This window comes from Deinococcus aerophilus, from assembly GCF_014647075.1.
GTDB lineage: Bacteria > Deinococcota > Deinococci > Deinococcales > Deinococcaceae > Deinococcus > Deinococcus aerophilus.
Map to the genome: position 1 here is coordinate 110,990 of NZ_BMOM01000001.1, position 54,993 is coordinate 165,982.

Annotated in this window: 59 protein-coding genes (2 of these 59 only partly in view); 38 read left to right on the plus strand and 21 right to left on the minus strand. The window is 68.4% G+C overall.

Annotation, left to right across the window (positions count from 1 at the left end; genetic code table 11):
• The 3 genes from gcvP to gcvT all read right to left on the minus strand — a co-directional run.
• On the minus strand, positions 1 to 1,074 hold the 5' portion of the coding sequence (gene gcvP, locus IEY21_RS00545; RefSeq protein WP_188900242.1) for an aminomethyl-transferring glycine dehydrogenase. The gene continues 1,776 nt to the left of window position 1, outside the view; only the first 1,074 of its 2,850 coding nucleotides appear in the window; its start codon is at positions 1,072 to 1,074; its stop codon lies off the left edge, out of view.
• 235 nt (positions 1,075 to 1,309) lie between these two features.
• Complete coding sequence (gene gcvH, locus IEY21_RS00550) at positions 1,310 to 1,672, minus strand: glycine cleavage system protein GcvH (protein WP_188900244.1); 363 nt, start codon at positions 1,670 to 1,672, stop codon at positions 1,310 to 1,312.
• A gap of 78 nt (positions 1,673 to 1,750) precedes the next feature.
• Positions 1,751 to 2,848 (minus strand): glycine cleavage system aminomethyltransferase GcvT, encoded by a 1,098-nt coding sequence (gcvT, locus tag IEY21_RS00555; RefSeq protein ID WP_188900247.1) that lies wholly within the window; start codon positions 2,846 to 2,848, stop codon positions 1,751 to 1,753.
• 71 nt (positions 2,849 to 2,919) lie between these two features.
• Between gcvT and IEY21_RS00560 the strand changes: the two genes are divergently transcribed.
• Genes IEY21_RS00560 through IEY21_RS00570 form a run of 3 tightly spaced genes read left to right on the plus strand, consistent with a single transcriptional unit; the run spans position 2,920 to position 4,614 of the window.
• Positions 2,920 to 3,510, plus strand: coding sequence for a 2'-5' RNA ligase family protein (locus tag IEY21_RS00560; protein ID WP_188900249.1), 591 nt, complete (start codon positions 2,920 to 2,922; stop codon positions 3,508 to 3,510).
• Positions 3,511 to 3,513: 3 nt separating this feature from the next.
• Positions 3,514 to 3,921 carry a hypothetical protein gene (locus IEY21_RS00565; RefSeq protein ID WP_188900251.1) on the plus strand — a complete coding sequence of 136 codons (408 nt, stop codon included), beginning with the start codon at positions 3,514 to 3,516 and terminating at the stop codon, positions 3,919 to 3,921.
• Positions 3,922 to 3,978: 57 nt separating this feature from the next.
• Positions 3,979 to 4,614 carry an SDR family NAD(P)-dependent oxidoreductase gene (locus IEY21_RS00570; RefSeq protein ID WP_188900253.1) on the plus strand — a complete coding sequence of 212 codons (636 nt, stop codon included), beginning with the start codon at positions 3,979 to 3,981 and terminating at the stop codon, positions 4,612 to 4,614.
• Here the strand turns inward: IEY21_RS00570 and IEY21_RS00575 are convergent.
• The 3 genes from IEY21_RS00575 to hisF all read right to left on the minus strand — a co-directional run bounded on the left by IEY21_RS00575 (position 4,598) and on the right by hisF (position 6,775).
• Positions 4,598 to 5,161: a 5-formyltetrahydrofolate cyclo-ligase gene (locus IEY21_RS00575; protein WP_188900255.1), complete on the minus strand. Its 564-nt coding sequence runs from the start codon at positions 5,159 to 5,161 to the stop codon at positions 4,598 to 4,600. The two genes, IEY21_RS00570 and IEY21_RS00575, sit on opposite strands and share 17 nt — an antisense overlap.
• A gap of 163 nt (positions 5,162 to 5,324) precedes the next feature.
• Positions 5,325 to 5,987, minus strand: coding sequence for a bifunctional phosphoribosyl-AMP cyclohydrolase/phosphoribosyl-ATP diphosphatase HisIE (gene hisIE / locus IEY21_RS00580; RefSeq protein ID WP_188900257.1), 663 nt, complete (start codon positions 5,985 to 5,987; stop codon positions 5,325 to 5,327).
• Complete coding sequence (hisF, locus tag IEY21_RS00585; protein ID WP_188900259.1) at positions 5,984 to 6,775, minus strand: imidazole glycerol phosphate synthase subunit HisF; 792 nt, start codon at positions 6,773 to 6,775, stop codon at positions 5,984 to 5,986. Before hisF ends, hisIE begins: the two co-directional genes overlap by 4 nt.
• A gap of 411 nt (positions 6,776 to 7,186) precedes the next feature.
• Between hisF and IEY21_RS00590 the strand changes: the two genes are divergently transcribed.
• Both IEY21_RS00590 and IEY21_RS00595 read left to right on the plus strand, forming a co-directional pair.
• Complete coding sequence (locus IEY21_RS00590; protein WP_188900261.1) at positions 7,187 to 7,627, plus strand: response regulator; 441 nt, start codon at positions 7,187 to 7,189, stop codon at positions 7,625 to 7,627.
• A 79-nt stretch (positions 7,628 to 7,706) separates the two neighbouring features.
• A complete protein-coding gene (locus IEY21_RS00595; protein WP_188900263.1) occupies positions 7,707 to 8,534 on the plus strand; it encodes a DUF72 domain-containing protein in 828 nt (275 codons plus the stop codon).
• A gap of 17 nt (positions 8,535 to 8,551) precedes the next feature.
• Here the strand turns inward: IEY21_RS00595 and IEY21_RS00600 are convergent, their stop codons facing one another.
• From IEY21_RS00600 to pyrR, 5 genes are all read right to left on the minus strand, one after another.
• A complete protein-coding gene (locus IEY21_RS00600; protein WP_229752724.1) occupies positions 8,552 to 9,481 on the minus strand; it encodes a uroporphyrinogen-III synthase in 930 nt (309 codons plus the stop codon).
• Between the two features lie 401 nt (positions 9,482 to 9,882).
• The gene (locus IEY21_RS00605; protein ID WP_188900265.1) at positions 9,883 to 11,148 is read right to left on the minus strand and encodes a dihydroorotase; all 1,266 of its coding nucleotides are present in this window, start codon (positions 11,146 to 11,148) and stop codon (positions 9,883 to 9,885) included.
• Positions 11,149 to 11,197: 49 nt separating this feature from the next.
• Positions 11,198 to 11,605 (minus strand): hypothetical protein, encoded by a 408-nt coding sequence (locus tag IEY21_RS00610; protein WP_188900267.1) that lies wholly within the window; start codon positions 11,603 to 11,605, stop codon positions 11,198 to 11,200.
• Positions 11,606 to 12,547 carry an aspartate carbamoyltransferase catalytic subunit gene (locus IEY21_RS00615; protein WP_188900268.1) on the minus strand — a complete coding sequence of 314 codons (942 nt, stop codon included), beginning with the start codon at positions 12,545 to 12,547 and terminating at the stop codon, positions 11,606 to 11,608.
• Complete coding sequence (pyrR, locus tag IEY21_RS00620; RefSeq protein WP_188900270.1) at positions 12,544 to 13,095, minus strand: bifunctional pyr operon transcriptional regulator/uracil phosphoribosyltransferase PyrR; 552 nt, start codon at positions 13,093 to 13,095, stop codon at positions 12,544 to 12,546. Before pyrR ends, IEY21_RS00615 begins: the two co-directional genes overlap by 4 nt.
• A gap of 319 nt (positions 13,096 to 13,414) precedes the next feature.
• Between pyrR and IEY21_RS00625 the strand changes: the two genes are divergently transcribed.
• The gene (locus IEY21_RS00625) at positions 13,415 to 13,915 is read left to right on the plus strand and encodes an Hsp20/alpha crystallin family protein (protein ID WP_188900272.1); all 501 of its coding nucleotides are present in this window, start codon (positions 13,415 to 13,417) and stop codon (positions 13,913 to 13,915) included.
• Positions 13,916 to 14,016: 101 nt separating this feature from the next.
• Here IEY21_RS00625 and IEY21_RS00630 read toward each other — a convergent pair whose 3' ends face one another.
• From IEY21_RS00630 to IEY21_RS00645, 4 genes are all read right to left on the minus strand, one after another.
• Entirely contained in the window at positions 14,017 to 14,901 is an 885-nt protein-coding gene (locus tag IEY21_RS00630; protein WP_188900608.1) for a hypothetical protein, read from the minus strand.
• 203 nt (positions 14,902 to 15,104) lie between these two features.
• Complete coding sequence (locus IEY21_RS00635) at positions 15,105 to 15,791, minus strand: phosphatidylserine decarboxylase (RefSeq protein ID WP_188900274.1); 687 nt, start codon at positions 15,789 to 15,791, stop codon at positions 15,105 to 15,107.
• 59 nt (positions 15,792 to 15,850) lie between these two features.
• Complete coding sequence (locus IEY21_RS00640) at positions 15,851 to 16,597, minus strand: peptidylprolyl isomerase (protein ID WP_188900276.1); 747 nt, start codon at positions 16,595 to 16,597, stop codon at positions 15,851 to 15,853.
• 58 nt (positions 16,598 to 16,655) lie between these two features.
• A complete protein-coding gene (locus IEY21_RS00645; RefSeq protein ID WP_188900278.1) occupies positions 16,656 to 17,126 on the minus strand; it encodes an Lrp/AsnC family transcriptional regulator in 471 nt (156 codons plus the stop codon).
• A gap of 184 nt (positions 17,127 to 17,310) precedes the next feature.
• Between IEY21_RS00645 and ald the strand changes: the two genes are divergently transcribed.
• A complete protein-coding gene (gene ald, locus IEY21_RS00650) occupies positions 17,311 to 18,435 on the plus strand; it encodes an alanine dehydrogenase (protein WP_188900280.1) in 1,125 nt (374 codons plus the stop codon).
• A 98-nt stretch (positions 18,436 to 18,533) separates the two neighbouring features.
• A complete protein-coding gene (locus IEY21_RS00655; RefSeq protein ID WP_188900282.1) occupies positions 18,534 to 19,040 on the plus strand; it encodes a DinB family protein in 507 nt (168 codons plus the stop codon).
• Between the two features lie 124 nt (positions 19,041 to 19,164).
• Here IEY21_RS00655 and carB read toward each other — a convergent pair whose 3' ends face one another.
• Positions 19,165 to 22,239, minus strand: coding sequence for a carbamoyl-phosphate synthase large subunit (gene carB / locus IEY21_RS00660; protein WP_188900283.1), 3,075 nt, complete (start codon positions 22,237 to 22,239; stop codon positions 19,165 to 19,167).
• Between the two features lie 265 nt (positions 22,240 to 22,504).
• Between carB and IEY21_RS00665 the strand changes: the two genes are divergently transcribed.
• The 3 genes from IEY21_RS00665 to IEY21_RS00675 all read left to right on the plus strand — a co-directional run bounded on the left by IEY21_RS00665 (position 22,505) and on the right by IEY21_RS00675 (position 25,543).
• Positions 22,505 to 22,963, plus strand: a complete 459-nt coding sequence (locus IEY21_RS00665) for a GNAT family N-acetyltransferase (RefSeq protein ID WP_188900285.1) — start codon at positions 22,505 to 22,507, stop codon at positions 22,961 to 22,963.
• A gap of 15 nt (positions 22,964 to 22,978) precedes the next feature.
• The gene (locus IEY21_RS00670; RefSeq protein ID WP_188900287.1) at positions 22,979 to 24,100 is read left to right on the plus strand and encodes an alanine racemase; all 1,122 of its coding nucleotides are present in this window, start codon (positions 22,979 to 22,981) and stop codon (positions 24,098 to 24,100) included.
• Positions 24,101 to 24,295: 195 nt separating this feature from the next.
• Positions 24,296 to 25,543, plus strand: coding sequence for an MFS transporter (locus IEY21_RS00675; RefSeq protein WP_188900290.1), 1,248 nt, complete (start codon positions 24,296 to 24,298; stop codon positions 25,541 to 25,543).
• Here the strand turns inward: IEY21_RS00675 and IEY21_RS00680 are convergent.
• Positions 25,533 to 25,838, minus strand: coding sequence for an EthD family reductase (locus IEY21_RS00680; RefSeq protein ID WP_188900292.1), 306 nt, complete (start codon positions 25,836 to 25,838; stop codon positions 25,533 to 25,535). The genes IEY21_RS00675 and IEY21_RS00680 overlap by 11 nt on opposite strands.
• Positions 25,839 to 25,910: 72 nt before the next feature.
• On the minus strand, positions 25,911 to 26,972 hold the full coding sequence (locus IEY21_RS00685) for a GGDEF domain-containing protein (protein ID WP_188900294.1): 1,062 nt from the start codon (positions 26,970 to 26,972) through the stop codon (positions 25,911 to 25,913).
• Between the two features lie 153 nt (positions 26,973 to 27,125).
• Here IEY21_RS00685 and IEY21_RS00690 point away from each other — a divergent pair, with 153 nt between their 5' ends.
• The 15 genes from IEY21_RS00690 to IEY21_RS00760 all read left to right on the plus strand — a co-directional run bounded on the left by IEY21_RS00690 (position 27,126) and on the right by IEY21_RS00760 (position 41,125).
• The gene (locus IEY21_RS00690; protein WP_188900296.1) at positions 27,126 to 28,253 is read left to right on the plus strand and encodes a pyridoxal phosphate-dependent aminotransferase; all 1,128 of its coding nucleotides are present in this window, start codon (positions 27,126 to 27,128) and stop codon (positions 28,251 to 28,253) included.
• 97 nt (positions 28,254 to 28,350) lie between these two features.
• Complete coding sequence (locus IEY21_RS00695) at positions 28,351 to 28,827, plus strand: hypothetical protein (RefSeq protein ID WP_188900298.1); 477 nt, start codon at positions 28,351 to 28,353, stop codon at positions 28,825 to 28,827.
• A 195-nt stretch (positions 28,828 to 29,022) separates the two neighbouring features.
• Entirely contained in the window at positions 29,023 to 29,523 is a 501-nt protein-coding gene (locus IEY21_RS00700) for a hypothetical protein (RefSeq protein ID WP_188900300.1), read from the plus strand.
• A 267-nt stretch (positions 29,524 to 29,790) separates the two neighbouring features.
• Positions 29,791 to 31,038 carry an argininosuccinate synthase gene (locus tag IEY21_RS00705; protein WP_188900302.1) on the plus strand — a complete coding sequence of 416 codons (1,248 nt, stop codon included), beginning with the start codon at positions 29,791 to 29,793 and terminating at the stop codon, positions 31,036 to 31,038.
• A 2-nt stretch (positions 31,039 to 31,040) separates the two neighbouring features.
• Positions 31,041 to 31,517 (plus strand): GNAT family N-acetyltransferase, encoded by a 477-nt coding sequence (locus IEY21_RS00710; protein ID WP_188900304.1) that lies wholly within the window; start codon positions 31,041 to 31,043, stop codon positions 31,515 to 31,517.
• Entirely contained in the window at positions 31,514 to 32,002 is a 489-nt protein-coding gene (locus IEY21_RS00715) for a GNAT family N-acetyltransferase (RefSeq protein ID WP_229752728.1), read from the plus strand. The genes IEY21_RS00710 and IEY21_RS00715 overlap by 4 nt, the downstream gene beginning before the upstream one ends.
• Positions 31,999 to 33,408: an argininosuccinate lyase gene (gene argH, locus IEY21_RS00720; RefSeq protein ID WP_188900306.1), complete on the plus strand. Its 1,410-nt coding sequence runs from the start codon at positions 31,999 to 32,001 to the stop codon at positions 33,406 to 33,408. The genes IEY21_RS00715 and argH overlap by 4 nt, the downstream gene beginning before the upstream one ends.
• A 3-nt stretch (positions 33,409 to 33,411) precedes the next feature.
• On the plus strand, positions 33,412 to 33,942 hold the full coding sequence (locus IEY21_RS00725; protein WP_229752729.1) for an HIT family protein: 531 nt from the start codon (positions 33,412 to 33,414) through the stop codon (positions 33,940 to 33,942).
• On the plus strand, positions 33,939 to 34,445 hold the full coding sequence (locus tag IEY21_RS00730; protein ID WP_188900308.1) for a GNAT family N-acetyltransferase: 507 nt from the start codon (positions 33,939 to 33,941) through the stop codon (positions 34,443 to 34,445). The genes IEY21_RS00725 and IEY21_RS00730 overlap by 4 nt, the downstream gene beginning before the upstream one ends.
• A 105-nt stretch (positions 34,446 to 34,550) precedes the next feature.
• A complete protein-coding gene (locus IEY21_RS00735; RefSeq protein ID WP_188900310.1) occupies positions 34,551 to 35,021 on the plus strand; it encodes a GNAT family N-acetyltransferase in 471 nt (156 codons plus the stop codon).
• 91 nt (positions 35,022 to 35,112) lie between these two features.
• Positions 35,113 to 35,640: an N-acetyltransferase gene (locus tag IEY21_RS00740; protein WP_188900312.1), complete on the plus strand. Its 528-nt coding sequence runs from the start codon at positions 35,113 to 35,115 to the stop codon at positions 35,638 to 35,640.
• A 245-nt stretch (positions 35,641 to 35,885) separates the two neighbouring features.
• Positions 35,886 to 37,070 carry a glutamine-hydrolyzing carbamoyl-phosphate synthase small subunit gene (gene carA / locus IEY21_RS00745; RefSeq protein WP_188900314.1) on the plus strand — a complete coding sequence of 395 codons (1,185 nt, stop codon included), beginning with the start codon at positions 35,886 to 35,888 and terminating at the stop codon, positions 37,068 to 37,070.
• Between the two features lie 14 nt (positions 37,071 to 37,084).
• On the plus strand, positions 37,085 to 37,669 hold the full coding sequence (locus IEY21_RS00750) for a hypothetical protein (RefSeq protein WP_188900316.1): 585 nt from the start codon (positions 37,085 to 37,087) through the stop codon (positions 37,667 to 37,669).
• Positions 37,670 to 37,763: 94 nt separating this feature from the next.
• Positions 37,764 to 40,079, plus strand: a complete 2,316-nt coding sequence (ung, locus tag IEY21_RS00755) for a uracil-DNA glycosylase (protein ID WP_229752731.1) — start codon at positions 37,764 to 37,766, stop codon at positions 40,077 to 40,079.
• Positions 40,079 to 41,125 (plus strand): DNA topoisomerase IB, encoded by a 1,047-nt coding sequence (locus IEY21_RS00760; protein WP_188900616.1) that lies wholly within the window; start codon positions 40,079 to 40,081, stop codon positions 41,123 to 41,125. The genes ung and IEY21_RS00760 overlap by 1 nt, the downstream gene beginning before the upstream one ends.
• Before the next feature lie 169 nt (positions 41,126 to 41,294).
• Here the strand turns inward: IEY21_RS00760 and IEY21_RS16985 are convergent, their stop codons facing one another.
• The 3 genes from IEY21_RS16985 to IEY21_RS00770 form a co-directional block, all read right to left on the minus strand.
• Positions 41,295 to 41,417 (minus strand): hypothetical protein, encoded by a 123-nt coding sequence (locus IEY21_RS16985; protein WP_268237758.1) that lies wholly within the window; start codon positions 41,415 to 41,417, stop codon positions 41,295 to 41,297.
• Positions 41,418 to 41,667: 250 nt separating this feature from the next.
• Positions 41,668 to 44,046, minus strand: a complete 2,379-nt coding sequence (locus tag IEY21_RS00765; RefSeq protein WP_188900317.1) for an ATP-binding protein — start codon at positions 44,044 to 44,046, stop codon at positions 41,668 to 41,670.
• A gap of 94 nt (positions 44,047 to 44,140) precedes the next feature.
• Entirely contained in the window at positions 44,141 to 45,253 is a 1,113-nt protein-coding gene (locus IEY21_RS00770) for an alpha-hydroxy acid oxidase (RefSeq protein ID WP_188900319.1), read from the minus strand.
• 138 nt (positions 45,254 to 45,391) lie between these two features.
• Between IEY21_RS00770 and IEY21_RS00775 the strand changes: the two genes are divergently transcribed.
• From IEY21_RS00775 to IEY21_RS00830, 12 genes are all read left to right on the plus strand, one after another.
• Positions 45,392 to 45,895, plus strand: a complete 504-nt coding sequence (locus tag IEY21_RS00775; protein WP_188900321.1) for a DUF427 domain-containing protein — start codon at positions 45,392 to 45,394, stop codon at positions 45,893 to 45,895.
• A gap of 114 nt (positions 45,896 to 46,009) precedes the next feature.
• A complete protein-coding gene (locus IEY21_RS00780; protein WP_188900323.1) occupies positions 46,010 to 46,414 on the plus strand; it encodes a hypothetical protein in 405 nt (134 codons plus the stop codon).
• Positions 46,411 to 47,070: an aminoacyl-tRNA hydrolase gene (pth, locus tag IEY21_RS00785; protein ID WP_188900325.1), complete on the plus strand. Its 660-nt coding sequence runs from the start codon at positions 46,411 to 46,413 to the stop codon at positions 47,068 to 47,070. Before IEY21_RS00780 ends, pth begins: the two co-directional genes overlap by 4 nt.
• A gap of 5 nt (positions 47,071 to 47,075) precedes the next feature.
• Entirely contained in the window at positions 47,076 to 48,128 is a 1,053-nt protein-coding gene (locus IEY21_RS00790; RefSeq protein ID WP_229752733.1) for a M42 family metallopeptidase, read from the plus strand.
• 300 nt (positions 48,129 to 48,428) lie between these two features.
• On the plus strand, positions 48,429 to 48,800 hold the full coding sequence (locus tag IEY21_RS00795; protein ID WP_188900327.1) for a P-II family nitrogen regulator: 372 nt from the start codon (positions 48,429 to 48,431) through the stop codon (positions 48,798 to 48,800).
• Between the two features lie 38 nt (positions 48,801 to 48,838).
• A complete protein-coding gene (locus tag IEY21_RS00800; protein ID WP_188900329.1) occupies positions 48,839 to 50,152 on the plus strand; it encodes an ammonium transporter in 1,314 nt (437 codons plus the stop codon).
• 366 nt (positions 50,153 to 50,518) lie between these two features.
• Positions 50,519 to 50,836: a V-type ATPase subunit subunit G family protein gene (locus tag IEY21_RS00805; protein ID WP_188900331.1), complete on the plus strand. Its 318-nt coding sequence runs from the start codon at positions 50,519 to 50,521 to the stop codon at positions 50,834 to 50,836.
• Entirely contained in the window at positions 50,833 to 52,899 is a 2,067-nt protein-coding gene (locus IEY21_RS00810; RefSeq protein WP_188900333.1) for a V-type ATP synthase subunit I, read from the plus strand. The genes IEY21_RS00805 and IEY21_RS00810 overlap by 4 nt, the downstream gene beginning before the upstream one ends.
• A 17-nt stretch (positions 52,900 to 52,916) precedes the next feature.
• Positions 52,917 to 53,219, plus strand: coding sequence for an ATP synthase subunit C-like protein (locus IEY21_RS00815; protein WP_188900335.1), 303 nt, complete (start codon positions 52,917 to 52,919; stop codon positions 53,217 to 53,219).
• Position 53,220: 1 nt separating this feature from the next.
• Positions 53,221 to 53,790, plus strand: a complete 570-nt coding sequence (locus IEY21_RS00820; protein ID WP_188900337.1) for a V-type ATP synthase subunit E — start codon at positions 53,221 to 53,223, stop codon at positions 53,788 to 53,790.
• 9 nt (positions 53,791 to 53,799) lie between these two features.
• Positions 53,800 to 54,783 (plus strand): V0D/AC39 family V-type ATPase subunit, encoded by a 984-nt coding sequence (locus IEY21_RS00825; RefSeq protein ID WP_188900339.1) that lies wholly within the window; start codon positions 53,800 to 53,802, stop codon positions 54,781 to 54,783.
• Positions 54,780 to 54,993, plus strand: partial view of a V-type ATP synthase subunit F gene (locus IEY21_RS00830; RefSeq protein ID WP_308424805.1) — the 5' portion only. 152 nt of this gene lie beyond the right edge of the window; the window shows 214 of its 366 coding nt (coding positions 1–214); the start codon lies at positions 54,780 to 54,782; its stop codon lies beyond the right edge, outside the window. Before IEY21_RS00825 ends, IEY21_RS00830 begins: the two co-directional genes overlap by 4 nt.

The following is a 54,993-nucleotide window of genomic DNA, read 5'->3' on the forward strand; positions in this document are numbered from 1 at the left end:
GGCAATGGTGCGGATGCCTTCCTGACCGTGGTACACGGCATACGCCGCCGCCATGTTCGCGAGCAGTGCCTGCGCCGTGCAGATGTTGGAGGTGGCCTTCTCGCGCCGGATGTGCTGCTCGCGGGTCTGCATCGCCATGCGCAGCGCGGGGCGGCCCCGGCTGTCCTTGCTCACGCCGATCACGCGCCCGGGCATGGAGCGCTGGTACTCACTGCGGCACGCCAGGAACGCCGCGTGCGGTCCGCCGAAGCCCATCGGCACGCCGAAGCGCTGGGCGCTGCCCACCACGATGTCCGCGCCCTGCTCGCCGGGCGGCGTGACCAGCGCGCACGCGAGCAGGTCGGTCGCCACGATCAGCGCCGCGCCCGCCGCATGCACCGTCCCGGCGATGGGGGAGAGGTCGCGCAGGTCGCCGTAGGTGCCGGGGTACTGGGCCAGCACGCCGAAGATGCCCTCTGGCAGCTCGCCGGACGGATCGCCCGTGACCACCTTGAAGCCAAAGTACTCCGCACGGGTGGCAATCACGTCCAGCGTCTGCGGGTGAACGTCATCGGCCACAAAGAACACGTTGCCCTTGGCCTTGCTCTGCCGCTTGGCGAGCGTCATGGCCTCGGCCGCCGCCGTCGCCTCGTCCAGCAGGGAGGCGTTGCTCACGGGCATGCCGGTCAGGTCCATCACGGTCTGCTGGAAGTTCAGCAGCATTTCCAGCCGCCCCTGCGAGATCTCGGCCTGATACGGCGTGTAGGCGGTGTACCAGCCCGGATTCTCCAGCATGTTGCGCCCGATCACCCCCGGCGTGTGAGTTCCCGCGTAGCCCATGCCGATGTAGCTGCGGAACACCTTGTTCTTCCGGGCCACGGCCTTCAGGTCGGCCAGCGCCTGGGCCTCGGTGACGCCCGGCCCCGCCGTCAACTCGCCGTGGAACTGAATGGCCTCGGGCAGGGTGGTGGCAATCAGCTCGTCCAGGCTGGACACGCCCAGCGCAGACAGCATCTCGGCCTGCTCGGTGGCGGTGGGGCCAATGTGGCGGCGGGTGAAGTCATCGGTGTTCAGCAGTTCAGACAGGGGACGCATGGAAGGCTCCTTGAGAATCGGTGGGAAGATCGGGGGAGGGCACAGACGGGGGACGCGAGAAGGCTCTGGAACAGGACGTCAGGATTGTGGACCATCTTTGTTGGGCCATCGGCCTTTCCGCATGGGAACACCGGCTGCGGGCCCTCAGCTTTTTGGCCCCTCTTCCGGCAGTGCGGAAGAAAGGGACCGGGGAGGAGGGAAGGGCCGGAGGTTCTGCACGCCCGGCCAGCGGCGCTTAGCCCTCGGCAGACTCCGCGTAGGCTGCGGCGTCCATCAGGTCGCCTTCCTCGGTCACGTCCATCCGGAACAGCCAGCCGCCCTCGTAGGGACCGGAGTTCACGAGTTCGGGGTTGCCTCCCAGCTCGTCGTTGACGGCGGTGATGGTGCCGCTGGCCGGAGCATAGATGTCGCTGGCCGTCTTGACCGACTCCACCACCGCCACGGTCTCGCCGGCCTTGACCTCGCGGCCCACCTCGGGCAGCTCGACATACACCACGTCGCCCAGCTGGTCCTGCGCGAAATCGGAGATGCCGACGGTGCCGTCTGCGGCGAGCCACTCGTGTGAGGCGGCGTATTTCAGTTCGGTGGGGGTATTCATGCTTGATTCTCCTGTGAAAGGGGGACGGGGACTGTAGGCCGAGGAACGTGGGACGTGCAGCCGTGGTGTGCGCCGGTGTTATGCGCCCCGGTAGAAGGGGAGCTCCACCCGCACCGCCGCGTGCCGTTTGCCGCGCACCTCGACTTCAAAGGTATCGGCCCCGGCGTGGGCGGCGTCAACGAGCGCCATCGCAATTGGATGGCCCAGCGTGGGGCTGCTGCTGCCGCTGGTGACGTGACCGACCTGCACGTCGCCGGCGTACACCGGGTAGCCCTCGCGCATCGGCACGCGCTCCAGCTTCAGTCCGATCAGCTTCTGCGGCGGCGCGGCAGAGATGTGGGCGCGGCCCAGGTGTTCCTTGTCCTTGACCACCCAGCTGTAGGTGCTGCTCAGCGGGTGGATGGTGTCGCTGAACTCATGGCCGTACAGCGGAAAGCCGGCTTCCAGCCGCAGGGTGTCGCGGGCACCCAGGCCGGCGGGCGTGATGCCGATGGCGAGCAGCTTGTCCCACAGCGTCTCGGCCTCGCTGGCCTCGACAAAGACCTCGAAGCCGTCCTCGCCGGTATAGCCGGTGCGGGCCAGCATCACGTCGAAGCCAAAGAGCCGGGCGGCAAAGTAGGCGTTCTTCTTCTTCGCGGCGAGGTCCGTATCGCTGAACGGCTGCAGCAGTTCGGCCGCCCTCGGCCCCTGCACCGCCAGCAGCGCCCAGCGGTCGGATTCATTGGTCAGCGTCACGTCGTGACCGGCCGCGTGCTTCTGAAGGTGCGTCCAGTCCTTGTCGATGTTGCTGGCGTTGACCACCATCAGGTACTCGTCTGTGGCGACCATGTAGATGTAGATGTCATCCACCAGCCCGCCCGCCTCGCCCGGCAGCCAGTTGTAATGGGCGCGGCCGGGGCGCAGCTTGCCCACATCGTTGGTGGTCACGCTCTGCAGGAAGGACAGGGCCTCTGGACCGGTGATGCGGAACTCACCCATGTGCGAGACATCGAACACGCCTGCACGGGAGCGCACGGCGTCGTGTTCGGCCTTCACGCCTGCATACTGCACCGGCATGTCCCAGCCGCCGAAGGGCACCATGCGGGCCCCCGCGCGCAGGTGGGCGGCGTGCAGCGGCGTGCGCTTGAGCGGAGGCTCGGACGACGGTGCCGCCGCGGGAGAAGGAGTCTGGGTCACACGAAAACTGTAGCGGAGCAGGGGGGGGCGTGTCCGGGGGGACCGGACGCGCCGGCGGTTACACTCCGGGGGTGGGTCCCTCGTCTCTGCTGGCGCTGCTGCCCCCGCCGGACCTCACGGCGCGCATTCAGGAGTTCCGGGCCGCGCACGCCCTGAGGGACGCTGCCGCCGTACCACATATCACCGTCAAGCCGCGCAGCGGTCTGGACCCGGATCGGGACTGGCAGGCCCCCCTGCGGGCAGTGGTCGCGGTGCGTCCCCCCGTGCGCGTCTCGGTGGGCGGCGCGCGGCTGTTCGGCAACGGCAGCGCCGTGTATCTGGAGGTGCGCAGCGCGGAAGCGGTCCGGCTGCACCTGGCCCTGCTGAACGCACTGAGACCCGCCCGCGTCTTTGGGTACGAGGGGCCAGGGCTGCAACTGCACCTTTCGCTGGCCCTGGCGCAGCGTGGGGTGGAACTGCCGCCGTTGCTGGCGGCGGCGCGGCGGGAGTTTGCCGATCTGGCCGCGCAGCCCCGGTCCTTCGTGGTCACGGCGGTCACGGTGATGCGCAAATCTGGGCCGGGCGGCGTGTATCTGCCGGTCGAGGACTGGCCGCTGGGCGCCGGATCACTGGAGGCCGGGTCATTGGGGGGACAGCCGCCGGGGCACAGCACGCCAGAATGAGCCATGCCCGAAACCGCCGTGCGGGAAACACAGGTGCTCACCCTTCATGTCCGGCGCCGGCGGCTGCTGCCCTGGGTGGATGTGGGACCGTTTCTGCTGTTCTTCGGGGTGTCCGGCGAGGACCGTGGCCGGGCCGCCCGCCTGGAGCGGCGCTTTGAACAGGAACATTTCTCGCAGCGGGTGACCCTGCGGTTGCAACCGGCGCTGCCCGCGGGCCGCTACACGCTGCGGGGGCTGCCCGCCGAGGCCAACAAGCGCGGCTGGACCGTGGGGCCGGGCGGCCACAGCGCCCACGGCGACCTCAGTGCCGACGGCCTGCGCGAGTTACAGGGCTGGATGAATCAGAGGCAGCTGGAGGGTGCGGGCCGTGGGGTGCAGGCCGAATCCCTGCTCTCCCCATCACTCGCCTGAGCGCCTTCCGTACCCCTCCGTACCGACGCCGGCGGGCCGCTGTCGTCTACTGTCCGCATGAACACCCTGATTCTGGGAGCGACCGGTGGCATCGGCGCGGCTACAGCGCGCGCCCTGGCTGCCAGCGGAGACGGAACGCTGACCCTGAGTGGACGCGACGAGGGCAAACTGCAGGCCCTGGTCGGGGAACTCGGGGCGGCCTTCAAGGTGGCGGACCTGGGCTATGAAAGCCACGTCCGGGCCCTGTTTGACGGTCTGGGCAGCCTCGATACGCTGGTGTACGCCGCGGGCATGGCATTGCCCGAGCCCCTGAAGGATGCCGACCCGAGGCATGTCCGGGCCGTCTGGAATGCCAATTACTTCGGGGCGTTGTGGGTGCTCAAGTACGGACTGGGCCGCATGGCGCCGGGGGGCCGACTCTATGTGCTGGGGGCGCGGCCCGAACTCGTCACGGCGCGCGGGTTCTCGCAGTACGCCGCGAGCAAGGCCGCGCTGGCCCGCGCCGCCGAAGTCGCCCGGTTGGAGGCGCGGGGCGTAGGCATCACCCTGGTGTTGCCGCCCGCCGTGGACACGGCTCTGTGGACGCAGGTGGGCCGGGTCCCCCGGGGCGCCATTTCAGCCGAGGAAGTGGCGCGCGCCATCGCGCAGGACCGGGCCGGACCGGGCGAGCCGGAACTCAGGGTGCAGGGCTGAGCGTCCGCGAAACCCCTGTTTCGGTGGCCAGCCACTCCACCGGGCAGTCATGCGCCTCGGCGGGCAGCCGGGGCACGACCAGCGCCGCCTGGATCACGCCCACGCTCAGCCCGCCGTAACCGGGCAGCAGGCGGTCATAGAATCCACCGCCGTAGCCCAGCCGCCGGCCCTGGGGGTCGAAGGCCAGCCCCGGCAGCAGCACGGCGTCCACGCCGCTCAGCGGGACCTCCCGCGCGTCGGCGGGCGGTTGCAGGGCCCCAAACCGGCTGAGTTCTGTAGCGCTGGCCCAGGGGTGCAGCGTCAGGCGCGGGCTGGGCCGGAAGCGGGCGCGGGGAGCAAGCAGTTCGAAGTCCTGGGCCAGCGCCGAGACATCGATCTCGCCGGACAGGGCGCGGTAGGCAAGCACCCGCCGCACCCCCCGGCTCCGCAGAAAGACGCGCAGGTGGGCGCTCACCTGCTCTGAGAGGTCGGGCAGGGCGTCCCGTTGCCCGCGGGCCCAGTCCCGCCACTTGCTCTTGGGCATCTGGAGGGGGGGCCGGGCACACATGCTCCCATTGTGCCCGGTGGGTTGTGCAGGTGGGCCGGGGCCGCAAGGCCGGAGCGCATGTCTCCCCAGGTGGACATGCGCTCCTGAACAGCCGTATGCGGTGGAGGCGGGTTTGGATCACTGTACCCCAGGCCCCCGGACCTTCATGAAGGCGGTGACCTGCTCAGCCCGCTTCTTTAGGACCCTTCAGTCCGCTTTTGCCCTCGCGGGCCTGCAGGACGGCCGCCACCTCGCCGGGCGAGACCCCCACCTCGGCCATGGCGAACAGGGTGTGGAACAGCAGGTCGGCGACCTCGGTCGCGAGTTCGGCACGGTCGCCATTCTTGGCGGCGAGCAGGACCTCGCCGCTTTCCTCGCTGATCTTCTTCAGCACCCGGTCCAGGCCGCCCGCGTGCAGGCGGGCCACGTAGCTGTTCTCGGGCAGCGTGGCGAGGCGCTCGCTGATGGTGGCGTACACCCGCTCCAGCGTGCCGTCGAGCCCGGCAGGGCCAGTGTCTTGCGCGGTCAGCAGCGGGGTGTGAAAACAGGAATACTCGCCGGTATGGCACGCCGGACCGGACTGCTCCACCCGGTACAGCACGCTGTCGCCGTCGCAGTCCAGCTGCACCTCCACCACCCGCTGGGTGTTCCCGCTGGTCGCGCCCTTGACCCACTGCTCTCCGCGCGACCGGCTGTAGTAGGTGGCTTCCCGGGTGGCGAGCGTGCGCTTCAGCGCCGCGCGGTCGGCATACGCCTGCATCAGCACTGCGCCGGTGCGGGCGTCCTGTGTGACCACCGGGATCAGGCCGTCGGGGCCGAACTTCAGGGCATCGGGGTCGGGGGTCATGCGTCCTCCCACTCGGGGCGTACCGCGACGCCGCGCCCGTGCAGATAGGCCTTGACCTGCGGCACGGTCAGCTCGCCGAAGTGAAAGACGCTGGCGGCCAGCGCGGCGTCGGCCTGCCCACCGTGCGCGTCGCCGCGCAGCACGTCATGAAAATCCGAGAGCTGGCCCGCTCCGCCCGAGGCGATCACAGGCAGGTCCACGGCCTGGGCGACCGCGCGGGTGGCTTCCAGGTCAAAGCCGGCCCGCGTGCCGTCGGCGTCCATGATGTTCAGGCAGATCTCGCCGGCTCCCAGACCCTGGCCGCGCACCGCCCACTCCAGCAGGTCCAGCCCGGTGTCCACCCGCCCGCCGGCGCGGTACACGTTCCAGCCGCTGCCGTCCGCGCGGCGCTTGGCGTCGATGGACAGCATCACGCACTGTGCGCCGTGGTGGTCGCTCGCCTCGCGGATGAGTTCCGGGCGGGTCAGGGCGCCGCTGTTCACGCTGATCTTGTCGGCCCCGGCGAGCAGCAACTGCCGGAAGTCCGACAGCGCATTGACTCCGCCGCCCACCGTCAGCGGCATCATGACCTGCTCAGCCACCCGCGCGGCCACGTCCAGCATCAGGCCGCGGCCCTCGTGGGTGGCGGTGATGTCGTAGAAGACCAGTTCATCGGCCTGCTGCGCCTCGTAGGCCTGGGCGAGCACCAGCGGATCGCCCGCGTCGCGGTGGTCCTCGAAGAACCGGACGTTCTTGACCACCCGGCCGTTTTGCACGTCCAGGCACGGAATGATGCGTTTGGTCAGCATGCCGCGCGGTCCGTGCGTGGGTTGTCCAGCGGGCCGGCGGTTGGTTCGGGGGCGCGCCGCCCGGCGCCCAGCAACACAGCGTTCATGCTGCCGAGTCTACGCGAGCAGCCGCGCTTTTGCCCGCTGCCGACGCTTTTCTCACCGATGTGGGCTGGGCGTGCAGCCAGCATGAATCCTCTGTTTCTGGTTTCTGTGCCTGACATGCTGTCAGAACACCCACCATCCTGGTGCTGCCCTTCGGGTCTACACAGAGTTCACTTTTTCTTTAGGGCTTTTTCACGCGCCGTGGTAAGCTGTGCGTATCTCGGTGTCCCCGGCGCGTCCTGCCTCACGTGTCTCTGCGGCCCAGCAGATTTGCTGTGCCGATCGGTCTGAAGCTTTTTCGTGGTCCCCCATCTTCTGGAGAGAGCCGTGAGCATTCACCGCATCCTGCTCGTCGACGACAATCCGAATGACCTGGAGCTGGCCCTGAGCGCCATTGCCGGCGAGCGGGTCGGGTCCTCGCGTCCTGAAGTGATGATCGCGGGCGGCGGGCAGGCGGCCATCGGGCTGCTGCAGGCGGCGCTGCGGGGCGGGCAACCGCTGCCGGACGTGATTCTGCTCGACCTCAAGATGCCGCAGATGGACGGGCTGGCGGTGCTGGATGCCATCCGCGCCGAGGAGGCCCTGCGCAACATTCCGGTGGTGGTGCTGACCACCAGCGGCGAGGACCGCGACATCCGCGACGCCTACGCGCACGGCGCGAGCGCCTACGTGATCAAGCCGCTGGATTTCATGCAGTTCAGCGAGGCGATGCGGACCATTCAGGCGTTCTGGACCCACCTGAACCGCCATCCCGGCCTGAACAACTGACCTGCCCCCGGGTACAGACAGGCTTGACGGGCTCTTTATCCCGGCTTCGGCCGCGCCGCCCACGACGTACCCTGGCGGCATGCGTGTGTATCTGGGCTGCGGCGGCTATAGCAACGACGACTGGACGGCCCCGGGGCTGATCTACGAGGGCGTGAAGAAGGACGGCTACCTGGACACCTACGCCCGGCACTTTGACGCCGTGGAGTTGAACAGTTCCTTCTACGCCATTCCCGGCCTCAAGGCCTTCGAGGGAATGGCGCGCAAATCCGCCGGGCGCACCCGTTTTGCCGTCAAGCTCAACCGGGCCTTTACCCATGACCGCGCCCCCACCGACGCCGACTACGACCGCATGCTCCAGAGTCCGGAGCCGCTGCGCGACGCGGGCCTGATGGGTCCGTATCTGGCGCAGTTTCCGTTCTCGTTTCACCGCACTGCCGAGAACCGCCGCTACCTGCTGGGGCTGGCCGAACGTTTCGCCGGACACGAGCTGGCCGTGGAACTGCGCCACGCCAGCTGGGACCGGCCCGAGGTGCGCGAGGGCATGGGCGATTTCGGCCTGATCTGGGTCAGCCCGGATTATCCGCCGGTGGGCGGCATGCCCGAACCTCAGGTTCACGTGACCGGTGACGTGGGCTACCTGCGGCTGCACGGCCGCAACGAGGGCAGCTGGTGGGAGGGCAAGAGCGCCGCCGAGCGGCACGACTACCTGTATAACCGCGCCGAGATGGACGAATGGGCCGAGAAGATCGCGCTGGTCAACGATGACCTGAGCGAGCTGTACATATTTTTTCAGAACACGACCCGCGGCCACGCCCTGAAGAACATTCCCATGCTGCGCGAGGCCCTCAACGCACGCGGCGTGCCGGTGCAGACGCCCGATCCCGGCGACGACGGGCGCCTGCTGTAGGGCGCGCCCCTGATCGCCTACCCGGTTTTCAACAGCCGCCGCTGCCGGAGCAGCCCGGGGGCCTCCTCGGCGGCCAGCTGAACCAGGCGGTCCATCTTGTGAGGATCGGCCTCCAGGTCAATGCGCAGGCCCAGATCGCGGGCGGCCTCGCTGCACGCCGGCCCGATGCTGACGGTGACCAGCCGGTTCAGGGCGTCGCGGGCGTGCGCCAGCAGGCCCAGGCGTTCGGCGTACTTCAGGAAATGCAGCGCCTGGGTGCCGCTGGAGAGCAGCAGCACCTCGGGACCGCCGAGCACGCAGTGGCGCACCGCCGCGTCCAGGGGGCCGGCGTCGTGCGGGAAGGCGCAGCGGTACACCGGAACCCCGCTCAGCCGCAGGCCCGCAAAGCTCAGCTCGCGGACCAGCGGGGCGGGCATGGCCTCGCCGTATTCCAGCACGGCGGCGTGTTGCCCGCGCTGCAGGCTGCCGAGCAGGTGGGCCTGCACGTCGTGCCAGCCGAGCGGCTGGGCCAGGTGGGTTCCGCTCAGGCCCAGTTCCTGCGCGGCCTGCTGTGCCTGGGAACCGCAGGTCACGAGCGGCATCCCCCGCAGCGTGTCCAGATGCCGGGGGTCGCGGGCGGCCAGCGCACGCAGGAACACGCGGGTGCCCACGCCGGTCATGCACACGAGGGTGTGCAGGTCCCCGGTCGCCAGCGAGCGTTCGAAGTCGTCGAGGGAACGGGTCAGATCGAGTTTCTGTTCGCGCATGCTGGGGGCCAGGACGGGGACGCCGCCCCAGCGCCCGATCAGCGCCGCCATCTCCCCGGCGCGGCGGGATTCCAGACTCAGGACGTGCAGGCCGCCCAGAACACCTGTGGCAGGACGGGCAACGGCGGACAGGGTGAGTGGGCTGGGGCGACGGCCTGCCCGGGCGGTAAAGCCTGAGGCCTGGACTGCGGGTTCGGTCATGGAGGTCTCCAGAAAAAGGATGCGCCCTGCGGAAACAGCGGAGGCAGGCACAGGGCCGCAGGGCTGGCTCCATTTAGGCTCAAAATCTGCAGTATGTCAATAAAAAGTGTGACGTTGTGCAAATTAAGGCGAGATAATCTGATTTTAACTCACCCTTCTCTGCGCAATGTCAGGAAATCCTGTCCTCCAAGGTTTTGCAGGCGTGCGGCGTCCGTCCCCGGACTCCGGTGCCTCCGGGCCTGCCGGGCCGGGCGCGGACAGCGCAGAGCCGGGACCGCCCCCAGCGGTCGTGTGGCGCGGCACCTCCGGGGAAGAGCGGCGCACAGAACAACCCGCAGAACAAACAGCAAAGGCGGGGAAGGAAGTTCCTGTCCCCGCCTCTGGCCCCTGCCGGCCGACCTTCAGCCGCGCTGGTAGGCCACCTGCCCGCCGACCAGCGTGAGCACGGGCCAGCCGCGCAGCGTTTCGCCGGCCCAGGGCGTGAACCTGGCCTTGGATTTGAATTCGGCGGGGTTGGCCTCACGCTCGGTGTCCAGATCCAGAACCACCACGTCGGCGGGTGCTCCAGCGTCCAGCGACGGTGCAGGCCAGCCCATCACGCGGGCGGGGGCGGCCGTCATCAGGTCCAGCAGCTTCTCCAGCCCCAGCTCGGCTCCGAAGCGGGTGTACATCAGCGGAAACGCCAGCTCGATGTACGCGATGCCGCTGGGAGCGTCCAGCAGGTTCCGCTCCTTCTCGGCGCGGGTGTGGGGGGCGTGGTCGGTGGCGAGGCAGTCCACCGTGCCGTCCTTCAGGCCCTGCAGCAGCGCGTCGGCGTCGGCCTGGGTGCGCAGGGGAGGAGCCACCTTGTAGACGGCGTCGAAGCCGCGCAGCGCTTCATCGGTCAGCGTGAGGTGGTGGGGGCAGACCTCGCAGGTCACGTTCAGGCCTCGGGCCTTGGCTCCGCGCACGAGGTCCAGCGCGCGGGCGGTGGACAGGTGCTGGATGTGCAGCCGGGCCGCCGATCCCTGGGCCTGCAGCCCGGCCAGAATCTCCAGGTCGCGGGCCACGCGCGCCGCTTCCGCCGCCGCAGGGTTGCCGGGCAGCCCCAGGGCCTCGGACACGGGCCCCTCGTTCATCACGCCGTCGGCGCGCAGCGAGGCGTCCTCGGCGTGCACACTGACCACCATGCCCAGGCTTCCGGCATATTCCAGTCCCAGACGCAGCACCCGCGCGTTCTCGTTGGTGCGCCCGTCGTCGGTGAACATGGCGGCCCCGGCGTCTTTCAGGTAGCTCAGCTCGGCCAGCGCCTCGCCGTGCTGTCCCCGGGTCAGCGCCGCCGCCGGACGCAGGCGCGCGAAGCCCAGTCCGTCGGCCTTCTCTCTCAGGGCGCGCACGGTGGCCGGCTCGTCGATCACGGGCGCGGTGTTCGGCATGCACACCACCGTGCCGTAACCGCCCGCCGCCGCCGCCGCGAGGCCCGAGGCCAGGTCCTCCTTCTCGGTCTGTCCCGGCTCGCGCAGGTGGGCGTGCAGTTCGGTGAAGGCGGGGGCCAGGGTGCCGCCGTGGCCGTCCAGGACCTCGCCCTCCTGCGGCAGGTTCCACCCCTTGATAAGTCCATGCTCAAAGGTGACGGATTCGGTCCGGTCGGAACCGGGGCGTTTGATGTTGGTGATGGTCAGGGTCATGGATGTCCTCGTTGAAGGAAAGGGGGCGGCGGCGTGCACCGGTCCGCCCTCAGTTCAGCAGTTGCAGGGGTTCAGCGTCGGCGGGCCGGATGCCGTCCGGATCAGCAATCAGGGTCAGGCCGCCGCTGAAACGGGCCTCGATGCGGTACTCGGAACTGGACTGGATGGACAGCCGGCACGCCTCCACACGGGGCTGCTCGGGCGGCGCGTGGTTCTCAAACCGGGGACTGTCGCAGTCGGCGTCGGTGGTGGTCTCACGGTCCTTGAGGTGGGCGATCAGCAGCGACGCCCGCAGGTCGGCCAGGTAGGCGCGGGCGGCGCTCACCCCGCCGTGGTTCGGAGAAGCGGTGGTCAAGGGCCGGGCCTCGGGGTGTGCCACAGCAAGCGGCCTGCCCGACAGCGCCGGCTGACAGCCGCACAGCAGCAGGGCGCTGCCCAGAACCACGGCCAGCTTCACCTATGCCCGCCCCACCAGCAGGTGGTACAGCACGCTCATGCGGACGGCCTGTCCGTTCTCGACCTGCCGCAGAATCCGGCTGCGCGGGCCGTCGGCGGCCTCACTGCTGATTTCCAGATCGCGGTTCATGGGGCCGGGGTGCAGCACGATGGCGCCGCTCTCGGCGTGCTGCATCAGGGCCTCGTTGACCTGATACGTATCGGCGTATTCCGGGAGGCTGGCCAGGAACCCCCCGCCCATGCGTTCCTTCTGCAGGCGCAGGGCCATGACCGCGTGTGCGCCGCGCACCGCCGCCCGGGGATCGCTGGTCAGCGTCACGCCGGGCAGCGCGGCCAGGTCGGCGGGCAGCAGGGTCGCGGGGCCGCACAGCACCACCTCGGCCCCCAGTTTGGGCAGCAACTCCGCATTGCTGCGCGCCACCCGGGAGTGACGGATGTCTCCGATGATGGCGACCTTCTTGCCTTCCAGGCTGCCGTACTCCTGGCGCACGGTGTAGGCATCGAGCAGCGCCTGGGTGGGGTGGGCGCGGCGGCCGTCGCCGGCATTGATGACGGGTTTTCCGCTGTAGCGCGCGACCAGATGCGCGGCCCCGGCCGCGTGGTGGCGCACGATGTAGGCGTCGACCTTGTAGGCGGTCAGGACCTCCACGGTGTCGCGCAGGGACTCGCCCTTGCTCACGCTGCTGCTGCCGGCGGCGAAGGTCAGTACGTCGGCGCTCATGCGGCGGGCGGCCAGCTCAAAGGAGGTGCGGGTGCGGGTGGAATTCTCGAAGAATGCCGTGCAGACGGTCAGTCCCTGCAGCGCAGGTACCTTCTTCACCGGACGGTCAAGCACCTGCAGCATGGTGTCGGCGTTGTCCAGCAGGGCCGTCAGGCGCTCGGGCGACCAGTCCTGAAAGTCGAGCAGGTGCCGGGGACGGGTGGGGGCGGAGACAGTGCTCATTTCACGTCCTCCAGGTCCCACAGTTCCACGCTGTCCACGCCGTCGGTTTCGTGCAGGCGCACCTTGACGAGTTCGCCCCGTGCGGTGGGCAGGTTCTTGCCCACGTAGTCGGCGCGGATGGGCAGCTCGCGGTGACCCCGGTCCACGAGCACGGCCAGCTGAATACCGGCGGGGCGGCCCAGGTCAATCAGGGCGTCCAGCGCGGCCCGCACGGTGCGGCCGGTGTACAGCACGTCGTCCACCAGAATCACCCGGCGCTGCGAGATGTCAAACGGCACCTGCGTGTCGCGGATGATCGGCTGGTGCGCCACCTCGGTCAGGTCGTCGCGGTACAGCGTGATGTCCAGCCGTCCGGTGGGAACGTCCACGCCTTCGAGCTCGGCCAGCTTGGCCGCCAGCCGCAGCGCCAGCGGAATGCCGCGCGTATGAATGCCGATCAGGGCCAGTTGCTCGGCCCCCTTGTTGCGCTCGATGATCTCGTGGGCGATGCGGGTCAGGGCGCGCCGGGTCTCGTCGTTGGTGAGGATGGTGGCCTTGGGACCGCTCATACCGGGGCCCCTGCACAGAAAAAAACGCCGCTCAGCGCGTGCTGACGGCTTGGTTCGGTTTCGGTCATACAGGGCTCCTTCTCCTGCCTCACGGGGCGGGCGCAGCCTCACGGGACTGCCGAGAGAGGGTGAACAGTTGCGGGCAGCTTTCTGCCGCCCCGGAGTGTACCAGAGCCGGGCAGGAGTACACGGCCCTGCCACAGTCACAGTTTTAAGACGCACTAAACTTGACAGCAAAGCACTCAGATTTTATTCTTTCTGGCAGATGGGCGTCAGGCGAGTGCCGAAGGGTACGCCCTCACCCACAGGAGGTTTCCCCATGATGCGATTTGATCCTTTTCGTGACATTGAAGAGCTGACCCAGCGCATGGACCGGGCCTTCGGCCAGGGCAACGGCACGGCCCGCCTGTCGCCCCCGGTGGACGTCCACGAGGACGAGTCGGGGCTGGAGCTGACGCTGGACCTGCCCGGCGTACAGCCACAGGACATCCAGATCGAGGCCGAGAGCCAGACCCTGACGGTGCAGGCCGAGCGCAAATATGACCGCTCCGAGGGCCGCACCGCCCACCGCGTGGAGCGGGCCTACGGCACCCTGATCCGGACCTTCAGCGTGCCTCCCAAGTACGATCTGGGCAAGGTGGAGGCCAACTTTGACCACGGCACCCTGACCCTGCGCGTGCCGCGCAGCGAGGCGGCCCAGAAGCGCAGCATCTCGGTCCGCAGCGGCGGTCAGGACACCGGCTCCAGAACCCTGGACGCGGGCAAGTCGTCCGGGACCCAGGACAGCAAGGACAAGGACGGCAAGAAGGTCAACCAGTAAGCCCAGTCGGGTGAAACGAGGTCGCAGCATTGTCGCTGCGGCCTTCTCTTTTGGGGGGTGTCCGGGACCCCCATGTGCCCGGAAACAGCGCCCCTTCCCGGTTATTCCCCCTGCCGCACCGCCTCCAGCAACTCTGCAGTCAAGCTCAGGGCGGCGGGGCCCAGGGGAGCGCGGGTGACGCCCAGCAGGGTGCCCAGCTTCTCGCGGCGGGCGCTGGACAGGCTGGTCCAGCGCTGCAGGTCCGCGCGGTGGGTGCGGGCAGTCTCGTCGCGCAGGTAGCGCACCGCGCCGTCGTAGTAGCCGGCGCTGAAGGCGGCGCGGGCCCGGCGCTCCTGCTCCAGCATGCCCAGACCGCGTGTGGCGAGCAGCACCCGCCGGGCTTCCTCCTGTCCGCCGAAGCCGTACAGATGTTCCAGGCGGTAGATCGCCTTGGGAAACCGCAGGCCCGCCGAGGCCCGCCACGCGTGCGGCAGCCGGATCTCAAATTCGGGCCACAGGTGCAGCCAGGTCAGCAGGGCCGGGTACAGCAGGGTCAGGGCCAGGTCACGGGCATCTGCCAGGGCGAGCAGCTGTTCCTGCACGCCGTGGCCCGGCCCGGTGTGGGCGCGCCGGGCCTCCTCCAGACCCGCCGAGGCCTGATTCAGCAGGTCGGCACGGTGCGCGGCCCGCTGCGCGGCGCTGAGGTTCCACAGGGTGCGCTGGATACGGCCGTATCCCCCGGTGGGGTCGTACGTAACGCGGCTGGTGGCGAGCAGCGCCAGTGGGGCCTGGGCGCGCGCCACATCCCAGTCGCGCCACGCATCGAGGTGCTCGAAGGGAAAGCGCTCCACCGTCACGCCTGAGCGCGTCTCGGACTGCGGCGCGCTCAGGTCACGCTGAAAGGTGACGAAGGTGGGCTGGCTGCCCGCCCACGCAAATTCGGTGCCGTAGCTGCCGGCCTGGGCCACCGCACGCACCTTGCGGTCGGCGACCAGCCGCTCGGCCACCCGGTCGGGGGTGGAGCGCTCCGGCGGATGGCGCTCTGGGCTGCGGCGTTCTGTGGCGTGTTCTTGCGGCACGTTGCTGTTCTCCCTCCCGGCCCTCAGCATAGGGGCCGGGGGGGCAGCTTACCGTAACCGCAAGGGGCGTCCAGCCCGCCAAAAGTTGTGCGGCGTGGCCGGTTAAAAACTGCGAAAGAGGCGCGGTGGTCTCAGCTCCGCGCCACCACCGTCTGCGCGCCGAGCACGCGCTCGCCCACACTCACCTGGGGCGTCAGCGCGGCGGGCAGGTGCAGCAGAACCACGCCGCCCTCGGCCAGAAACGCGGATTTGTGTCCGGCGCGTCCCCCGTCTCCCTGCCGCAGGTAGGAGGTCGCCTGCAGCCCGGCCCCCGGCGCCACCAGCGTCACGCCGACCGACCCCAGGGCGCTGTCGGTCACCATGCTCAGACGTTCGTTTTCCAGCAGGCCGCGTGTGCCCAGCACGTCGGCGGGCCGGCCGGCGAGCAGCGTCAGCGCCTGGGCCGGGCCAAGCAGCGCCACATTGCTGCGGCTGCCGCGGTGCTGCACCTGCGCCACCTCGCCGTCCACCGGCTGATAGGTGTAATGCACGTCCAGCGGCCCGACAAAGATGCCCACCAGCCAGCCGTCGTCCTGGGCGGCGTCTGCACCCGGCCCGGTGCCCAGCAGGTCGCGGGCCGCCACCTGGGTGTTCAGCGCCTCGATCTCCACCTGCCCGTTCTCGATGCGGCGCACAAAGCTCACCACGCCGTCGGCCGGACTCAGCACGGCGGCTCCGGCCGGGGGCACGCGCACGGGGTCGCGGAAGCGGTACACGTTCCGCAGGTACAGGGCGGCGCTTGCGAGGGCAAGCAGGGGCAGAACACGGCGCAGACGCATGTCCGCAGTGTAGTGGGCGCTGTGGGGCAGGGGGCCACCCCACAGGCCTTTGTTTCTCTTTACTTCACCAGAATGTCCACGCTGCGCAGCAGGTCGGCATTCCTGCCGGCCACGGGGCCACGGCCCTCATCGTTGCGGGTCAGCCGGTCAAGCACGTCCTGCCCGGCGGCCACCTGCCCGAACACGGTGTACTGCCCGCTCAGGAAGTCGGCCGGGGCCACCGTGATGAAAAACTGGCTGCCCTGCGAATCCAGGCTGGCTGCCCGCGCCATGCCCAGCACGCCGGCCCGGTCGAAGCGCAGACCGTTTTTCGCCTCTGCCGTGAAGCTGTAGCCGGGGCCGCCGGTGCCCCACGCCGCCTTGCGGGCCGGATCGGCACTCAGGGGGTCGCCCCCCTGCGCCATGAACCCGTCAATAACCCGGTGAAAGCGCGTGCCGTCATAGAAGTGGTTGAGGGCCAGAAACACGAAGTTGTTGACCGCCGCCGGGGCCGCCCTGGCATTCAGGTCCACCGTCACGTCGCCCTTCTCGGTCCTGAGCACGGCGCGGTAGCTTCGGGCCGGGTCAATGATCTGCTCGGCTTTCTGGAAGCTGCGCACCGGCGTATCGCTCAGCGGCTTGAGGGGCGTGAAGCCGGACTCGGCGGGCTTCGGCGCTGAGGAAGGCGGGAGTGGAGTCGGGGTCACCGGGGCCGGGGTTGCCGGCGTTGGGGTGGCCGCCGTCTTGGGCTGTGCCCGGGCGGCGGGAGCGCACGCGGCCAGCCCCGAGGCGAGCAGCGCAGCAAAAAGGCCAATCTGTAACTTCATGCGCGTCAGTATTTCATCCGCCGCATGAGAGGGTCCTTTGGACCCCGGCTGCGCGCCCTCACTCCAACGGCAGACTGGTCGTGTATTTCTCCTGCTTGACCACGATGGTGCTCGCGGTGTTGCGCACGCCGGGAATGGCGGCCAGGGTATTCACCAGAAAATGCTGGTAGGCGTCGAGGTCCGGCACGCTGACCTTGAGCAGGTAATCGATGTCGCCCAGGCACAGAAAGCATTCCAGCACCTCGGGGCGGCCCTGCATCTTGGTGGCGAAGTCCTCGAAGCCCTGTTTGGTCTGCTTGTCCAGCGTGACCCGCACGAGCACCAGCAGTTCACGCCCCACCTTCTTGGGGTCGAGCAGGGCCACGTAGCGCTGAATGATGCCCTCTTCCTCCAGCCGCCGCACGCGGCGCAGGGTGGGAGCTGGGGTCAGGCCGATCTCGTCGGCAAGTTCGGTGTTGGGCAGACGGGCGTCGCGCTGCAGGATGCCCAGAATCTGGCGGTCAATGGCGTCAAGCGTACTCTGGGACATACTGGTGCCCATTCTGACACATCGGCGCAATTCTGTTGCCCGGATGTTCCGTGGGAGGACGTCTGCGGCAATCCAGAAAGGCCCCCGACTTGTTAGGATGCGCTGCTTCACCGTCACGCAACCCAGCCCCCACCCCGCCGCCAGCTTCGCTGTGTCACGCACCTGTGCGGCCCAGGAGAATCCCATGCATATCGGACTGCCCAAAGAGATCAAGGTCAAGGAAAACCGTGTGGCCCTCACCCCCGGCGGGGTTGCCACCCTCGTGCGGCGCGGCCACCGCGTCACCGTGCAGGAGGGCGCGGGCGTGGGCAGCGGCATCCGCGATCAGGAATACGTGGATGCGGGCGCGCAGCTCGGCAGCGCCGACGACGCCTGGGCCGCCGAGATGGTGGTCAAGGTCAAGGAGCCGGTGGCCAGCGAGTACGGCTACCTGCGCGACGATCTGCTGCTGTTCACGTACCTGCACCTCGCCGCCGACCGTCCCCTGACCGACGCGCTGCTGGAGGCGGGCACCACCGGGGTGGCCTACGAGACCGTGCAGGCCGAGGACCGCAGCCTGCCGCTGCTCACTCCCATGAGCGAGGTCGCCGGCCGCCTGAGCGTGCAGGCCGGGGCGTACCACCTGCAGAAGCCGGTGGGTGGACGCGGCGTGCTGCTCGGTGGGGTGCCCGGCGTGCAGGCGGGCCATGTGGTGATCCTGGGCGGCGGCGTGGTGGGAACCAACGCGGCCAAGATGGCGATGGGCCTGGGCGCGAAGGTGACCATTCTGGACGTCAGCCACCGCCGCCTGACCTACCTGGACGACATCTACTTTGGCCGCCTGACCACCATGATGAGCAGCGAGGCCAACCTGCGCGCGCTGCTGCCCGAAGCCGACCTGCTGATCGGCGGCGTGCTGATTCCGGGAGCCAAGGCCCCGCACCTCGTCACCCGCGACATGCTGGACCTGATGCAGGAGGGCAGCGTGATCGTGGACGTGGCCGTGGACCAGGGCGGCTGCGTGGAAACCATCCACGCCACCACCCACACCGACCCCACCTACGAGGTCGCGGGCGTGGTTCACTACGGCGTGGCGAACATGCCCGGCGCGGTGCCGCGCACGAGCACCTTCGCCCTGACGAACGCGACCTTTCCCTACGTGCTGATGCTCGCCGATCACGGTCTGGACGTGCTGCGCGGCCACGCGGCGCTGCAACTCGGTGTCAACACCCACCGCGGTCAGCTGACCTACCAGGGCGTGGCGGACGCCTTCGGCCTGCCGTATGTCCAGGTCACCGAGGCGCTGGGCGCGTGGGGCGCCCAGGCGTAATCCGGAACAGACGCGTCCCCCCGCTGTCGTGAGCGGAGGGGACAGTGGGGGCGACAGGCCAGCGCGGTCTGCCGCCCCCGGCCTTTACAGTGGGTTCCATGACCCGCCCGTTGCCCGGCGAATACCAGCCCTTCTATGCCCGCTACGTGGACCTTGCGCCCGAGGACGATGTGCTGGCGGCCATGGAGACGCAGGCCCCGCTGACCCGCGCGCAGATTCTGGGTTTCTCAGACCGGCCCGAGCACCGGTATGCGCCCGGCAAGTGGAGCGTGAAACAGACGGTGGGCCATATGGCCGACACCGAGCGGGTGTTCGGCTTCCGCGCCCTGTGGTTTGCCCGCGCCGACCCGGCCCCGCTGCCCGGCTTCGAGCAGAACGACTGGATGCGCCACAGCCCCTTCGAGGATCAGACGCTGGCGGACCTGCTCGATGGATTCGAGGCGGCGCGGCGCAGCAATATGGCCGTGCTGCGGTCCCTGTCGCCGCAGGCCTGGGCCCGCAGCGGCGTCGCCAGCGGCCATTCCATCAGCGTGCGGGCGCTGGCCCACGGCATGCTGGGCCACGAGCGGGCGCACCTGCAACTGCTGGCGGAACGCTACAGATAGTTCCCCGGATGAGTGGGGACATCCGGGGAACAGGGGGATAGGGCAGGACGGAGGCTTTCCGCCGCCGCAGAGCGCCGGGAAGGGACCGGTGCTGGATACGCCCGGTCCCGTCTGCGCCCCGCCTTTACGAAACCCACTCCTGCAGGCTGCGGACTCCCAGCTCGCCCGCCTCCACGGCCCCGGCAATCGCCCGCGCCGTCCATTCGGCGGCCTCGCGCGTGCTCACGATGGGCACGCCCCGTTCCAGCGCCGTTCTCAGCAGGCGGCTCCCTGTTACGTCGATCAGCAAGTCGGGCAGCCTGTCGCCGTCCTGCGTCCGAATCACGTTCAGGCCCGCGCCCTCCAGCGTGGCGGCCACGTCGTCCAAGCCGTCGCCGAGCAGCAGGACGGTACCGCTCAGGGGCAGGTAGTTCTTGGCCCCCAGCTGCGCCCGGTAGAACGCCAGGTACGGGTCCGCGTCGATGCCCATGCTCTCGCCGGTGCTTTTCATCTCCGGCCCCAGCACCGGCAGCACGCCCGCGAATTTCAGGAAGGGCAGGTGCACTTCCTTCACCGAGAACATGGCCGGCACCGGGGTCTCCAGCAGCCCGATCTGTTCCAGCGTGTGGCCCACGGCGATGCGGGCGGCACTCTTGGCGAGGGGATGGTTCACGGCCTTGCTCACGAAGGGAACGGTGCGGCTGGCACGCGGGTTGGCCTCCAGGATGTACGCCACGTCGTCCTTGACCGCCCACTGTACGTTCATCAGGCCGCGCACGCCCAGTTCCAGCGCCAGCCGCTCGGTGTCGGCCTTCACGCGGGCCAGCAGCTCGGCGCTCAGGTTCACCGGGGGCAGCACGCACGCGCTGTCACCGCTGTGAACCCCGGCGGCTTCCACATGCTCCATGATCCCGGCCACCACGGCGCGCTCGCCGTCGCACAGGGTGTCCACGTCCAGCTCCAGCGCTCCTTCCAGGAACTGGTCCAGCAGAATGCTCGGCTGGCCCTCCACGGCGGCGTACACCTCGTCCAGATAGGTGGTCAGCTCGGTCATGCTGCGCACCGTCCGCATCGCGCGGCCCCCCAGCACGTAGCTGGGCCGGGCCATCAGCGGAAAGCCCAGCTGTTCGGCCAGGGCCTGCGCCTCGTTCGGCGTCTTCGCCACCAGTCCGCGCGGCTGCGGCAGGCCCAGGCGTTCGCACAGCGCGTTGAAGGACGCGCGGTCCTCGGCCTCGTCGATGGCGTCGGGACTCGTCCCGATGATCGGGGCGCCCGCCGCCTCCAGCCGCCGCGCCAGTTTCAGCGGGGTCTGACCGCCCAGCTGCACGATCACGCCCACCGGCTTCTCGTGATCGACGATGTTCATCACGTCCTCGAAGGTCAGCGGCTCGAAGTACAGGCGGTCTGCCGTGTCGTAGTCGGTGCTGACCGTCTCGGGGTTGGAGTTGATCATGATCGTCTCGTAGCCCGCGTCCTGCAGCGCCCAGACCGCGTGAACGGTGGCGTAGTCGAACTCCACGCCCTGCCCGATGCGGTTGGGGCCGCTGCCCAGGATGACCACCTTGGGCTTGTCGGTGGGGGTGACCTCGTCTTCCCACTCGTAGGTGGAGTAGTGGTACGGCGTGTGCGCCTCGAACTCGGCGGCGCAGGTGTCCACCGTCTTGTAGACGGGAAGCGCCTTGGCCTCCTTGCGCAGGGCGCGGACCTCCAGCTCGCTCAGGCCCACGATCTCGCCGATGCGGGCGTCACTGAAGCCCAGGCGCTTGACCTCGCGCCAGTACTCGTATTTCCATTCCCGGATCGGCCCCAGTTCCAGAATCTCGCTCTCGGCCGCCACGATCTCGCGCAGCTGGCCCAGGAACCACGGGTCAATCTTGGTGGCGTCGAACAGCTGTTCCACGGTCTCGCCGCGCCGCAGCAGCTCAATGACCGCTTCCAGACGGCGCGGGTTGGGGTACAGCAGGGCGCGCAGTTCGTCCGGCGACATGGCGGCGAAGACCCCGCGCACGTCGCTTTCCACGCTGCGCAGCGCCTTTTGCAGCGACTCCTTGAAGGTGCGGCCAATCGCCATGACCTCGCCCACGCTGCGCATCTGGGTCCCCAGATGATCCGAGCTGCCCGGGAACTTCTCGAAGGCAAAGCGCGGAATCTTGGTCACCACGTAGTCGATGCTCGGTTCGAAGGCGGCGGGCGTCACGCGGGTGATGTCGTTGGGCAGCTCGTCGAGGGTGTACCCCACCGCGAGCAGCGCGGCGATCTTGGCAATCGGGAAACCGGTGGCCTTGCTCGCCAGCGCGGAGGAGCGCGACACGCGCGGGTTCATCTCGATCACGATCACGCGCCCGTCCACCGGGTTGACCGAGAACTGGATGTTGCTGCCGCCGGTCGCCACGCCAATTTCGCGGATGATCGCCAGTGACATGTCGCGCAGGCGCTGGTATTCCACGTCGCTGAGGGTCTGCGCCGGGGCCACCGTGATGGAGTCGCCGGTGTGCACGCCCATCGGGTCAAAGTTCTCGATGCTGGTGATGATGATCACTGTGTCGGCGGTGTCACGCATCACCTCCAGTTCGTATTCCTTCCAGCCCAGGATGCTCTCTTCCAGCAGCACCGAGGTCACCGGGCTGTCGCGCAGGCCGCCCTCGGTGATCTGCAGGAACTCCTCGTAGGTGTGCGCGATGCCGCCGCCGGTGCCGCCCAGCGTGAAGGAGGGCCGGATCACGACCGGCAGGCCGAGTTCCTTCTGGTACTCCGTGGCCTCTTCCATGCTGTGAACCATCTTGCCGCGCGCCGTTTCCACGCCGATCTTCTTCATGGCGGCCTGGAACAGTTCGCGGTCCTCGCCCTTGTTGATGGCTTCCACGCCCGCGCCGATCAGTTCCACGCCGTATTTGGCCAGCGTGCCGCGTTCGTGCAGCTGCATCGCGAGGTTCAGCGCGGTCTGGCCGCCCAGGGTGGGCAGCAGGGCGTCGGGCTTCTCCCTGATGATCACCCGCTCCACGAACTCGGGCGTCAGCGGTTCCAGGTAGGTCGCGTCGGCCAGATCGGGATCGGTCATGATCGTGGCCGGGTTGCTGTTGACCAGCACCACGCGGTACCCCTCATTTTTCAGGGCTTTGAGCGCCTGCGTCCCGGAATAGTCGAACTCGGCGGCCTGCCCGATCTGGATGGGGCCGCTGCCGAGAATTAGGATCGTGTTCAGGTCAGTACGCTTGGGCATTCCAGAGAGGGAGTATGTCACGCCCGGGGGTGAGGCGGGTGGGAGCGGTCTGTATGGATATGCACCGGGCGTCCCGGCGGCCGTATGAAAGGGGTACCCGCCGCGCCGGATTGGTGAAGCCTTAAGCCCGTGCCCGTCTCCCAAACGGCCGGCTGCCCCTGCGTTAAGCTGGCTCCCGTTGCGCCGGCTGCAGTGCCGGCACGGACTGCCAACACGGGGAACACAGCGAACCCATACTGTGGTCCCACACCATAAGGAGGGGAGCATGACGACCCAGACCCTGCACATCGAGAATTACACGCTGGGCGCCGAGGCGCCGGGCCAGCACATCCTGGACGCCGCGACCGAGCGCCGTGTGGCCGAGTTTCTGTTCATGCATCTGGACGAGTACGGCGACGCCCTGGGGGATATCCAGGCCTGTCTGGCCTACGCCCACGAACGCGGCGGCAGCGTGACCTACGCCGAGGAAAACGGAGAACTGCTGGGTGCGGTGGTCACCAACCGCACCGGCATGGGCGGCTTCATTCCGGAGAACATCCTGGTGTACATCGCCGTTCATGAAGCGGCGCGCGGGCGCGGACTGGGAAAGCAGCTGATGGAAACGGCGCTGACGAATGTGCAGGGCAGTGTGGCCCTGCACGTGGAGCCGCACAATCCGGCCCGCAAGCTGTACGAGCGGCTGGGATTTACCAGCAAGTACCTTGAAATGCGGCTGCAGCGGTAAGGAGGAGGTGAACCCATGGCTTATCTGACGCTGGACCGGCCCAAGTTGCAGGCCAACTTTGATCATCTGGAGGGTCTGCTGGGGGCGCGCGGCATCGACTGGGGCATTACGACCAAGCTGCTGTGCGGCAACAAGCTGTTTCTCAATGAGGTGATCCGTCTGGGCCGCCTGGAACTGCTGGATTCACGCATCAGCAACCTGCGGGCCATCAAGGAGCTGAACCCGGAGGCGCAGACGGTGTACATCAAGCCGCCGGCCTCGGCCCTGATCGAGGAACTCGTGACCTGGGCGGACGTGAGCTTCAACACCGAGCTGGAGACCATCCGGGCCATCAGCGCCGAGGCCGTGAAGCAGAACAAGACGCACCTGATCATCATCATGATCGAGATGGGCGACCTGCGCGAGGGGGTGCTGCGCGAGGACATCGTGGCGTTCTACGAGCAGGTCTTCCGGCTGCCGAACATCCGCATCATCGGCATCGGCACCAACCTCAACTGCCTGAACGGAGTCATGCCCAGCGAGGACAAGCTGATTCAGCTGGGGCTGTACAAGACCATCATCGAGCTGAAGAACGGGGTCGAGATCCAGTGGGTAAGTGCGGGCACCACCGTGACCCTGCCGCTGCTGATCGCGGGCGGCCTGCCGGCGGCCATCAACCACTTCCGCATCGGGGAGGCGCTGTTCTTCGGGCAGGATCTGGTTCATGAGAATACCTTCGAGGCCATGCACGACGACGTGCTGGAACTGCATGCCCAGGTGATCGAACTGGCCGAGAAACCCACCACGCCGTCCGGGGTGCTGGGCAAGAATCCCTTTGGCCAGACCGCCGAGGGAGACGCCGAGGGGCCGAGCACCAGCCACCGCGCCATTCTGGACGTGGGCTACCTGGACATCTCGCCGCAGTACCTCACGCCGGTGGACCCGCGTCTGGAGGTCATCGGTGGCAGCAGCGACATGCTTGTGCTCAACGTGGGCGACAACGAGGCTGGCCTGGAGGTCGGCAGCTACGTCACCTTCCGTCTGAAGTACATGGGCGCCCTGCACCTGATGAACTCGCCGTACATCGACAAGTTCGTGCTCGATGGTTCGGGAGAGAAGATCTCGGAACTGCCCGCGCCACAGCCGGTCGGCGGCTGAGAAGGGCATGGAACAGGGGGGGGCATCGGCCAGTCGGCTGGTGCCCCCCGCAGCTGTGGTGTTCTAAACTGCCCTCAGCCTCGACCTCGGGGTGAACCCACCATGTCAACAGCCCTCTGACCCCCCGTCTCAAGCCGGCGCGCCCGCCTCAGGCCGCGCCGCCCGTGGGCTGTTGAACCCCCGAGGAACGAACGCATGTTGAAATCGAAAAATCCCGCGCGGGTGTATCTCGCGCTGTCGGCGGGCCTGTCCCTGGCCTTCGCGCTGGCCTTTACCCTGCAGGGCCTGTATTTCGTGACCGTGGCGGAGCTGAACCCGCTGCAACTCCTGCTGATCGGCGCGGCGCTGGAGGGAGCCGCCTTTGTGCTGGAGATTCCCACCGGCGTGGTGGCCGACGTTCATTCCCGGCGCCGCTCGGTGATTCTGGGCTGCGTGGGGCTGGGGGCGGGAATGCTGCTCGTCGGGGCCTTTCCGGTGTTCTGGGCGCTGCTGCTCGCCCAGGTCGTGTCGGCGGCGGGCTACACCCTGCTCAGCGGCGCGCAGCAGGCGTGGCTCGCCGACGAGGTGGGCGAGGACCGGGCCGCCAGGCTGTACCTGCTGGGCAGCCAGTATGGCCGGGCGGCGGGAATCGTGGGCCTCGGGGCGACGGCGGCCCTGGCCACCCTGGGACTGCAGGTGCCGGTGCTGGCGGGCGGCGCGGTGGCTCTGGCCCTGGGCGCTTACCTGTGGCTGCGCATGCCCGAGGAGGGATTCTCGCCCGCTCCGCGCGGGGAACGGCAGACCTGGACGGCGCTGGCAGACACGCTCGGGCGCGGCGTGCGCGAGGTGCGCGCCAGCCGGGTGCTGACCCTGCTGATGCTCACCGCCCTGATGTACGGCGCGGGCAGCGAGGCGGTGGACCGCCTCAACGAGTTTCTGCTGGTCCGCGAAATCGGTCTTCCGGGCGGATTGAGCGCGGCCGGCTGGTTCGTGCTGCTCGCGGCGGCGGTGCAGGCGGTCGGGCTGGGCGTGACTGAGCCGCTGCGCCGCCGCCTCACGCCACAGGAACCGCACGCGGCCGCCCGGACCCTGCGCTGGGTCCTGGGCGGCCGCGTGGCGGCGCTGCTGGTTTTTGCCCTGGCACCGGGCTTCGGCTGGGCCGCGCTGGCGCTGGTGGTGCAGGGAGTGCTGCAGGGCCTGTATGCCCCGCTGTACGACGCTTGGCTCAACCGGGGGCTGGACCCGCGCTCACGGGCGACCGTCAATTCCCTCGCCGCGCAGGCGGACGCGCTGGGGCAGGTGGGCTTCGGGCCGGGCTTCGGCGTGCTGGGCAACGTGCTGGGCGTGCGGGCGGCCCTGGCGCTCGCGGCGCTGGTGCCCCTGCCCCTGCTGGGCCTGCTGCGCGGCCTCCCTGTCTCCCGGCCGGAATCCACCGCGCCTGGAGAGCCGGACGCTAGGCCGTGATCTCGCTGATGAGCACCGTGGCGCCGCCGGTGGCAAACTTGGGAATGTCCGAGGCGGTGGCCTGCCCGGCGGGGCTGCCCATGGCCGCCTGGAAGCTGGCCATGTCCTCGAAATACAGCTCCGCGATGCGGTAGTGGGCGGGAGCGCTGCCGTCGGGGGTACCGATCACCTGCGCGACTTCAACACGGCTCAGGCCCGGAATGCTCCGGGCCAGGTCCATGTGGGTGTGGTGGTAATACTCGTCGAAGGCAGCAGGATCGGTGGGATTGCCGTACAGCACGGTCAGTTTGATCATGGCCAGCTCCTTGGGCGGGTGAGCGACCGCCCGGAGGTCAGCATACGCGCTGGCGGAGGCCCGGAGCAGGCCTCAACTCGCGCGCGCGGTGTCCCGGCCCGCCGCCTTGGCCTGGTACAACGCGGTGTCGGCGCGGCGCAGCAGCGTCTCGGGGGTGTCTCCGGGCCGCGCCTGGGCGATGCCGCAGCTGACGGTGATCGTGCGGGCCTCCGGGTGCCACAGGGAGCGCAGGCTGTCACGCAGCCGGGCCGCGATCTCCTGCGCGGCGGCCTGGTCGCCGGCGACCAGAACCAGGAACTCCTCGCCGCCCCAGCGCCCGACCCGGTCTCCCTTGCGCACGATGCGGGACGCGGCCAGGGCGGTGTCGCGCAGAACCCGGTCTCCCGTCTCGTGGCCGTAGGTATCGTTGACTGACTTGAAGTGGTCGAGGTCGAACAGCACGAGACTCAGCGGTTCGTGGCGCTCAGCGCGGCCCAGGCTGGCGCTCAGCCAGGTCTGCAACTGTCGCCGGTTGGGCAGTCCCGTCAGCGCGTCTATCTGCGCGAGGGTGGCCTCCCGCTCGGCCTGCAGCAGGGTATGGAAATACTGACGGCGCAGCTGGTGTTGCAGGAACAGAAAGGCGATCACGGTGCCGTGCATCAGGTACAGCTGCAGCAGCAGGTTGCCCTGCGCGGACTTGATGTCCGGCGCGATGTGGGGGGCCCACCAGAAGGCGGCGCCCACGGCGAGCAGCGCCGCGTACTGCCCCAGCGAGACGAGCAGAAAGGCGCGGGGGCGCAGCACCAGCGAGGCCACCAGATAGCTCAGGACCATCCAGTACGAGTACCCGCCCAGGCCCGCGGAGGTCTGTTCGATCAGCAGCAGTTGTGCCAGGCGCAAGACCGCCGCGCTGATCTGCAGGGTCAGTTCGGTCAGGCCCACCCGCATCAGGTCCGCCGGACGCCGCCACAGCCACAGCGCCAGCCCCGCATTCTTCACGGCGATCAGCAGCAGCGAGGCCGTTTCCAGGCGGGTCATGATGCCGACCTCCAGCCCCAGGGTGATCAGCGAGGTGATCAGACCGCTGACCAGCAGCACCAGCAGGGCGCTGCGCCGGTAGGTGCGGTCAGGCGAGGTGGAGGGGGGGAGGGCCATTTTCTGCCCGGAGCATAGGCCATCCACTCTGACAGCCGGCTCACCTGAACCGACGTGAGGGAACAGGCGGCCCCCGGCACTGCTGGCACCGTTGCGGCCGGTCGTCTGGACGGCCCGGGCTGCTTTCTGCTCTCTGGGGTTCAGACTGCGCCCATGCCGCAGCTGTTGTTCCGCGCCCGCGCCTCGCAGGAGAGTGTCTTCGCCCGCATGAGCCGCCTCGCGGCGCAGTTCGGGGCCGTGAACCTGGGGCAGGGCTTTCCCTCGGACGCGCCCCCGGCTTTTCTGCTGGAGGCGGCGCGGCGGGCGGTGGGCACCCACGACCAGTACAGCCCGCCCGCCGGACTGCCGGTTTTGCGGGACGCCATCGGCGCGGACCTGGGGGTGGACGGCGGCGACGTGATCGTGACCGGCGGCGCGACTGAGGCGCTGAATGTGCTCGCGCTGGCCCTGTACGGTCCGGGCGATGAGGTCCTGATGCTGGAGCCGGTATTCGACGTGTACCTGCCGCAGGCGCGGTTGGCCGGGGCGACCCCCGTGACGGTGCCCATGCAGCTGTCCGCGGCGAAGGGCTGGACCCTGGACCTGGGTGCGCTGCGGGCCGCCGTGACGGAGCGAACGCGGGCCATTCTGCTCAACAGTCCGTACAACCCCACCGGCACGGTGCTGTCGCGGGAGGAGCTGGAACAGATCGTGGCGCTGGCCCGCGCCCACGACCTGTGGATCATCAGCGACGAGGTCTATGACGAGCTGTACTTCGGCGCTCCCCCCGTGCCGGTCCGCACGCTGGCCCCCGAGCGCACCTTCACGGTCGGCAGCGCGGGCAAACGGCTGGAGGCGACCGGCTGGCGCATCGGCTGGATCGCGTGTCCACCGGGAGCGGGCGTGGCGGGCAACATCGCGGGCGTGCGGCAGCAGGGGTCCTTCTGCTCGCCCACTCCCCTGCAGGCAGCCGTGGCGGCGGCCCTGCCCCTGGCCCGCACCGAGGGCTTCTACGACCATCTGAGAAGCGAATACGCCGCCCGGCAGCAGTTGCTTGCAGACGGCCTGCGTGACCTGGGCGCCACCGTCTTCACCCCGCGCGGCACGTATTTCCTGACCGTCCTGCATCCCTCCTGGCGGGCCGAGACGCTGGTGGAACACGCCGGGGTCGCCGTGATTCCCGGTGAGGCGTTCTACGCCCATCACCCCGCACCCGAGGGGCTGCTGCGGGTGGCCTTCTGCAAGTCGCGCAGCGAGATCGCGCGCGCCCTGGAGCGGCTGGCCCGGGTTCCCTCTCCCTGAGGAGCAGCGCTGAAGTAAGCGAAAAATAAAGGTCGCGGCGAATTTATGTAAAGGGGTGTGGCTTTCATGAGCCGGAGGCGACCGCTATGCTCGTTCCATGAAGAAAGCCACCCTGACCCTGCTGGCCCTGAGCGCCGTGTCCTCCGCTTCCGCTGCCAATTACATTGGCGGCTCCATCGGCTCGGGCGTGACCCTGCAGTACCAGAGCGACCTGACGTCCAACTCCGCCATCCGCTACGGGCTGAACCTGGATGCGACCAACTTCAACTTCCGGGCGCTGTCCGTCAACGGCTCGGTGGATTACCTCGCCGACTTCGCGGGCGTTGGCCCGCTGGGCGGATTCACCCCGTACTACGGCGTCGGCCTGGGGGTCGGTGCGGGCATCGGCGAGAACCTCGGCCTGAGCGTCTACCCGCACGGCACCCTGGGACTGCGCTACAACGTGACCGATCCCCTCAGCCTCTTTGTCGAGGGCAACGTTGGCCTGCAGGTGCAGGTGGGCAGCGGCACGAACACCACCAACGTCAAGCTGGGCAGCAACGCACGCATCGGCCTGAACTATCGCCTGCCCTAAGAGCTGCGGCGGTGAACAGAGGTGGCGGTCCCTTCCGGGGACGAGCCACCTTTCTGCTTCCTGGTCAAACGCTTCTGCCAGACGACGACCGAGCCGAGGAAACTATAATTACTCTCATGAACCTAGCTAGACAGATTTTCTGCCAAGTGTCAAAATCGTCAGCCTGTGTCTTCATCTGCTGCTAACTTTGCCTTCATGAAGAAATTTTTTCTACCGGTAGCTGTTCTTGCCTTGCTGTCCACCGCCCATGCGTCACAGAAAATCGGCGTTTTCGTGCTGGGCGCGCAATACGAACGTGACCTGAATGCCAGTGACTCAGTCCGTTTTGGTCTTGGGCTGCCCTTGGCGGCAATGACCAATGGTGGTGGGGCACTGGTCCTGAGTGGGGACGTCGCGTTCCTGCGACACACGGGAAGCTCCAGCAACACCGTCCAACCCTACTACGGCGCTGCCCTGGGGCTGGCTACCGTGCTGGGTTCGGATCAGAACGTGGCCGTGGGCGGCGTGGTGCTGTATCCGAACGTTCTGGGCGGTCTGAACTTTAACGTCACTTCGACGGTCAGCCTCTTTGCCGAAGGCTCGGTGGGTCCCCGGGCTATATTTGCCGCCGTTTCAGATGGCACCAATCGCGCCAGCGGCACGCAGATTGGCCTTGGGTACGGCGTGCGTTTGGGCATAAACTACACTCTGCGCTGAACTGAGTTGTTCTGGACACGGGTCGCCTTGGGCGGCCCGTTTGTCATGTCCTCAATGCAGAAGGTGAGGAATGCGCCCTTGATCTGCGGCGCCGTGGGCTGCTACGCTGGGCCGCATTGATATGCGTTAAATTGCATATTCATACATCTATGACCCTTCTTCCTTCCCGACGCTGACCCTCCGCCTGATCCCCCTGTGGGACATGGGCGGCGGAGTGAATGCGCCGGGATTTTGCGCTGCCCTTCCCCTTTAGGAGACAATCCGACCATGACGCAGACTTCCCCCACATCCAGCCGCGACAAGATCGTCCTCGCCTACAGCGGGGGCCTGGACACCTCCATCATCCTCAAATGGCTCCAGACCGAGCGCAACTACGACGTCGTGTGCTTTACCGCCGACCTGGGCCAGGGCGACGAGGTGGAAGAGGCCCGGGTCAAGGCCCTGAACACCGGAGCGGTGGCCGCCTACGCGCTGGACCTGCGCGAGGAATTCGTGCGCGACTACGTGTTTCCGATGTTCCGCAGCAGCGCACTGTACGAGGGCTATTACCTGCTGGGCACGAGCATCGCCCGCCCGCTGATCGCCAAGAAGATGGTCGAAATCGCCGCCCAGGAGGGCGCGGTGGCCGTTTCGCACGGCGCGACCGGCAAGGGCAACGATCAGGTGCGCTTTGAGATGACCGCCTACGCCCTGAACCCCGACATCGTGACGGTGGCCCCGTGGCGCGACTGGGACTTTCAGGGCCGCGCCGACCTGGAGGCCTTTGCCCGTGAACACGGTATTCCGGTGCCCACCACCAAGAAAGACCCCTGGAGCACCGACGCGAACATGCTGCACATCTCCTACGAGGGCGGCATCCTCGAAGACCCCTGGACCGAGCCGCCCGCGCACATGTTCAAGCTGACGGTTGGCCCCGAGGAGGCCCCGGACACCGCCGAGTACGTGGAAGTGGAGTTCGAGAACGGCGACCCGGTGGCCCTCAACGGAGAGCGGCTGTCGCCCGCCGAACTGCTGCAGAAGGCCAATGAGCTGGGCGGCAGGCACGGCATCGGACGCATTGATCTGGTGGAAAACCGTTTCGTGGGCATGAAGTCGCGCGGCGTGTACGAGACGCCCGGCGGCACGCTGCTGTATCACGCCCGCCGCGCGGTCGAGAGCCTGACCCTGGACCGGGAGGTGCTGCACCAGCGCGACGCCCTGGGGGTCAAGTACGCCGAGCTGGTCTACAACGGGTTCTGGTTTGCCCCGGAGCGCGAGGCCCTGCAGGTGTACATCGATCACGTCGCGCAGTCGGTCACCGGCACGGCCCGCCTGAAGCTGTACAAGGGCAACTGTGACGTGGTGGGCCGCAAGGCCCCGCAGAGCCTGTACGACAAGGATCTGGTGTCCTTTGAGGCGGGCGGCGACTACAACCAGCACGATGCCGGGGCGTTCATCAAGCTCAACGCCCTGCGCATGCGCGTGCAGGCGCGGGTTCAGGCCCGGGCCGAGCAGAAGGACGCGGCGAAGGTCTGACCATGCCTCTACCTTCCGGCTTCACCCTGCGCCCCGCCCTGCCGGCGGATGCTGAGCGGATCCAGGCCCAGCGCGACGCCATGTTCACCGACATGGGCAGTGACGTGGCGCGGGTGCGGGCCGCCTCGGCGGCCAGTCTGGAGTGGCTGCGCGGCGGCCTGACAGACGGTACGTATTCTGGCGTCCTGCTGGAAACCGGGGGTGACGTTGTGGCCGGAGCAGGCGTGATCTGGCAGGAGTTTCCGCCCAGTCCACGCAGCCTTGCGCCGGTCAGGGCCTACATCCTCAACGTCTATGTGGTCCCGCCGCACCGTGGACAGGGAGTGGCACGGCGGCTGGTGCAGGCCCTGCTGGCCGAGTGCGCGGCGCGCGGCGTGGAGCAGGTCAGCCTGCACGCCTCGGACGCAGGGAAGCGTACGTACGAGACCCTGGGGTTCGTGGCCACCAACGAGATGCGCCTGACGCTGGAGGCTCCGTGATCCGGTCCCTCACACCCGCCGACCTGCCCGCCTTTCACGCCGTGATGCAGGCGGCGGGCATGGACCCCCGGTCCAGCTGGAGCCGCACGACGCCCGGGGACCTGGAGGCGGCGCTGTTCGCTCCCGGAGCCGGCGGTTTCGTCGCCGTGACGGGGGAAGAGGTCAGCGGCTGCGTGGGCTTTCGCCCGGACGGAGCGCAGACGCTGACCCTCAACCGCCTGGCCACCGTGCCGCGGGTGCGCGGCCAGGGTGTCGGCACGGCGCTGGTACGGGCGGTAGAGGCCGTGGCCGCCGCGGGTGGATTTGAGCGGGTACTGCTTGCCGTCTCGCGGTTCAACCTGGGCGTAATTCCGTTTTATGAAGGCCTGGGGTATGTCCGAAGTGATGAACCCTACCGTTTCGCCCATTCGGACAGTCCGGGGCCGGCGGTGCTGGTCAAGGCCATTTCAACTCCTCCGACCTCTCCTCAAAAGGCCCTGACATGACCAACATGAAAGACAAGAAACTCTGGGGAGGCCGCTTCGCCGAAGCCACCGACGGCCTCGTGGAGCTGTTTAACGCCTCCGTCTCCTTCGACCAGCGCCTCGCCGAGCAGGACATTCGCGGCTCGCTGGCGCACGTTGCGATGCTGGGTCAGGTGGACATCCTGACGGGGGAGGAGGTGGCGCAGATCAGCGGCGGCCTGGAGGCTGTGCTGGAAGACATCCGTGCCGGAAATTTTGAATGGCGGCTGGACCGCGAGGACGTCCACATGAACGTGGAAGCTGCCCTGCGCGACCGCATCGGCCCGGTGGCGGGCAAGCTGCACACCGCGCGCAGCCGCAACGATCAGGTGGCGGTGGACTTCCGCCTGTTTACCAAGGAGGCCTGCCTGGATCTGGCCGCCCAGACCCGCGCCCTGCGCGCAGTGATGGTGACAGAAGCCGAGCGGACGCTGGACGCCGGCATCATCCTGCCCGGCTACACCCACCTGCAGGTGGCGCAGCCCATCTTGCTCGCGCACTGGTTCATGGCCTACGCCGCCATGCTCGAGCGCGACGAGGGCCGCTTTCTGGACGCCGCCGTCCGCATGGACGCCTCGCCGCTGGGCAGCTCCGCGCTGGCCGGCACGCCGTGGCCGATTGACCGCCACACCGTCGCCACCGCGCTGGGTTTTGCCCGTCCCACCGCCAACAGCCTCGACGGCGTGGGCAGCCGGGATTTCGCGCTGGAGTTTCTCTCGGCCTGCGCGATCCTCTCGGCCCACCTCTCGCGCCTGTCCGAGGAACTGATCCTGTATTCCACCTTCGAATTCGGGTTCCTGACCCTGCCGGATTCGCATACCACGGGCAGCAGCATCATGCCGCAGAAGAAGAACCCGGACGTGTCTGAGCTGGCGCGTGGCAAGGCGGGGCGTGTTTTCGGCAACCTGATGGGCCTGCTCACCGTGGTCAAGGGCACGCCGCTGGCGTACAACAAGGACCTGCAAGAGGACAAGGAAGGGGTGTTTGACAGCTACGACACCCTGAGCATCGTGCTGCGGCTGTACGCCGACATGATGCCCAAATGCGAGTGGCACGCCGAGAAGACGCGCGAGGCGGCGGCGCGGGGCTACAGCACGGCGACCGACGTGGCCGACTTTCTGGCCCGCCAGGGTGTTCCCTTCCGGGAAGCACACGAGGTTGTGGGCGGGCTGGTGGGGCTGGCCTCACGCTCGGGCCGGCAGCTGTGGGAGCTGACGGATGAGGAGCTGCGCGCCGCCCACCCGCTGCTGAACGCCGGGGTCGCCGCCTCATTGACGGTGGAAGAAAGCGTGGCGGGCCGTCAGAGTTACGGCGGAACTGCCCCGGTGCGTGTGCGCGAGGCCGTGGATACGGCGAAGGCGGCGCTGGGTCTGGCGTCGGAGGGCTGAGGCATGCTGAACGTGATGGTGTGCCTGGACGGCACGCTGCTGGGCCAGCGGCAAACCGAGTGGGCGCACTGGCAGGCCCGCCCGCATGAGAACCCGCTGTCCACCCGGGCCGGGTTCGCGGGGGGCGAGGTCACGCTGGAGAACGCGCTGTGCGTCTATACCCAGGACGCCCGCTATTTCGAGGGGTTGCCGCACTCGGGGCTGATCGTCACCAAACGTCCCTGCGAGACCGTCTTCGACCTGACCCCCGCCGAGGCCGCCGCCGTTCACGAACTGCTCGCCGAGGTCCGCGCCCATCTGGACGCCACCGTCCGGCCCGACGGCTACACGGTGGGCTGGAACGTCTTTCCGGCGGGCGGGGCACACATTCCGCACGTTCACCTGCACGTCATTCCGCGCTGGAACACGGACGCCAGCGCGGGGGCCGGCCTGCGCTACTTCCTCAAGGCCGCCGCCCAGGCCGCCGAGCGACGACACAAGCACGAGGCCACCCCCATTTCCTCACCTTCCCACTCCCCGGAGGTATTCCCATGACCCCAAGCCAGATTCCCGCCCACACCGCGCTGTCGCAGATGCACGTCAAGCTGCGGCAGGCCGCGCCCGAAGATTTCGCCACCATCCTGGACCTGCTGGGGGGCTGCGGGCTGCACACCTCCAGCGTCACGCCGCAGGACAGCACGTACTGGATTGCCGATCTCAATGGCGTACCCGGAGGCTGCATCGGTCTGGAGCACGGCGAGGGCGTGTCCCTGATCCGCTCCACGGCGGTGCTGCCCACGGCGCGCTCGCAGGGCCTGGGCCGCGCGCTGGTTCAGAGTGCGCTGACCCACGCCTCGCTGCGCGGCGACCATGCGGTGTACCTGTTCAGTCAGGAGGCCGGGGACTACTGGGCGCGCTTCGGCTTCGCTCCGGTAGGCGCCGACGAACTCAGCGCCGCGCTGCCCGGGGTGCCGCAGGTGCAAAGCGGGGTCCTGAAGGGCTGGATTCATAGCGAGCAGGCCTGGAAGCGGGAGCTGAACGGAGGAGAACGGACGTGAATCGGCGGGGCCTGACGGGGTGGAGGCCGCTGCGCTATCCTGCCGGCACTCTCAACTCAGCCGTGCCGCATCAACACGGGGCGGATCTTCCTGGAGGAATCACGCATGACCGATCACAGCGTTCACATTCGACTTGCTGGCAGCCAGGACAAGGACACAGTGGTCCGTGTATTTCACGAGGCCGGACTCGACACCGGCGAGGCGCTCGCTCCGGGCACCACCTACTGGGTCATGGAGCGCGGCGGACAGCCGGTGGGGGCCATTGGCCTGGAGCACGGCGACGGGGCCTCCCTGCTGCGCGGAGCGGCGGTGTTGCCGGAAGCGCGTGGGGGCGGCCTGGGCCGGCGGCTGGTCATGAGCGCCATCGAGTACGCCCAGGGCCGCGGCGACCGCGCGATCTACATGTTCAGCAAGGGCGGCGACTGGAGCACTTTCGGCTTTACCCAGGTGCCGCTGGCCGTGGTGATGGGCGATGTGCCCGACGCGCCGCAGGTGCAGGCCTACCGCTCGGGTGGCGAGCGTCCTGGAGAAACCACCTGGATGCGGGACCTGAGCGTGGGGGCAAGCAAGGCCTAGGGCACACCGCACGTCGTGGGGGGTGGACCGTGGACAGCGCCTGTTCCACGGTCCACCCTCTGTCCTCCACGGCCGCGTGCCGGGGGCGGCCATGACCCTGTCGCTGGATTCCATCGCCGTTCCCGACATTCACCCGCAGGCCCCGCTGTCGGGGCGCAAGGCGCGGCTCTCGGACATCGATGCGATTCATGAACTCATCGGGTACTGGGCGGCGCGCGGACAGATGCTGGTGCGCTCGCGCAGCCTGCTCGCCGAGACCATTCGCGATTTTCACCTGATCTTCGCCGCCGAGCACGAGGGGCACCCCGGCGGACTGGCGGGAGTCTGCGGGCTGCACCTGCTCGCCCCCGATCTGGCCGAGGTGCGCGGCCTCGCCATTCATCCGCACATGCAGGGACGCGGGCTGGGCAAGCAGCTCGTCGAGGCCTGTGAGCATGAGGCGCGCGAGATTGCCCTGCCCGCCCTGTTTGCCTGGACCTACCAGCAGGGATTCTTCGAGAAGTGCGGCTTTACCCGCATCGACAAGACGAAACTGCATCCCAAGGTCTGGAGCGAGTGCCAGCGCTGCGCCTTCTTTGAAAATTGCAATGAGATCGCCATGTTGAGGGTGCTGAAGTAGAGCGGCCACAGTTCTGCGGCTTGCCCTGGGGGCGTGCCGTTGTTTGGCCTGTCCTTGAAAGGGGTACGGGAGGCGGGAGTTCGGGATCAGAAATGTTCCGTTGCCCGGACAGTGAGCGGAGGCCGGATTTTTATGCGCTGACCGTGGATAATGGTCAGCCGGGCACAGGGGCATCTGCCGGCGTGCCGGTGCCTTACGCTGACCCCATGAAGCGCGTCCCGTGAGGCGCGGATGGAGGAGGAAACATGATTCGTAAAGAACGCGCGATTCTGGCGCTGGAGGACGGCACGGTCTACCGGGGCTACGCTTTCGGACACCGTGGCGAGACCGTGGGCGAGGTGGTGTTCAACACCTCCATGACCGGTTATCAGGAAATCATGACCGACCCGAGCTACAACGGTCAGATCGTGACCATCACCTACCCGCACGTGGGCAACTACGGCGTGGCGATCTACGACATGGAGAGCAACAAGCCGTATGTGCGCGGCTTTATCTCCCGCGAATTCTCGGGCGAGTACAGCAACTACCGCGCGCAGCAGTCGCTGGAATCCTTCATGCAGCAGTACGGCGTGGTCAGCATCCAGGGCATCGACACGCGCGCGCTCGTGCGCCGGCTGCGTACCGGTGGGGTGGTCAAGGGCGTCATCGCCCACCGCTCGTACACGCACCCGGAAGATCCGTACGGCGAGTTCTCGCCGCTGGAAGAACAGGTCTATGTGCAGCGTGCCCGTGACCATCAGGACATCGACGGCCACGACATGACCAAGGAAGTGACCACCGCCCTGCCCTACGCCTTTCCCACCCTGCGGCACGGCAAGCGCGTGGTCCTGATGGATTTTGGAATCAAGCACACCATCATCGAGCGCCTCTCCGAGGTCGGCATCGAGCCCATCGTGGTGCCCGCGCACACCACCGCGGCGCAGGTGATGGCCCTGCAGCCGCACGGCCTGTTCCTGAGCAACGGTCCCGGCGATCCCGCGCCGCTGGAATACGCCCACAAGACCGCCTGGGAGCTGATGGGGCTGCTGCCCACCTTCGGCATCTGCCTGGGCCACCAGATCCTGGGGCTGGCGGCGGGCGGCAAGACCTTCAAGATGAAGTTCGGGCACCGCGGCGGCAACCAGCCGGTCAAGAACCTGCTCACCGGCAACGTGGAGATCACGGCCCAGAACCACGGCTACGCGGTGGACCTGGACAGCATTCCGGGCGGCACCTTCGTCGCCACCCACGTCAACCTCAACGACGGCACGCTGGAGGGGATGGCGCACAGCCGTTACCCGGTCTTCTCGGTGCAGTACCACCCGGAAGCCTCGCCCGGCCCGCACGACAGCCGCTACCTGTTCGACCGCTTCATCGAGGAGATCGACGCCTTTGACGGAGCGACCGGAACGCCCACCGAGAAGGCGCTGACCGGGCGCCTGGGCGTCTGAGGCCAGGGTTGCGGATGACGGTGGCCGGACGGCCGGAGCAGGGCCGCCGGATCGCCCGCGCGCTGCGCCGCGCCGGGCTGCTGGCGGGGCTGGCGCTGGGCGGGCTGACCGCTGGCGGCCTGGAACCGGGCGGTCAGGCGCGGGCGCAGGCCCCGGCCCCGATCATCCGCAACAGCGTGACCTTCGTGATGACGCAGGCGGTGGTCCAGCCGGCCCGGAGCGCCGGGGGACCCGAGACCCTGGTCCAGAGCCCCCGGACCGCGCTGCCCGGCGACGTGCTGCGCGAGGAGCTGACGCTGCGCAACGTGAGCGGCGGCCGCCTGGCGCGGGTGGAGGTGGCCGTGCCGGTCCCCCGTGAAACCCAGTTCAGCGGCGGCGTGACGCCGGACACGGCCCGCTGGCGCGTGAGCTACAGCGTGGACGGCGGGCAGACCTACAGCCCGCGTCCCCAGCGCCAGGGAACCGGCCCCGCGGGAGAGCCCCGGCTGGAACCCGCCCCCCCGGAGAGCTACACGCACGTCCGCTGGGTCCTCACCGACCTCAGGGCGGACGAGGCCGTGAAGCTGTGGTTCCGGGTCAAGGTGCGCCCGCCGGGCTGAGCGAACGGACAGTGGGCGGGCCTTCAGGTTTGCCAAAGCCACAGTCCCGCTCTTCTTACCGTCCCTGGCGGGGCGCTGCGGGAAACTGCACAGCGTGTCCGTGTTCGCCCCTGCTGCGCCCGTGCAAGTCGTGTGGTTCAAGAAGGACCTGCGTGTGCGCGACCACGCCCCGCTGCGCGAGGCCGCCGCGCGCGGGCCGGTGCTGCCGCTGTTCATCTATGAGCCCGAGCAACTGGGCCACGAGGAGTTCGCCGGACAGCACCTGACGTATCTGAACGGCTGCCTGCGGGAGCTGGACGCCAGCCTGCGTGGGCGGGGAGCGCCGCTGGTCCTGCGCCACGGCGAGGCGGTGGCCGTGCTGGACCGGCTGAGCCGGGAGCTGCCACTGGGCGGCCTGTGGGCGCACCAGGAAACGGGAAACGGCGTGTCCTTTGCGCGCGACCGGCGGGTGCGGGCCTGGGCGCGGGCGCGGGGCCTGCCGCTGACCGAGCTGCCCCAGAACGGCGTGGTGCGCGGCCTGAAGAGCCGGGACGGCTGGGCCGATGCCTGGGAGGAGCGGCTGGGCACGCCGCCGTTGCCCGCGCCGGACGGCCTCTATGCTCCCGCCGTTTCGCCCGGCGGGCTCCGGACGCACGCCGAACTGGGCGTGGCCCCGGACGCCAAGGTGGTTCCCCCCAGCGGCGAGGCGGCGGGACACGCCACGCTCGAGTCCTTCCTGACCGTGCGCGGCGTGGACTACACCCGCGAACTGAGCAGTCCCCTGAGCGCCGAACACGCCTGCTCGCGCCTGAGCGGGCCGCTCGCCTTCGGCACGGTTTCCCTGCGGACGGTGGTGGGGGCCACCCGCCAGCGCCTGGCCGCCGTGCGCGGCGACTCCTGGGCCGATCCGCGCTGGGTCAGATCGCTGCGCAGCTACGAGAGCCGGCTGCACTGGCACTGCCACTTTGTGCAGCGGCTGGAATCCGAACCCGACATGGAGTTCCGGGGCCTCAACCACGCGCTGGACAGCCTGCGTGCCGACAGCTGGAATCCGGAGTTCTTCGACCGCTGGGCCCACGGGCAGACCGGCTACCCGCTGATCGACGCCTGCATGCGCTCGCTGCGGCAGACCGGCTGGCTCAATTTCCGGATGCGCGCCATGCTGGTCAGCTTTGCCAGCCAGCACCTGTGGCTGCACTGGCGGCCCACCGGCGTGTTCCTGGCCCGCCAGTGGCTGGACAACGAGCCCGGCATCCACTGGTCCCAGATGCAGATGCAGAGCGGCGCGGTGGGCATCAACCGCGTGCGCATCTACAGTCCCACCCGGCAGGCCCGGGAGCAGGACCCGGACGGCGTATTCATCCGCCGCTGGGTGCCGGAACTGGCAGACGTGCCGGGCGATTTCCTGCACGCGCCCTGGGAGTGGAGCGGGGCCACGCGGCTGACTTATCCGCCGCCGGTCGTGGACGAGCACAGGGCGGGGCGGCTGGCCCGCGCGCGGATCGCCGCCGCCCGCGCCTCCCCCGAGTTTGAGGCCGAGGCCCGGCGCATCTACCTGCGGCACGGCAGCCGCAAGAAGGCCGTGATCCGCGCCGAGCGCCTTGCCCGGGGGTTTCCCGCCACCGTCCCGAAGAAGATTGCCACGTCCCGCAAGACCGCCACCCGGCCCCCCACCCCCAGGAGACCCCCCATGAGCGACCAGCCCGACCTGTTTGGCAACGCGCCCGAAACCGCCCGGCCCATCGTTCCCGCCGGACTGCCCGAGTCGTGGAAGGAGGCCCTGAAAGGCGAGTTTGCCGCGCCGTATTTTCACGAGCTCAAGGATTTCCTAGTGGAGGAACGCGCCGCGCTCACGGTCTACCCGCCCGCCGCCGACGTGTTCAACGCGCTGCGCTTCACGCCGCTGGAAAACGTCAAGGTCTTCATCCTGGGCCAGGACCCGTACCATGGCCCCGGTCAGGCGCACGGCCTGAGCTTCAGTGTGCGGCCCGGCGTGCGCGTCCCGCCCAGCCTCCAGAACATCTACAAGGAGTTGCAGACCGACCTTCCCGGCTTCAGGCCTCCGCGCCACGGCTACCTGCGGGCGTGGGCCGAGCAGGGCGTGCTGCTGCTCAACGCCGTGCTGACCGTGCGCGCCGGGCAGGCCAACAGCCACGCGAACAAGGGCTGGGAGGCCTTTACCGACGCGGTGATCAGGGCCGTGAATGCGAAGGAGGAGCGCGTGGTCTTCGTGCTGTGGGGGGCGTATGCCCGCAAGAAGGCTAAACTGATCACCAACCCCAACCACGTGATCCTGGAATCGGCCCATCCCAGCCCGCTGAGCGTCACCAAATTCATGGGAACCCGGCCCTTCAGCCGCGTGAACGCCGCGCTGGAGGAGGTGGGCGAGAGCCCCATAGACTGGCAGCTTCCCGAGAAGGCGGTCGAGTGATGCCGGGCCGCACCGAGATTCTGCAGGAGGAGTACCTGCGCCGCGAGGGCCACGATCCTCAAAAGTTCCAGTATTTCTGGCCCGACGGCACCCCGTACGCCGACGCGGAGGGCCTTGCGCGCATTGCCCGTCTGGCTGTGCCCCCCGCGTACACCGACGTGTATGTCTCACCCGATGCCGACGCCGAATTACAGGCCTTTGGACGTGACGCCGCCGGACGCCTGCAATACCGTTATCACCCCGATTTCGTGCAGGCGGGTGCACTGAAGAAGTGGCAGCGCCTCACGCGCTTCGCGACCGCCCTGCCCACCCTGCGCGAGGTCACCACCTCGGATCTGCGGGCCTCCGGACTGCCGCCGCGCAAGGTGATGGCCCTGATGACCCGGCTGCTGCACGTGGCCCACTTCCGGGTGGGCAGCGACGCCTACGCCCGGCAGCACAAGACCTACGGCCTGAGCACCCTGCGCCAGCGGCACGTCCGGGTGGAGGGCAGCACCGTGACCTTTCACTTCCGGGGCAAGCACGGCATCACGCAGCACAAGGCGACCCGCAACGCCACGCTGGCGAACAACATCGGCAAATTGCTGGAACTGCCCGGTCCGTGGTTGTTTCAGACCGTGGAGGACGGCGCCCGCCGCCGCGTTCATGCCCCCGAGCTCAATGCTTACCTCAAGGAGGTGATCGGGCCCTTTACCGCCAAGGATTTCCGCACCTGGGGCGGGACGCTGCTTGCGGCCGAGTACCTGGCCGAGGCGGGCGTGGCGGGCAGCGAGCGCGAGGCCCGCAGGGTGCTGGTGGACTGCGTCAAATTCGTGGCCGAGGACCTGGGCAACACGCCGGCCGTCACGCGCGGCAGCTACATCTGCCCGGTGATCTTTGACCGCTACTTGGAGGGCAAGGTGCTCGACGACTATGAACCCCGCGCCGGGCGCCTCCCCGCCGAACTGGAAGGCCTGACCCGCAGCGAGGTGGCCCTTAAACGCCTGCTGGAGAGCGAGCGGGCGCTGAAGCTGGGCCGCCGCCGGACCCGGCCCCGGGCGGCCTGAGTGGGCCGCTGAACCCCGGCGGAGGCGGGCAGGCATCCTGTCCATAACGCTGAAGCCCACCTTGGACAGGATGGGCGCGGGCACAAGCAGCGCCGTCTCGGCGGACTGTGACACGAGTTCCAGGCCCCAGCGCCCAGATGGTGGAGCAGGCGAACCACAGCACAGTCAGTCAAGGGGCGCTGGTGGTGAACACGCGGAAGAGGGCCGCGCCGCCCACCCGCAACTGTTCGCGCAGCGGCCCCCTCACCAGCCGCAGCCGTGCCAGAAAGGCGACCGCGCCGCCACGAACCACCCGGACCGAGCTTCGGGTCGGAGATCAGGGGGTGGTCCTTGTGGGGCTGCCGGGACATGGCGCTCAGACCCAGCGCCACGAACAGGGTGGTCACGGCCCAGTTGGTAAACAGGCGAAAGAGGTGGGTTGCCCCTCCACTTCAGGGTGTCCCGTCCCCGTGCCCCTGCCGATTCGCTGGAACGCCGGACCGGGAGCCGGACAAAGCCCGGGACAATCCGGCCCCTGGGCCCTCGGGCTGACGGGAACCTTCTCAGCGGGTCCGGGGCAGGGTGAAACTGAAGGTTGCGCCGGTGCCCGGTTCGCCCTGGGCCGTGACGGTGCCGCCGTGCCGGGCCACGATGCGCCGGACGTTGGCCAGGCCCACCCCGGTGCCCTCGAATTCGCTGGAGTGGTGCAGGCGCTGAAACACCCCGAACAGCCGGGTTCCGTAGCGCGGGTCGAATCCCACTCCGTTGTCGCGCACTGTCACGGTCCACCCGCCGGGGTGTTCCTCGGCCCACACCTCGATCACGGCCTGCGGGCGGGGGCGGGTGTATTTCAGCGCGTTGGAGAGCAGGTTCACCATCACCTGCCGGAGCAGGTCCCGATCTCCGTAGACCAGCGGCAGGTCATGAATCTGCCACTCGATGTCGCGTTCGGGCGCTCCGGTATCCACCTCGGAGGCGAGTTCGGCCTGCACCGAGACGACCAGGGCCCACAGGTCCACCTGAACGGGATTCAGCGGCTGCCGGGCAGTGCGCGACAGCCCGAGCAGGGCGTCGATCAGGGTGTTCATGCGCTCGGCAGACTCGTCGATCACGCTGAGGTAGTGGCTGGCCTTGAGGTCCAGGGCAGGCCCGAGTCTGTTGCGCAGCAGCGTACCGAAGCCCTTGATGTGGCGGACCGGCGCGCGCAGGTCGTGCGAGACGCTGTAGGCGAAGGCCTCGAGTTCCTCGTTGGCCGTGCGCAGTTCGGCGTTGCTGTGGGCCAGCTGGCGCAGGCTTTCGGCCCGCTCCAGGGCCAGCCCCAGGCTGCGCGCCACGGTGTTCAGCACGACCCGGTCCACCTCCTGCCAGGTGTGCGGCACCAGGGTGGTGAGGTTCAGGATGCCGCAGGGCGCGGCGCCGCGCCAGATGGGCACGGCCACGACCGACTGGAGCTGCTGGGTCAAGTCGGTGCTGAGGTCGCTGCCCGCCGGGTAGTGGTCGTGATACGTCGCCTCACGGGTGTGCCAGGGCGTGTCCAGCGTGGGGGTCTGGCCGATCACCAGCCCCGCGTCCAGCACGCGCTGCAGCTCCGGATGGTCCATCTCGCCGCTCTGGGCCCGCAGCCGCCAGCGTCCGTCCTCCGGTTCCCAGTACAGCGCGTGTCCCGGCGGCAGCAGCGAGAGCAGCACCTCCTGGGCCCGGCGCACCAGGGCGTAGGGATCGTTCTGGACCCCCAGGTCCCGGGTCAGCTGCGCAAACGCCTCCAGCGCCCGGCTGCGCCCCTCAAGCTGAGCATTCAGGATGTCCAGCGCGGCGGTGCGCTCCTGCAGCGCCGACAGAGACGCGGCGCGCTCGAAGACCAGTCCCAGGGTCGCCGCCGCCCGGGTCAGCAGCGCCTGCTCGGCCCCCGACCACGGTCCGGCGGCCGCAGGCCGCCACGCCACCAGAAAGCCTTCCAGGCGCGTGTCGGTCCCGGGCAAGCGGATCGGCAGGGTGGCGCAGGCCAGTCCAGGAAGATGACCCTCCACGGCTCCTTCACGCTGGTTTTCATCCAGGTACAGGGCGCGGCGGGTCTGCGCCACCTGCCACAGCAGCGGAGCGGTGTGGCGGTTGAAATCAGGCAGGGCCGTGAATCCCGAGTGGTCCGGGGGCGGGTCTCCCCACAGCGTGGGCTGGGCCAGGGCCGCCCGTCCCTGCGCGTTCATGGTCAGTTCCACCATCAGCATGCCCTGGGCGTGCAACGCAGGCCCCAGCCGTCCCAGGGTCAGCCGCGCCACTTCCTCGGGCGTGCGGGCGCTTTGCAGGGTGTCGCCCAGCGAGGCCAGCAGCTCGGCCGTCCGCTGGGCCTCCTCCAGTCGCCGGGTGCGCGACTGCACCTGTTCACCCAGGGTTTCGAGCAGCCGGGCACGGTCCAGCGCCAGGGCACCCTGCGAGGCCAGGGTCTGCAGAAAGCGCCGTTCGTCCGCCGTGAAGACATGCGGTTCCCGGAATTCCACCACCAGCGCCCCGAGCGGTTGATCGTCCAGGAACATCGGCACGACGGCGCTGGCAACCGGCGCGGGACTGTCGGCCCGGTGGTCCAGCTCCGGTGTTTCCAGCTCGGGATAGGCCCGCCGCAGGGCCCCGGCGTCCCCGAAATACAGCGCTTCATGACGGCGCAGGGCGTCACGCACCGGTCCGGCGTCCGCCAGGGCCCTGCCCTGCCACAGCGGCGACCGGTCCGGCGCCTGCCGGTGGGCGGTGACCGCGTCCAGCCCGTCTCCTCCGGGACCGAGCACCAGCACCGCCCCCGCCACGGCGTTCAGGGCCGCCAGCGTCGGCTCCAGCACCGCTGCGAACACCTGCTGCGAGGTGCGGGCGGCGGCAAGACGTTCGGTGATGTTCTGTAGCTGCTCGCTGAGCTCGGCCACTGCCGGCAATTCAGGAACAGACGCATCGAGCATGCGGCACGATACCGCCTTGCCGGAACGCCAGAAACCCCCGCTGTGCTGGGGCAAACTTCATGGTTGGCCGCGCCTCGCCTGCCGGCCCGGTCAGTTACCGCATCAACAGGTCGCGCCCCACTTGGCGCAGGTTCTGCTTGCCGCTCAGCGCCAGGGCGAGGCGCACCTCTGCGCGCAGCAGCTCCAGCGTCTGCCGCACGCCCGCCTCGCCGCCCGCCGCCAGACCCCACAGTGCGGCGCGTCCCAGAAACACGGCCCGCGCTCCCAGCGCCACGGCCTTGAGGACATCCGTGCCCCGGGTCACCCCGCCGTCCAGATAGACCTCGGCGCGCCCCGCCACGGCGTCGGCCACCTCGGGCAGCGCGGCCACGGCGCTGACGGCGGTGTCGAGCTGCCGCCCGCCGTGGTTGCTGACCCAGACGTGGCAGCCGTGCTGCACCGCGAGTTCGGCGTCCTCGGCGGTCAGGATGCCCTTGAGGACGATGGGTAGGCGGGTCTGGGCGCGCAGCCAGCCCAGGTCGTTCCAGGTAAAGGCCTTGTCCACCAGATTCTGGAAGTAATGCGTGAGCTGCGAGCCGGTGTCGGTTTCCACCTGCGCCAGTTCGGCGCGGCTGACCACATGGGGGGCGCTGAGGTGCGGCGGCAGGGCAAAGTGGTGGCGCTCGTTGGCCTCGCGGCGGCCCAGGTACGGAGCGTCCACGGTAAAGACCAGCGCGCGGGCCCCCGAGGCCTCGGCCCGCGCGATCACGGCGCGGCTGAGCTCCCGGTCGCGGAGCAGGTACAGCTGAAACCACAGGCGCCCGGCGGCGGCCTGTCCCACCTCCTCTATGGGGGTATTGGAAAAGGTGCTCAGGGTCATCACGCTGCCCGCGGCGGCGGCGGCCCGCGCGGTGGCCCGCTCGGCGTCGGCGTGCGCCAGGCCGTGAAAGGCGCTGGGGGCAATGCCCACCGGAAAGTCCAGCGGCAGCCCCAGCACCTCGGCTGAGGTGTCGATGTGCGAGACGTCCACGAGCATGCGCGGGCGCAGGCGCAGCGTGGCCAGGTCCTCGCGGTTGGCGCGCAGGGTATGGCCGTCGTTCGCGCCGCTGGCGTAATACTCCAGCGCATTGCGGTCCAGCCGGGCGCGGCCCAGCGCCTCGATCTCGGCCAGGTTGACTGCCTCGGCCAGCGCCTGGAGGTCGTCCGCCGTGGGGGGAGGTGTGGTCATGGGCCAGGGTAGCAAAGCGGATATGGAGCGTGCCCGGCACCCGGGAGGACGCGGCGCGCTGCTCCCGCTCCGCATCGTAGGCTCCGCACCGTAGCTCCCCTGACAGCGCCGCGCCGCGTGGCCCGTCATGCTGGGAGGATGTTCCGTTTCCGTCCCCGTCCCGAGAAACCGCGTGCCGGACAGGAAAGCGTGTGGGATTACCCGCGTCCGCCCCGGCTGGAACGCACCCACAGGCGCATAGAAATCTGGCTGGGCGGCCAGAAGATTGCCGACACCACCGCCGCCTACCGCGTGCTGGAAACCACCCACCCGCCCGGCTACTACCTGCCGCCGGAGGCGTTCGCGCCCGGGGTTCTGAGCCGGGCACCGGGCCGCAGCGTGTGCGAGTTCAAGGGCGCGGCCACGTACTGGACCCTGGAGGCCGGGGGCAAGAGCGCCGAGGCGGCGGGCTGGAGCTATGAAGACCCCACGCCCGCCTTTCGCGATATGGCCGGATACATCGCGGTCTATGCAGGCCGCATGGACGGGTGCCGGGTGGACGGTGAGCCGGTCGTTCCCCAGCCGGGCACCTTCTACGGGGGCTGGATCACGTCCGATGTGGTGGGGCCGTTCAAGGGCGAGCCGGGAACGCTGGGCTGGTAGGCACGGGGCCTGCCGAAATCCCGGGCCGGAGCCCAGATGGGGTCCGCGTACTCCCGCTCTGAAATTGAGGGGCAGGGACGGTCTGAACGCCGCGGCCCTTGCTACCCTGACCGCATGACCGACGCCTCCGTCCGCACCCGCCTGAATGCCCTGGCCCCGGCGCTGCGCCACTTTCACTCGGCGCTGCTGGATTTTGCCAAGGGCGAATACGAATTTCTGCACGGCCCGGTGGGCGGGCCCTTCGAACTGTACTCGCTGGTGATGAACCACCCGGATTTTCAGTGGCTGCGGCCGCTGTCGGGCCTAATGGCGACGCTGGACGAGGTGCTGGACGCCAAGGACCGCACCCTGAGCCAGCAGAACGTCTCCGACGTGCGCGGCGCTCTGGGGCTGCTGTTTGCCGAGTCCGACACCCGTTTCGCCGACTTCCGCGCCGGCTACACCCGTGCCCGGGGAGACGCCCGCGTGCGCGAGACCGAGGCCGGATGGCGGGCCGTGCTGGACAGCCTCGACGCATGAAACTGGTGGTCGGTCTGGGCAATCCCGGCAGCAAGTACGCGCAGACCCGGCACAACGTCGGCTGGCTGGTCGTGGATGAGGTGGCCCGCCGGGCCGGGGCACCCTGGCTCAAGGACAGGGAGGCGGAGGTCTGCGAGGTCCGCCTCGGCGCTGCGCCCGGCGAAAAAGTGCTGCTCATCAAGCCGCAGACCTTCATGAACGCCTCGGGCCGGGCGGTGGCCCCCCCCTTTTCCTTTTACAAACTGGAGCCCGGCGCCCTGCTGACGGTGCAGGACGATCTGGACAGTCCCTTCGGACTGCTCAAGTTGCGCCTGGGGGGGCGGCACGGCGGCCAGAACGGCGTGCGGGACATCATTCGGCTGCTGGGTACCGAGGCCTTCGCGCGGCTGAAGATCGGCATCTCACGCCCACCGGCGGGCCGGGACCCGGCCGACTGGGTGCTGAGCAAGTGGCGGCCCGAGGAGGCGGCCACCCTGGCCGAACTCGTGCGGCTGGGCGCGGACGCGGTGGAGGTCTGGGCGGCGCGGGGGCTGGCCGAGGCGCAGGGGGCCTTCAACGGCACCGACCTGCGGCCCAGCCCGCCGGTGGCGGCCCCCGCAACTGTCCAGACTGAAGAAACGCCGCGCCCAGCCGAACCGGTGAAAGGCGTACCCTGACGGGCATGTCTAAAACCGATCTTCGTCTGGACCTGTTGATGAACCTCTCCAATCTGCCCGGCGTGCCCGGCCAGGAAGACGCCGTGCGCGAGTTCATCCTGGCGGAACTGGAAGGGCTGGCCGACGAGGTGCGGGTGGACGCACTGGGCAACGTCATTGCGACGCGGTCCGGGGGCGGCAAGAAGAAGGGTGAGCGCCAGCGCGTCATGATCAGTGCCCACATGGACGAGATCGGTTTTCTGGTGCGCTTTATCGACGACCGCGGCTTTCTGCGGGTGCAGGCGCTGGGCGGCTTTGACACCCGCAACCTGTTTGCGCGCGACGTGACCGTTCACGCGCGCGGCGGAGCGCTGCCGGGCATCCTGACGCCGGGCGGCAAGCCGGTGCACATCGCCAGTCCTGAGGAGCGCAAGAAGATCCCCGAGGTCCGTGAATTCTTCATCGACCTGGGGCTGGAGGCAGAGGAAGTCAAACGCCGCGTGCGGGTCGGCGACATGGTCACGCTGGACCAGACGGCCCGGCAGGTGGGCAACCTGGTGTGCGGCAAGGCCATGGATGACCGCGCCTCGGTGTTCCTGCTGCTTGAGGTGCTGCGCCACTACCGCAAGACCCGGCCCCGCCACGACCTGATCGCCGTGTTCTCGGTACAGGAGGAGGTGGGCCTGCGCGGCGCGGGCACCGCCGCCTACAGTGTGGAGCCGACCGTGGGTATCGGGCTCGACGTGACGCTGGCGGTGGATACGCCGGGCGTCGGCCCCGACGAGGCGGTGACGCGCATGGGCGAGGGCATCGGCATCAAGGTGTTTGACTCCAGCATGATCTCGAACCGCGGCCTGGTGGATGAGTTCTACGATCTGGCCGAACAGCAGGGCATCCGCTCGCAGCTGGAAGTGCTTGCCCAGGGCGGCACCGACGGCGCAGCCATCCAGCGCAGCCGGGCCGGGGTACCCACCCTGACCCTCAGCCTGCCGACCCGCTACATCCACAGCGTCGTGGAGTCCGTGCATGTGGATGACCTGCGCGCCGGAGTGGACCTGCTGGTGGCCTACCTGGGCTGAGCAGGGAAAAAGCAGGGTCGGACGACCCCCGGGGGAGAGGTGACGGCCGCCTCTCCCCGCTTTGTCGTGGTTCGGGAACCCCACTTGCGGTGGACAACGCTGTACAGCCTGAACATGACAAAACGGTCGTTTGACTCCAGTTTCCCAACACGCCAGCGCCATCTCCCGCCCTCTGTGCAAAATGTTCTGCCAAATCTAGCCAAATGTCCAGATAAACTTTGACAATATTCACACCTGCCCCTAAGCTCTGGGCATGCAGGGATGCCAACACTGCAAATTGCACGCGCAGGGGGAGACGCCATGAAACTGGTCACGGCAGTCATCAGGCCCGAACGGGTTCAGCAGGTCAAGGAAGCGCTGTTTCAGTCCGGCATCAGCGGCATGACGCTGTCGCGGGTCAGTGGACACGGCGGCGAGCAGGAGATCGTCGAGCATTACCGCGGCACCCGCGTGATGGTCGAGTTCCGCGACAAGGTCGAGATCCGCATGGCGGTCAGCGAGCCCTTTGTGCAGGTTGCCATCGACGCCATCTGCAGGGGAGCACGTACCGGCGAGGTGGGCGACGGCAAGATTTTTGTTCAGCCGCTGGAGCGGGTCTACCGCATCCGCACCGGGGAAGAGGACCAGGCGGCCCTGACTCCCGTTACCGAAAAGAAACTCACCCCCGCATGACCCCGGCGGACCCCAGGAGTGTGAATGCTGTGAACCCCATGACCCCCTCCAGGCTCAAGCTGGCCCTGCCCCTGATCGTGGCTCTGGGCGGCGCGGCGCTGGCACAGAACGCCCGGCCCGGACTCGACAGCGGCGACACCGCGTGGATGCTCGCCTCGGCGGCGCTGGTGCTGCTGATGACGCCGGGCCTGGCCCTGTTTTACGGCGGCCTCACCCGTGCCCAGAGCGTGCTGAACACCATGATGATGAGCGTGGTTTCCATCGGACTGGTCGGCGTGCTGTGGATGATGGCCGGCTACAGCATCGCCTTCGGTGAAGGCGGCAATGCATTTGCCGGGTCCCTGGTCAACGCGGGCCTGAATGGCCTGACCGATCAGCTCACCGGAACCATTCCCACCTATGTCTTCGCGGCCTTTCAGGCCATGTTCGCCATCATCGCGCTGGCGCTGATTTCGGGCGCGGTGGTCGAGCGGATGCGCTTTGGGGCCTTCGTGCTGTTCGGCGGACTGTGGACCCTGCTGATCTACTCGCCGCTGGCCCACTGGGTCTGGAGCGCCGACGGCTGGCTGTTCAGGAGCGGAGCGCTGGACTTTGCAGGGGGCACGGTAATCCACATCTCTGCCGGCATCAGCGCCCTGGTCGCCGCCTTTGTGCTGGGACCGCGCCTGGGCTTTCCGCGCCACCCGCACATTCCCCACAACGTGCCGCTGGTGCTGCTGGGCGCTGGCCTGCTGTGGTTCGGCTGGATGGGCTTCAACGCCGGCAGCGCCCTGTCGGCCGGACAGACCGCCGGACTGGCCTTCATCACCACCCTGATCGCGCCCGCCGCCGCCATGCTGACCTGGCTGGCCTTCGAGAGCAGCCGCAGCGGCAAGCCCACCGCCGTGGGGGCCGCCACCGGGCTGGTCGTCGGGCTGGTTGCCATCACACCCGCGTGTGCCTTCGTCAGCCCCTGGGCCGCCGTGGTTATCGGGGCCGCTGGGGCCGCCGCGAGCTACGCAGCCGTGCAGCTCAAGCACCGCCTGGGTGCGGACGATTCGTTGGATGTCTTCGCGTGTCACGGTGTTGCCGGCATCGTGGGGGCGCTGCTCACCGGAGCGCTGGCGTGGACCACCGGGCAGGGCAAGCCGGTGGGCGAGCAGATGCTGGTGCAGTTCCTGAGTGTGGCCGCCTCGTTGGCTTACGCGGGGGCAGGGTCGTTCTTTCTGCTCAAGGTGGTAAGTGTGATCACGCCGCTGCGCGTGCCCGCCAGTCAGGAAATCGTTGGTATGGACATTGCCGCCCACAGCGAACAGGGCTACAGCGACTCGGAAACAGGCCTGGGCGCCCCGGTCTTTGTCGGCGGCGACTGACCGACTGCTGTTGACCGTCCCCTGTTCCTGCGCTCCTTTCCTGTGCTCCCTTCAATTCCGAACCTCCACGTCCAGCCAGCCCCGACCGCATCCCCGGTGGCTGGCTGTTTTCATGGATTTTGCAGCGCGAAAAGGGCGGATTTGGACTGCGGGCGGGCCCGTGGGCCAGGGACGCTTGCCCCCCCGGAAAACTCTAAAGGCTGTGTTACGATGCTAGGCGAGTCTGACGCAACCATTACAACAGCGAGGTCGGGCCACCACAACCACCCAGCGCACCCCAAAACACCTCATCCCCAAACAGGATGGGGATTTTGAAGCGGTCTGCCTGCGGAGGTTGCCGGGATGCAGGGAAAGGAGGAGTGAGTTTTGGACGTCTCAAGTCGAGTCTTAAGTGAGCTGGCGACCCGCGAAGCGGCGCTGGACGCGCAGATCGAAGCTGCGCGTGACCAGGCCAGGCAGACCGTGGCCGCCGCCGAGGCACAGGCTGCGGGCATTCTCCGCGATGCCGAGGCGCGCGTGAAGGCCATGCAAGCCGATCATGAGGAGAAGCTCTCCGCAGAGGTGGGTCAAATCCGGGAGGCAGCCGGCACAGACGCACGGACGCGGGCGCAGAGCACCCGGGAACGGGCGGGCACCAAGCTTGGCCAAGCCGTCGAGACCATCATGAGGGCGGTGCTGCCGTGATCAACCCCATGCAGCAAGTCGTGATCGCGACGCGCAGCCGAAGCAGCGAAGCGGTCATCACGGCCCTGCAGGATGCCGGGGTATTGCACCTTAAGCCCATCACCGGCGGTCCACTCAACACCGGCTCCCTGACCGAGCAAGACGGTCAGGCCCGGCGCGAGGATGAACGGCTGCTGGCCCGTGCCGACAGCACCATCGCCGAGCTGGGAACCTACCGCCCTGCACCCGCCCCGCTGCCCGATCCGGCGCAGTGGGCCGCGGTTGTGGAGGGCGCGGCCGAGCCGGTCTCGGGGCTGGCCCGCAGTCGCCAGGAGTTGCAGGCAGATCAGGACGTCGAGCGCGCCTACGGCGACGCCGTGCGTGCTCTGGCCCGCCTGGCCGGTGGGCTCGACCGCAGCCGCCGCCTGAGCGTGCTGCCCTTCTTGCTGCAGCCCAGTGACGACGTGGCCGAGCTGGAAGCCGCGCTGCGCGAGGCCCTGCCCGGACGCTACGCACTGGCGACCGAGACCGTCGGACAGAACCGCGTGGGTCTGATTGCCACGCTGCGCCGTGAACGTGATGTGGCGCGCGCGGCGCTGGGCAAGGTCCGGCTGGGCGAGCTGCGTCTGCCGGGCCGCTTTGACGGCATGCCCCTGAGCGACGCCGCCGCCGAGATGGAACACATCAAGCGCGATGGAACCGCCCGTCAGCAACGCCTGAACACCGAGCGTGAGCAGCTGGCCCGCGAGTATGGCCCGGCGCTGTATGCCGTGCGCGACGCCCTGAAGGACCGGGTGGCCGTTCACGATGTCCGCGCTGTTTCGGCGCGCGGCAAGTACAGCCTGGTGATGCAGGGCTTTGTCCCGGTGGACCGTGTGCCGGCCCTGAGTGCGGCGCTGGGTGCCTTCGGCGACGCGGTGAGCTATGAGCTGCATCCCGTCGATGAACTGCATGACGACAGCGTGCCGGTGGAACTCAAGAACAGCAGCTACGTCAACCGGTTCAGCGTGGTGATGGGCCTGATGAGCCTGCCCAAGTACGGCACCTTTGACCCTACCTGGGTGGTTGCCGTCTTCTTCCCGCTGTTCTTCGGGATCATCATCGCCGATATCGGTTACGGCCTGCTGTTCCTGATGTTCGGGCTGTGGCTGCTGGGCAAGGCACGCCGGAATGAGGGCTGGGACCTGAGCTTCTTCGGCGCTTACGTGCTGCCCGCCACCCTGTCCAATCTGGGTTACGTCACCAACGTCATGGCCGCGTGGTCCATCGCGTGGGGCTTCCTGACGGGTGAGTTCTTCGGCACCTTCCTTGAGCACCTGCATTTCTTCTACATCAATCCCGACCTGCTCAACAATCTGTGGGGCTGGACCGGCGTGCGTTACGTGGAAGAAGAGGGCGCCAAGCACTATGGCCTGATTCCGATTCTGTTTCCGCGTCTGGAGACGAGTTACTTCAGCAACGTGGCGCTGGTGTTCTCGCTGCTGTTCGGCATCCTGCAGGTCCTGTGGGGCTGGGGCATCCGCATTCAGCAGGGCCTCAAGCACAAAGACCCGGTGCACACCTGGGAAGGCATTGCGCTGTTCGGCGGCGTGCTTGCCCTGATCATGCTGGCCTTCGCAACCCAGGCGGGCAAGGACTTCGGTCAGTTCACCAACTTTGCCAATCCGTTGATCGTGGTGATGTACGTGGGCTTCGCCCTGTTCCTGATCGGCTGGATTCGCGTGATTGCCAAGTACCCGCTGCTGCCGATTGAACTGCTGTCGCAGGGCGGCGCGGTGGTCAGCTACGCCCGTATTTTCGCCGTCGGACTGGTGAGTGCCATTCTGGCCCGTCTGTCGACCGACCTGGGCTGGAGCCTGTACGAGAACATCGGCGTGCTGGGCATCATCCTGGGGCTGGTCGTGGGCATCCTGCTGCACTTTTTCGTGCTGGCCCTGACCCTGATCGGTCACATCGTGCAGCCGCTGCGTCTTCATATGGTCGAATTCCTCAACCCCACTGGCTTCAATACCGAAACCAGTCCCGCCTACAACCCCCTTCGCCGCCTGCGCCCGGCTGCCTCTGGCAACGGGCAGGTCAAATAACTTCCAGGAGCTTTGATATGACCAAATACAACAAGATCGTTCTCGCGTCCCTCGTCCTCGCCCTCGCCACCAGCGGTCTGGCCCAGACCGAAGTCGTGGCCGCCAACGACGACATGTACCGCGGCCTGCGTGCCCTGGGCGCAGGTCTGGCCCTGGGTCTGGGTGCCCTGGGCACCGGCGTTGCGCAGGCGCGCATCGGTTCTTCTCTGGTCGGCGCCGTCGCCGAGGACCCCAGCAAGGCTGGCAGCCTGCTGCTGTACTTCCTGATTCCCGAAACGCTGGTCATCTTCGGCTTCCTCGCGCTGTTCATCCTGAACTGATATGGCGCTCGACAAGCTCCTCGAAAACGAAGCGCACGCGGAAATCGAGCGCATCAATGCCGAGGCCCGCGAACGCGCCGAGCACGTGGTGGCCCAGGCCCGCGAGCAGGCCCAGTCGATGATCGACAGCCACGAGCGCTCGCTCAAGGCGGCGTATCAGGCCGGTCTGGTGCGCGCCCGCAGCGCCGCCGATCTGGACAGCAATGCCCAGCGGCTGCAGGCGACCGACTCGCTGCAGGTCCAGGCCTTCCAGACCGCCGAGCAGTACATCCGCAGCTCGGTCACGGCGCCTGAATACCCCCAGATCATCGTCAAGCTGATCGCCGAGGGGCTGCAGGTGCTGCCGGACGCCGCCGTGGTGGAAACCAGCGCGCAGGAACAGGGCGCTGTGCACCAGGCTCTGGAACAGCTGGGTCAGTCGCTCGAAGTGCGCGTGAACGACAGCGTGCAGACCGGCGTGCGTCTGGTCGGTCCCAATGGCAAAACCAGCATTCAGAACACCCTGGTGGGTCGACTGGATCGCGTTCGCGAAGAACTCGCCCCGCAGATCACCCGTCTGCTGGCCGAGTAAGGGACGGCCATGCCCGACGACTACTCGTACATCAACACGCGCGTGCGCGTCATGCGCACCAAGCTGCTGGACGGGCGCGCTCTGGATTCGGCGCTCGCGTCGGGCAGTTACCAGGAATTCCTGCGGGTGCTGTCCGAAACCGACCTCGCGCCCAACCTGCGGGAAACCACCGGGGAAGGCGCGGGCCTGGGCGAACTCGACCGTGCCCTGAGTCGCAACTTCTTTGACACCACCCGCCGGGTCCTGAGCTTTGCCGACGGCGACGCCAAGCGCGAGATCAGCGTTCTGCTGATGAAGTGGGACCTGATCAACCTCAAGTCCATCGCGCGCGGCATTGTCGGAGGCCGTGGTCCCGAGGCCGTCATGGACAGCCTGGTCGCAGGCGGCACCATCAAGCCCGCCGCGCTGCAAACGGCCGCCAACAGCACCGATCTGGCCAGCGCCGCCGCTGCCATTACCGTCAGCGGTCATCCGCTGGCCGCCACCATGCGTGACGGGGCAGCGGCCTACAACGCCAGCAACCGCCTGCTGGATCTGGAGGTGGCGCTGGATCAGGGGTACTACCGCTACGCCCTCAGCGTGGCGCGCAACACCAGCCTGCGCCGTTACCTGGCCCGCGAAATCGACGTGACCAACGCCCTGATCGCGCGCAACATGCGTCAGGGCGGGCAGACGGCCAATCCCAATCTGTTCGTGGCGGGCGGTCATCTGGACGCTGCCGGGTACGCGCGGCTGGCGGGCGGCGACGCAGGTGGGGTGGCCGATATTGCGGCCATTCTCGAAGCGCCGTCGCTGGAGGCGGCCGAGGTGCTGGCCCGCAACACGCTGGACATCGCCGCGCGCAACATCGCCGCCGGTGATCCCGAGGGCGTGGGCATTATCCTTGACTTCCTGCGCCGCAAGGAGATCGAGATCGCCAAGCTGCGTCTGATTGCGCGTGGCAAGTTCTATGATCTTGCCACCGAACAGATTCGCCAGGAGGTGCAGGCGTGAGCGGTCCTTCCAATGCCCCGTCGGCCGGGGGCAACACCCGCCGGGTGGCCATCCTCAGCGACTCGGAGACGGCCACCGGCTACCGGCTGGCCGGGGCCGAGGTCATCGAGGCCACTCCCGAAACCGCCGTGGCGGAACTCGAACGCATGATCACCGAGAACCGCTACGGTCTGGTGGCCGTGGACAGTGGACTGATCGTTGATCCGATCA

Coding starts and splice junctions, on each gene's coding strand:
- gcvH (WP_188900244.1), bottom strand. CDS start 1,672: ATGAATACCCCCACCGAACTGAAATACGCCGCCTCACACGAGTGGCTC.
- IEY21_RS00565 (WP_188900251.1), top strand. CDS start 3,514: ATGCCCGAAACCGCCGTGCGGGAAACACAGGTGCTCACCCTTCATGTC.
- IEY21_RS00570 (WP_188900253.1), top strand. CDS start 3,979: ATGAACACCCTGATTCTGGGAGCGACCGGTGGCATCGGCGCGGCTACA.
- IEY21_RS00575 (WP_188900255.1), bottom strand. CDS start 5,161: ATGTGTGCCCGGCCCCCCCTCCAGATGCCCAAGAGCAAGTGGCGGGAC.
- hisIE (WP_188900257.1), bottom strand. CDS start 5,987: ATGACCCCCGACCCCGATGCCCTGAAGTTCGGCCCCGACGGCCTGATC.
- hisF (WP_188900259.1), bottom strand. CDS start 6,775: ATGCTGACCAAACGCATCATTCCGTGCCTGGACGTGCAAAACGGCCGG.
- IEY21_RS00595 (WP_188900263.1), top strand. CDS start 7,707: ATGCGTGTGTATCTGGGCTGCGGCGGCTATAGCAACGACGACTGGACG.
- IEY21_RS00600 (WP_229752724.1), bottom strand. CDS start 9,481: ATGACCGAACCCGCAGTCCAGGCCTCAGGCTTTACCGCCCGGGCAGGC.
- IEY21_RS00605 (WP_188900265.1), bottom strand. CDS start 11,148: ATGACCCTGACCATCACCAACATCAAACGCCCCGGTTCCGACCGGACC.
- IEY21_RS00615 (WP_188900268.1), bottom strand. CDS start 12,547: ATGAGCACTGTCTCCGCCCCCACCCGTCCCCGGCACCTGCTCGACTTT.
- pyrR (WP_188900270.1), bottom strand. CDS start 13,095: ATGAGCGGTCCCAAGGCCACCATCCTCACCAACGACGAGACCCGGCGC.
- IEY21_RS00625 (WP_188900272.1), top strand. CDS start 13,415: ATGATGCGATTTGATCCTTTTCGTGACATTGAAGAGCTGACCCAGCGC.
- IEY21_RS00635 (WP_188900274.1), bottom strand. CDS start 15,791: ATGCGTCTGCGCCGTGTTCTGCCCCTGCTTGCCCTCGCAAGCGCCGCC.
- IEY21_RS00640 (WP_188900276.1), bottom strand. CDS start 16,597: ATGAAGTTACAGATTGGCCTTTTTGCTGCGCTGCTCGCCTCGGGGCTG.
- IEY21_RS00645 (WP_188900278.1), bottom strand. CDS start 17,126: ATGTCCCAGAGTACGCTTGACGCCATTGACCGCCAGATTCTGGGCATC.
- ald (WP_188900280.1), top strand. CDS start 17,311: ATGCATATCGGACTGCCCAAAGAGATCAAGGTCAAGGAAAACCGTGTG.
- IEY21_RS00655 (WP_188900282.1), top strand. CDS start 18,534: ATGACCCGCCCGTTGCCCGGCGAATACCAGCCCTTCTATGCCCGCTAC.
- carB (WP_188900283.1), bottom strand. CDS start 22,239: ATGCCCAAGCGTACTGACCTGAACACGATCCTAATTCTCGGCAGCGGC.
- IEY21_RS00665 (WP_188900285.1), top strand. CDS start 22,505: ATGACGACCCAGACCCTGCACATCGAGAATTACACGCTGGGCGCCGAG.
- IEY21_RS00670 (WP_188900287.1), top strand. CDS start 22,979: ATGGCTTATCTGACGCTGGACCGGCCCAAGTTGCAGGCCAACTTTGAT.
- IEY21_RS00675 (WP_188900290.1), top strand. CDS start 24,296: ATGTTGAAATCGAAAAATCCCGCGCGGGTGTATCTCGCGCTGTCGGCG.
- IEY21_RS00680 (WP_188900292.1), bottom strand. CDS start 25,838: ATGATCAAACTGACCGTGCTGTACGGCAATCCCACCGATCCTGCTGCC.
- IEY21_RS00685 (WP_188900294.1), bottom strand. CDS start 26,972: ATGGCCCTCCCCCCCTCCACCTCGCCTGACCGCACCTACCGGCGCAGC.
- IEY21_RS00690 (WP_188900296.1), top strand. CDS start 27,126: ATGCCGCAGCTGTTGTTCCGCGCCCGCGCCTCGCAGGAGAGTGTCTTC.
- IEY21_RS00695 (WP_188900298.1), top strand. CDS start 28,351: ATGAAGAAAGCCACCCTGACCCTGCTGGCCCTGAGCGCCGTGTCCTCC.
- IEY21_RS00700 (WP_188900300.1), top strand. CDS start 29,023: ATGAAGAAATTTTTTCTACCGGTAGCTGTTCTTGCCTTGCTGTCCACC.
- IEY21_RS00705 (WP_188900302.1), top strand. CDS start 29,791: ATGACGCAGACTTCCCCCACATCCAGCCGCGACAAGATCGTCCTCGCC.
- IEY21_RS00710 (WP_188900304.1), top strand. CDS start 31,041: ATGCCTCTACCTTCCGGCTTCACCCTGCGCCCCGCCCTGCCGGCGGAT.
- argH (WP_188900306.1), top strand. CDS start 31,999: ATGACCAACATGAAAGACAAGAAACTCTGGGGAGGCCGCTTCGCCGAA.
- IEY21_RS00725 (WP_229752729.1), top strand. CDS start 33,412: ATGCTGAACGTGATGGTGTGCCTGGACGGCACGCTGCTGGGCCAGCGG.
- IEY21_RS00730 (WP_188900308.1), top strand. CDS start 33,939: ATGACCCCAAGCCAGATTCCCGCCCACACCGCGCTGTCGCAGATGCAC.
- IEY21_RS00735 (WP_188900310.1), top strand. CDS start 34,551: ATGACCGATCACAGCGTTCACATTCGACTTGCTGGCAGCCAGGACAAG.
- IEY21_RS00740 (WP_188900312.1), top strand. CDS start 35,113: ATGACCCTGTCGCTGGATTCCATCGCCGTTCCCGACATTCACCCGCAG.
- carA (WP_188900314.1), top strand. CDS start 35,886: ATGATTCGTAAAGAACGCGCGATTCTGGCGCTGGAGGACGGCACGGTC.
- IEY21_RS00750 (WP_188900316.1), top strand. CDS start 37,085: ATGACGGTGGCCGGACGGCCGGAGCAGGGCCGCCGGATCGCCCGCGCG.
- IEY21_RS00760 (WP_188900616.1), top strand. CDS start 40,079: ATGCCGGGCCGCACCGAGATTCTGCAGGAGGAGTACCTGCGCCGCGAG.
- IEY21_RS00765 (WP_188900317.1), bottom strand. CDS start 44,046: ATGCTCGATGCGTCTGTTCCTGAATTGCCGGCAGTGGCCGAGCTCAGC.
- IEY21_RS00770 (WP_188900319.1), bottom strand. CDS start 45,253: ATGACCACACCTCCCCCCACGGCGGACGACCTCCAGGCGCTGGCCGAG.
- IEY21_RS00775 (WP_188900321.1), top strand. CDS start 45,392: ATGTTCCGTTTCCGTCCCCGTCCCGAGAAACCGCGTGCCGGACAGGAA.
- IEY21_RS00780 (WP_188900323.1), top strand. CDS start 46,010: ATGACCGACGCCTCCGTCCGCACCCGCCTGAATGCCCTGGCCCCGGCG.
- pth (WP_188900325.1), top strand. CDS start 46,411: ATGAAACTGGTGGTCGGTCTGGGCAATCCCGGCAGCAAGTACGCGCAG.
- IEY21_RS00790 (WP_229752733.1), top strand. CDS start 47,076: ATGTCTAAAACCGATCTTCGTCTGGACCTGTTGATGAACCTCTCCAAT.
- IEY21_RS00795 (WP_188900327.1), top strand. CDS start 48,429: ATGAAACTGGTCACGGCAGTCATCAGGCCCGAACGGGTTCAGCAGGTC.
- IEY21_RS00800 (WP_188900329.1), top strand. CDS start 48,839: ATGACCCCCTCCAGGCTCAAGCTGGCCCTGCCCCTGATCGTGGCTCTG.
- IEY21_RS00815 (WP_188900335.1), top strand. CDS start 52,917: ATGACCAAATACAACAAGATCGTTCTCGCGTCCCTCGTCCTCGCCCTC.
- IEY21_RS00820 (WP_188900337.1), top strand. CDS start 53,221: ATGGCGCTCGACAAGCTCCTCGAAAACGAAGCGCACGCGGAAATCGAG.
- IEY21_RS00825 (WP_188900339.1), top strand. CDS start 53,800: ATGCCCGACGACTACTCGTACATCAACACGCGCGTGCGCGTCATGCGC.